Genomic DNA, 57,671 nt, shown 5'->3' with positions numbered 1-57,671 from the left:
CGCGCCACGAGATCGACTTTCGGCCGATCGTTCTCGGCCTGTCCGGCGAGGGGCGATACCGGCCCGGCCCGGTGTGCGGGTAAGTTTGCCAACTGCGCACCGCACATGAATGGTTGACGACTACAGTGTGTGGTCGATGATCATCGATAGGCTGATCGAACGTCCGTAGAACACCTCCCCCCGTAGGCCCCCGAAGACCCCCGTAGACCCCGGCAGAACACCCCCGCAGTACGCCGATTCCTGGGCACGTACCAAGGACACTCATGTCTCAACTTCGCGCACCCGCCTCGCGGTCCGATCGACGCGAGGGCGGACGGCACGGCCGGCCGGGCGCCCGCTCCGCCACCGGCAGCCACAGCGACTCCCCGGCGCACGCCTCCGCGCCGCTCTCCGCGGACATCCGCATACGCCCCCAACTCCTGCGCACCTCCGTGCTCCCCGCCGTCGCGGTGGCCCTCGGTGGCGCGGCGGCCGTCCTCTTCACCCTCCGCTCCACGGGCGCCAGCCCCACCCCCGGGCTGTGGGCCGCGCTCACCGGAGCCGCCGCCCTCACCGTCGCCTCCGTGACGGCCGCCGCGCTCGGCGCGGACCGGGCCGCCAAGGCCGTGCTGGACCGCTGCAACGCCCTGCGGCGCGCCAGCGCGCACGGCCAGAACGAACTCCGTACGGTCGTCGAACAGTTGCGCAGGGGGGAGGGGCCCCCGCCCCGCCCCGCTCAGCCGACCGGCACCGCCACAGGTGACGAATTCGACCTCCTGTCGCAGGAACTGACGCGCTCTCACGAGGCCGCCGTCGCGGCCGTCGTCCAGGCGTCCCGGCTCTCCAGCAGCGTCGGCAACGAACAGAAGGTCGAGGTCTTCGTCAACCTCGCCCGGCGCCTCCAGTCCCTGGTCCACCGCGAGATCCAGCTGCTCGACGAGCTGGAGAACGAGGTCGAGGACCCGGAGCTGCTCAAGGGCCTGTTCCACGTCGACCACCTGGCCACCCGCATCCGCCGCCACGCCGAGAACCTCGCCGTGCTCGGCGGCGCCATCTCCCGCCGCCAGTGGTCGAACCCGGTCACCATGACCGAGGTGCTGCGCTCCTCCATCGCCGAGGTCGAGCAGTACCCGCGGGTGAAGCTGGTCCCCCCGATCGACGGTACGCTCCGGGGCCATGCCGTGGCCGACGTCATCCACCTCCTCGCCGAACTCGTCGAGAACGCGACGCTGTTCTCCGCGCCGCACACCACGGTGCTGCTGCGCGCCCAGTACGTCACGGCCGGGCTCGCGATCGAGGTCGAGGACCGGGGCCTCGGCATGCCCGTCACCGAGCAGAACAAGATGAACGCCCTGCTCGCCGACCCCGACCAGGTCAACGTCGCCCACCTGCTCCAGGACGGCCGCATCGGACTCTTCGTCGTCTCGGCGCTCGCCCGCCGGCACGGCATCGCCGTCCGCCTCCAGTCCAACATCTACGGCGGCGTCCAGGCCGTCCTCGTGCTCCCGCAGGGCCTCCTCGGCTCCGACCCCGAGGGCCTCGCCCAGCACGAGCGCCAGGCCGCCGCGACGGCGGGCTCCTCGGCGATCCCGCCCGGCCAGGTGCAGTTGCAGCCCCAGCCCGCGGTCGCGCCCCCCGCGACGACCCCGAGCCACACCCCGGCTCCGGCCCCCCTGCCGAACCCGGCACCGGCCCCGGCCCCGGTCGCGGCACACGCCGCCGCGGGCCTCCCCGCCGGCCACCAGCCCGGCGCACCGGCCACCGCACCGGCGGCGGCCATGGCCTCGGGCACCCTGGGCGGAACGGGCGCCATCGGAGGAACGGGCGCCCCGGGCGGCGCGAACGCCACGAGCGGCCCCCTGGGCGGGTCGAGCGCCCTGAGCGGGACGGGCGCCATGAACGGGTCGCCCGCCGCCGGCCCCGTACCGCCGTCCCCGGCCTCGCCGTCCTTCCCGTCCTCGCCGTCCCCGGAGCGGGCCCCCGCCCGTCACGAGGACACGCAGGTGCTCGGCGTCTACAACGGCGCGTACGGGAACCCCGGCCACGCCCCCGCGGCACCGGCCCAGCCGGCCGGCCACGCACCCGCGGGCCCGCCGGAGCACCTGCTCTCGCCGCTCCCCCCGGCCCCCCGTGCCGAGGCCTCCGGCCGGCCCCTGCTCCCCAAGCGTCGCGCCCAGGAGCACCTCGTCCCGCAGCTGCGCGACGAGCCCGCGACCCGCAAGACGGAGGAGCACGCCCTGCACGACCCGGGCCTGATGGCCGCCTTCCAGCGCGGCATCGGCCTCGCCGAATCCCAGCCCGCCCCCCATGAATCGCTGCGTCCCGGTGACGCGCACAAGGAGTAGATCACCATGGCGAGCAATGTGCCGACCGGCCATTCCTCGGACCTCGACTGGCTGCTCAGCGGCCTGGTCCAGCGGGTCCCGTACACCCGCAACGCCGTCCTGCTCTCCTCCGACGGTCTCGTGAAATCCGTGCACGGCCTCGACCCCGACGCCGCCGACCACATGGCGGCCCTCGCCTCCGGGCTCTACTCGCTCGGCCGCAGCGCGGGCGCCCGGTTCGGCGACGGCGGTGAGGTCCGCCAGGTGGTCGTGGAGCTCGACTCCACCCTCCTCTTCGTCTCCACCGCGGGCTCCGGCACCTGCCTGGCCGTCCTCGCGGGGCGCGAGGCGGACGCCGCCGTCCTGGGCTACGAGATGGCGATGCTCGTCAAGAGCGTCCGGCCCTATCTGGTCACCCCCGCCCGGCAGGCCGCCGGAGCGGTGGGCGGCCTCGGGCAGTAGACGTGACGTCTCACCAGGAAGGACCCTGGCTCGACGACGCGGCCGGGCGGCTGATCCGCCCGTACACCGTGAGCGGCGGCCGGACCAAGCCCACCACCGCGCTGGACCTGCTGTCCATGGTGATGGCGACCGGGTCCACCCCCCAGGCGCACATGGGTCCCGAGCACAGCCTGGCCCTCGGGCTGTGCGACGGACCCACCTCGGTGGCCGAGATCGCGGCGCACTTACGGCTCCCGGCCGTGGTCACCAAGGTCCTGCTCTCCGACCTCGTGGACTGCGGGGCGCTGACCGCCCGCGCGCCCCGCTTCCACGCCAATCCCACCGACCGTTCCTTGCTGGAGGCAGTGCTCGATGGCCTACGACAACGGCTCTGAGCGCCACGACCGCTTCGCCACCGACCCGTTCCCCACCGCGCTCAAGATCCTGGTGGCGGGCGGATTCGGCGTGGGCAAGACGACCCTCGTGGGCGCGGTCAGCGAGATCGAACCGCTGAGCACCGAGGAGCTCCTCACCTCGGTCAGCGCGGCCACCGACAGCCTGGAGGGCGTGGAGTCCAAGACCACGACCACCGTGGCCATGGACTTCGGCCGCATCACGCTCGACGACCGCCACGTCCTGTACCTCTTCGGGACCCCGGGCCAGGAGCGCTTCTGGTTCATGTGGGACGAGCTCTCCGAGGGAGCGCTCGGGGCGGTCGTCCTCGCCGACACCCGCAGGCTCCAGGAGTGCTTCTCCGCCGTGGACTTCTTCGAGCGGCGGGGCATCCAGTTCGTCGTGGCGGTCAACGAGTTCGACGGCGCCTACCGCTACGAACCCGACGAGATCCGCTCCGCCCTCGACCTCAAGCCGGAGGTGCCGGTCGTCCTCTGCGACGCCCGGATCTCCAGCTCCGGCATCCGCACCCTGCTGACCCTCGTCCAGCATCTGCTCACCACCATTCCGGACACCGTGCCGAGCTACGGAGCAACGCCATGACCTACGACCCCACCGGTCACCTCCTGCTGACCCCCATCGACAAGGAGGCGCCCGCCCGTGTGCAGCGGCTGCGCGAACTCGGTCTCGGGGAGCGGCCGGACCCGGCGTTCGACGACTTCGCCCACCGGCTCGCCGAGGTGACCGGCGCCCCGTTCTCGATGGTCAACTTCATCGACGAGAACCGCCAGTTCTTCGCGGGGCTGCACACCCCCGAGGGCACCCACTCCGGCAGCGACCTGGGCGCGACCGCCGCGGGCTCCGGCGGCGTGGGCCGCTTCATGGCCCGTGACCACGGCTACTGCCCGCACGTGGTGGTGCGGCGCAAGGCGCTCGTCCTGGAGGACGTCTGCGACTACCCGCGCTTCGCCGGGAACCCGGTCGTCGACGAGATCGGCATCCGCTCCTACATGGGGGCGCCGCTGATCGACCGTACCGGCGTCGCCCTCGGCACCATCTGCGTGGTCGACACCGACGTCCGGCCGTGGGGGCGTGCCGGTCTGGAGACGATCAAGGGGATGGCGGCGGAGCTGATGGAGCAGATCAACCGCCGTGAGGACGGCATGTTCTGACCGTCGGCGCGTGACCAGAGCCGGGAGCCCCGGTACGGCGGAGACCGTACCGGGGCTCCCGGCCGTGCGGGTGGGGTCAGACGTGCGCCGGTACCGGCTCCGGCGTGCGGACCAGCTCGGACAGCCGCTCGGACCAGCTGCCCTTGTCCTGGCCGAGGGCGACCTCCGCGAGCCGCAGGAGCTGGACGTCGGAGGTGCCGGCCGGGGCGAAGATGTGGTGGGCGTCCCGGAGGTAGCGCTCGATGGCCCGGTCGGTGAAGAGACCGGCGGCGGCGTGGATCTCCATGGCGTTGCGGCCGGAGTCGATCGCCGACTCGACGTTGACGAGCTTGGCGTTCATCAGCTCGGTGTCGCAGGAGAGGCCCTGGTCGAGCAGGTGCACGGCGTGGTACGCGGCGAGCCGGGCGGTCATCAGCCGGGACTGCATCTGCCCGAGCTTCAGCTTGACCGTCGGCAGGTCGTGGAGCGGCTTTCCGTAGCGGATGCGCTCGGAGGCGAAGCGGGTGGTCTCCTCCAGGATCGCCTGGTGGAGGCCGAGCGAGACGGCGGTGAGGTTGGCCCGCCCGTAGAGCACGCTGGAGGAGTACGCGACGGCGAGGCCGTCGCCCTCGTCGCCGAGGCGGTTGGCGGCCGGGACCCGGCAGTTCTCGAAGATCAGCTCGCCGAAGCTGAAGCCGTGGAGGCCCATGGCCTCCTGCTGGGGGCCGGTCCTGAAGCCCGGGCGATCGGATTCGACCAGGAAGGCCGTGAGCCCCTTCGATCCGGGACCGGTCCTGACCACCACACCGTGCAGATCGCCGACGTGGCTGTTGCCGACGTAGACCTTGCTGCCGTTGAGGATGTAGTCGTCGCCGTCCCGGACCGCGCTGGCGCTCATGCCGAGGACGTGCCCGCCGGACTCGGGCTCGGTGACGGCGATCGTGGGCAGGCAGGCGCCGGCGGCCACCTCCGGGAGCCAGGTCTTGCGCTGGTCGTCGCTGCCGAAGTGGACGATCTTGGCGGTGCCCAGCTGGGAGGCCTGGACCATGGCGCCCATGGCGCCGCTGACGCGGGAGAGCTCCTCGATGATGATGGTCTTGGCCAGATGGCCGGCGCCCATGCCACCGTATTCCTGGCTGATTGTCGCGCCCAGCCACCCCTGCGCGGCGATCTTGCGGGACAGCTCGTGGTGGACCGTCCGGGAGGCCTCCATCTCGGCTATCCGCGGCCGAACCTCACGCTCCGCGAAGTCACGGACGGTCTGCCTGAGCTCATGATGCAGCCGACTGCTGAAGTAGCTGTCCATGCGAGTCCTCACCTGCGAGACGCCTGTCCGGTGAGTTGTCCGGACAGGTGGTGCGTCGGCGGTGGTCCCGTCCCGAACAGGCCGACCTCATCATGGTGTTGATCTTTACGGAACGGATCAATATCGCCACCAAGTTTGTCCGAAACCGGAATGGTTGACGTTTGTTTCCGACTGTGTTTCGCGAGGTCTCGGCCTGCTCGACCCGGCTGGAAGCTTCCGCCCCGTAGGCAACTTTCTGCCACATGCCAACGGCAACGAGTGATCGGCATAGGGCGACGAGCCACCTCGTATCACCACATCCACCCCTTCCTCACCAGAAGACCGGCATTCCCGAACTCCACCCCACCTGCTCCTGCCCCGCCCGCACCCGCCCGCGACCCTCCGGCCCCCCGTTCCGCCCCGTCCCGGAGGGCGCACGGGCGCACCGCGGGCCGCCGGAGCGCGTCACGGAGCGTGAGCGCGCGACCCCGGCGCACGGGCGCCAGGAAACGCGTGCGTGACCACCGGGGAAAGTGCGGTATTGTTCTCATGCGCGTTCGGCCAGGGGAAACCCCAGGTCAGACGGGTATCGGGACGTGGCGCAGCTTGGTAGCGCACTTGACTGGGGGTCAAGGGGTCGCAGGTTCAAATCCTGTCGTCCCGACCATGCGGAAACGCTGGTCGGAGGCCGTTCTCTCTGAGGAGAGGACGGCCTTTCGTGCGTCCCGAGCGCGAAGGCCTGTGACGCGGGTCACGGGAACCCCGGGGCGGGCCGGGCCAGTGCAGAGCATGAACGTCTCCGCGCACCACTCCGCCTCGCCCGCGTCGTCCGCTGCCTCGCCCGACCTGCCCTCCGCGCCCGTCCCCGACCGCACGGCCACGCGCCGGTCCGTGCTGCGCGGGCTCGGTGTCGCGAGCGCCGCGACCGCCGCCGCCGTCTGCCTCCCGGCCGCCTCCGCCCACGCCGCGGCCCCCGGGCGCCGGACGGACGGGGCCTCCGGCACGTACGCCCTGACCCTCGTCCACCTCGGCCGCGACGGCGCGCCGACCACCGACTACCGCACCCTGCTGACCGCGCTGTCGGGACCCGACGCCGGCAGCGGCCGGGAAGTGAAGGGATCGCCCAGCACCGTCACCCTCCAGGTGCCCGCCGGCCGCTACGTGCTCGACACCACCCTCACCGCCAGGCCCGTGGGGGACGGGACCGGGGGGAACGACTGGCTCGTCCAGCCCCGGCTGGACGTCGACCGGGACACGACCGTCGTCCTCGACGCCCGGGTCGCGCGACCGGTGGACATCCGCCCGCCGGTCGACGACGCCGCGTACGCGCAGACCGGGGCGTTCACCGAGGTGACGTACGAGGGGACCACCGTCGTCGTGAACCTGCTGTCGATGTCGCTCGACCTGCGGACGGCGCACCTGGGGCCGGACGCCGAGCGGGGCTCCGTGCGGGCCTGGGTCGACACCTACTGGCGCCGGCCGGGCGGCGTCTGCGCCCTCGGCTACGCCTTCCGGGGCGAGCGCGCCCTGAACGGCCTGCTCCGGCACCCCACCGCCGCGGACCTGGCCACCCTGGTGGTACGCGCGGGGATCCCGGCCCCCGGTGCCGGAACGGGCCTCGTGGAGTTCTCGCCCTCGGCCGGCGCCTCCCCGGCCCTGGGACTGGCGCTGCCGCTGGGAGACACCGGGACCTTCCTCTTCACCCCCGAGCGCGGCGACTGGGACCTCGTCTACGGGGCGCACACCGAGGAGGAGGGGCCCGCCAACAACTACTTCGTCCTCGGGCGCTCGTTCACGCCCGGCTCCACCACGGTGCACACCTTCGACACGCCCGTCTTCGGCCCGGCCCTGGACTCCTCGCCCGGCGCCCGGCCCGTCGCGCGGCGCACCGGCGACACGCTGGACCTGATGGTCCCGCTGCTCGCCGACGGCGACGGGCACACGCCGTCCTCGCCCCTCTTCACCGCGTCGACCGTCACGCTGCACCGCAACGGGACGCTACTCGCGACCCGCCGCGGCGAGAAGCCGGGCCACGCCTCCTTCACGGTGCCGGCGGGGCGGGCCGCCTACCGGCTGACCGCGAGCGCGGCCCGACTGCGCGGAAGCGTCACGGCGGCCTGGACCTTCACCTCCGCCGCGACGGCCACCCCCACCGAACTGCCGCTGAGCGCCGTGCGCTTCGCCCCCGACCTGGCGCTCGACGGCACCGCCCCGGCCCGCACCACCGGCCGGGTGGCGGTGACGGTGGAGGGCGCGGCCCGCCGGTCGGGCGTGCGGTCGCTGGCCGTGTCCGTGTCCACGGACCGGGGCACGACCTGGACGCGGGCGACGGTGACCGGCGGACGGATCACGGTGACGACGCCGGAACCGGGCAAGGCGGTGTCGCTGCGCGCGGAGCTGACGGACGCGCAGGGCAACACCCTCACCCAGACCCACATCGACGCGTACGTGGCGCGGGCCGCCACCGGAGCGCGCTGACGCCGCGGCGCCCGGCCCGTCAGACGCGGTCCGCGCCCCCGAGGACGGCCGGACCGCAGTCCTCCGGAAGGTTCGCGACGACCAGCTCGAACGCCTCCTCCGGGGTCCGGGTCCGGCCGAGGACTCCCACGCCCTTGGGACCGCGCACCAGGAAGAGCCCGTCGGCGCCCCTCGGCCGGACCTGCCCGCCGACATGGGCGGCCGGCAGGCCCGTACACCCACTGAAGTAGATGACCCCATGGCTGACCTGGGGGAAGAGCCGGCGCAGCCGGGGCTGCGCGGAGGCCGCGCGGGCGGTCTCCGGGTCGATCAGGTCCTGGGCGTCGCCGAGGAGGAACCGCCATGCCTCCTCGACGACGTCCGCGGCGCTCCGCGCGTCGGCGTCGTCCGTCATGTCTGCGCTCTCATCTCATGTGCTTCGGAAGCTTGGAAAGGTCGGGCTTGATCTCCGGGATGTCCGGCTTGGGGACGTCGATCCTCTCATCGTTCGAGTACCAGAAGCCTTGGGTGCCACCTTCGAGGAGCAGCTCGCAATTTCCCGCAGTGCTCGGGTGCCTCGCCCTCACAGCACCGGTCGTGCCGGAGCCGGCGGAGCTGGGTACCGCCGATTCCGGCGGCGCATGCGCGCCCTGGCGGCCGTGGTGGTTTGCCTCATCGTCTTCGGCACCGACCCGGTGACGGCGGTGGCCTTGAGCGCTACCTACGCTGCGGAACCGGACCAGCCTCTGTGGAAGCCCCTGACGGGGAGTCCTCGTCCACGAACTGCGCCACGCCCACGTCGTCAGCGTGTGCGTCCTGCACCCTCTGGCCCTGGCCCCCCGTTCGACACAGACGGCAGCCCCATCAGTTCTCCTGTTCCCATGCCTCGATGATCTCGATCGGGATGCGTCCGCGTTCGGGCAGGTCATATCCGTTGGCGTTGGCCCAGTCGCGGATGACCCGTGTGCTGACAGCTGCCCGGGCCGTTGCGACTGGCGTGCTGCTTTCGAGAGCCGACGGGGTGAAGACGGGAGCGCTGTCGAGGAGATCTTTGGGGAACATGGGGACGCTTGTGGTCCCGCTGAGCACGCTGACGAGGAATTCGGTCAAGGAGCCGTTGTAGGTGAACCACGGTGCGCGCAGTGCCTCGTTGACGGCGACTGTCCACTCGTCCGGGGTGTCGGCGGGCTGGGTGACCCAGAAGAGGTAGTCCCCGTTGCCGGTGACTCCGATGGCGAGAAGGTTCTCGGGGGGGTGCGGCAGTTGCCAGGGGTTCCGGGCGGCCTGGCGGACCTCTTCGATCTGCCCACGCAGACGGGCCGGCATGGGTCCGGTCAGGTTGACCCATTCGCTGGGGGAATGCGGCTGGTAGAGGGTGATGAATCCGCCGAACTGGCCGGGCCCGTATGTGGTGATGAGGTCCTTGTAGTCCTGAGGCAGACCCCTACCCAGCGTGTCTTCTACCTGCGTCCAGTCGGGAGCGGGAGGAACGGCGGCAGGAGGTGGGCACAGTGCGGTCAGTGCGGTGAGAGAGGTCATCGGTTTCCTCGCTGGTTAAGGACGGCGTCGGGGGCGGGGTTCAAGATGGGCGGGGTTGTTGAAGATGGTTCCCTCGTCGAACAGCAGATCTCCGTTGCGGTCCTTCTTCGTACCGAATGCCTCGACCTGGATGGTCTTGGGTGGTGAATCGGGATCGTCGTCCGCATACTCCAGGTACACGCTGTACTGGACGACGTCGTGGTCGTAGACAGCGTCGTACACCCGCTGCTCGAACATGCTCATTTGCGGAGTGTTCGTCGGGTTCTGGGAGATCGTGAACAGGTTGTCGTCGATGTCGCCGGACCCGCCGAGCTGCCGCGCCAGCATGTGCCCGCGGGCCTGTCCCTTGTCCGGCTGGTATCCGGGAGGGATGATCGAGTTCCGGGCATGCGTGCCCTCGTCGAGCATGTTGCGTGTGATCACCGCGTGCATCTCGAAGGGGCGCCCGTGATCGTCGCGGACCCACCTGACCTGTCCTCCCCACGTGGGATCCGGCTCGCAGGCTGCCAGCCCCAGAGGGTCCGACAGCACGAACGGGTTCACCACGTAGGAGTAGTGGTTGATCGACGGAGCGATACCCAGAGGATCAGGTGACAGGTACCTGCCTACCTCAGGGTCGTAGTAGCGGTTGAAGTTGTAGTGCAGACCCGTCTCGGGGTCGAAGTACTGGCCCGGGTACCGCAAAGGGGTGTAAGCGGTGCTGCTGGTGTTCCACTGGGTAGCTCCCCAGGCGGTACTACGGGCACGCCAGGCCAGTGACCCGTCCGCCGAGACCAGCTCCGTGGGACTGCCCACCAGATCGGTGACGATCGCGAAGAAACGACGGTCGATTTCCCGCTGTGCGCCGTCGGTTTTCGTCTCACGCTGGCCGAGGGGCTGTGCTCCCGCGTAGTCCCATACCAGGGTCGTGTCCTCATCCCGCTGCTCGGCCAACTGCGCGCCGTCCCAGCAGAACGTCGTGGTCTGCGTGACCTCCTTGCCGTCCCGGCCGAGGCGCTGCTTGGACAGACGGCGTCCGAGAGCGTCATAGAGGTAGCGCCAGCGGTCCCCTTCAGGTGTCTGCACCTGGGTGAGCCGGTCTTCCGCGTCCCACTGGAAATGCCAGGTCAGCATTGCGCCACTGAGAGTCTTCGTACGCCGGAGGGTGAGACGGCCCTGCGCGTCATAGCTGTAGCGCGTGCGTCCTGCCCGAGTCAGACGCGTACCTTCGTAGTGCCGGTCGCCGGCGGCCGCCTGTCCCGGTGCCTGGTCGGAGAGAGCGGTACGGCTCTGGTCGCCGGCAGCGTTATAGGCGTACCGCTCCGTCCAGCCGCGGGCCTGAACCTCACGCACGCGGCTGGCGTCATCCAGTGCGAAGGTTCTCCGCCCCGCGAGGCTGTCCTCGATGCTCGTCGGCACGCCGTCGGCCTGGTAGGTGTAGCTTCTGCGCAGCAGAGGCGACGGGCGGCTGTCCCATGCGGTGTGGGTGATCCGGCCGACCGGATCCCAGTCCTGCCGCATCTCCAGGGAATTGTCGACGAACCGCGCGGTCTCACGTCCGAGTGCGTCGCGTTCGAACCGGAAGACGTGCTCCCCGGCCGTGTAGGAGGCCAGGCCGCCCGGTGCGTACTCCATGCGGCTCTCAGCACCGGAAGGCGTGCGCCTGGCCACGCGGCGACCGAGGGCGTCGTAGGCAAAGGACAGGGTGGCGCCGTTGACCGTCTCTGAAACGACGCGTCCCAAGGGATCTCTCTCCAGCAGGATGCGGGAGTGCGCGTTCACGATCTGTGCGACGTGGCCGCTCTCGTCGTGGTCGAAGTGCGAGGCGGAGCCGTCGTCGTGCCGGATGTGGGTGACACGGCCCAGGACGTCGCGGTCGAAGCCGAGGCTCTGGCCCGCAGCGTTGGTCCGCCGTACGAGTCGGCCACAAGCGTCGCGCTCGTACGTCAGCAGGCGACCGTCGAAATCCCTCTCCGCCGCGAGCCGGCCGGCGGCGTCGTAGCTGTACTCCCACACCAGGCCGTCGGCGTTGGTGACCGCAGTCAGTCGCAGCTCCGTGTCGTGGGTGAAGCGGTAACTGCTGTCCTCACCCGTCTGGGTACCGAGCAGCAGGTCGAAAGGGCCGGAGGAGTGCGTGGAGGTCCGGCCCATCCGGTCGGTGTGAGAGACCAGGTTGCCCTCGCCGTCCCACGTCCAATCCTCGCGACTGCCGTCTGGCAGCTCACGCCAGGTGAGCTTGCCCTCCACGCTCCACCCCTGCCGAACGATCCCGCCCGCGGCGTCGACGGCCGCGACCACACGTCCGAAGGCATCGCGTGTGCAGGAAGCGGTCGACCCATCGGGACGGGTGAGCTGCACGCGCAGTCCGGCGGCGTCGGTCGTGATGTGTGTGGAGGCTCCCAGCGCGTCCCGCACGAGACACAGGTGCCCGCGGGGGGTGAACGCGTACTCCGTGCGTGCGCCGGCCGGGTCCACGGACACGGTGAGGTTCCCACGTTCGTCGTAGCCGTAGGATCGGGAAATCCCGGCACGCTCGGTGATCACCTCAGGCTGGTGCAGTTCGCTGTAGGTGGCGGTGGTCCGCACGCCGTCCGGCGCGACAAGCGCGACGAGATTGCCCTGCTCATCACGCTCGAAGCGGGTCGAGCGCCCCAGCGCGTCCGTCTGGACCAGAAGATGGTCGTGGGCGTCGAACTCGAATCGTGTGGCGTGACCCAGAGGATCGATCTCGGCCGTGATCTGGAGAAGACGGTTGACGACGTACGTGGTCGTCGCGTTCTGTGAATTGGTGTACCGGGTCACCCGGTCGCCGGTTTCCGGGTGGACGCCGTACGCGAACGTCGACGACAGATAGCCGTCGGGGCCGGCGGTAGAGACCACGCGGCCCTCGGCGTCGTAGACATACCGGAACGTCGAGTCGTTCCGGTCGGTCCAGGACGTGATGCGGCCTTCCGGGCTGTAGGTGAATCGCATGGGCCGGCCGGAGGAGTTGGTGACCTCGGTGAGGTTGCCCGACTCGTCGTATCCATAGCCCAGGACGGTGACCGGGCCTTCGGCGGTGCGCAGGGAGAGTTCGCGTATACGAGTGCTGTCGGACCTGAGCTGGACGGTGTAGCCGCCGTCGTGGGTGACCACGGTGGGGGTTCCGTCCGGGCGCCGGGAAAAGGTGATTCGGTTGTGGTTTCTGTCGGTGAGCATGGTCAGCCAGTAGGCGGGAGAGGCGCGGTAGGGACTGCCGGTGAAGGAGCGGGTCAGCCCGGTATGAACGTCGAGGGTGATGTAGGTGGTCTCGTCCTCGCTCTGACCGCCATGGACCAGGGCGATCCGGGGACCCTCCACAGGCAGGACCGGGGTGCCGTCCGGGACGGGGAGACGAGGATAGACCAGGGTGGAACCGTCCTCGCGTGCCCAGATCGCCCCGGCACCGGGCACGTCGAGCTCGAGGCGTTCATCGAGGGTGGAGGCCCAGCTGCGCCCGAAGAACTGGCCGAACCGGTACTCGGACAGATGGGTGCGGCGAAGGACGAGGGGAAGGACTCCCGGAAGCGACAGGTCGGTCTGAGGGAGAGTCATCTCACCCGTCGCCACGTCGACCGGGTCGTTCGCACACTTCTTCTTGCCGAGCTCGATCCCGTGCCGGCGCGGGTCGGACTTCACCTCGCGCAGCGAGTCAGGCTTCAGACGCGCGTCCTTGTCCTTGCCACCACGATCACCGGGGCTCTTACCCCGATCCCGGTCATCGTGTCCGTTCTTGCGCTCGCGGGCGAGGCGGTCACGCGTCGCGTCGTCGTTGTTCCTGTGGTCGGCGGATATCCGCTTCACGGCCTTGGGGAGCGTCTCGCCGACGTGGTCGCCCATGGTCTTGGCGGACTTCGTGAGGGCCCCCATGGCCTTCTCGATGACCGGGTCGAGGGCGTCGGCGATGTCGTCGCGGCCCCGGTTGCGGCGCTGGGCGTTCTTCGCCTTGGTGAGCCGGCCGGCGGTCTTGCCGTGGATGCCGACGCTCACGCCGTTCAGCCGGGTGCCGGCCTGGTCGTGCTCGTCGTGCTCGATGTGGAAGCCCTTGCCCTTGCCACCGCCACCGCCACCGTCGCCACCGCCGCCGCTCCCGCCTCCGGCCGAGGCGAGGCTCAGGCCCTGCTTGGCTCCCTCGACCCCTTCGTCGAAGCCGTCCTTGCCGGCCTGCTTCGTCTGGTCGAGGTCCACACCGTTCTGGACGCCGAGCGCGTCCATGCTCACCTGGACGACGAGGTCCGCCGCCATGTTCTCCAGGGAGGCCACGACCGGTTCGGTCATGACCCCGACGACATGACCGACGGCCTCTTCCATCGCGCCCGTGATGAGCTTCAGCAACTGTTTCTTGGTGAACGCGATCGCCCCGGCCCCGAGCAGCGCGGACAGGCCGCCGGTCACCGGGATCAGAGCCATGGCCAGACCGGTCTGGCCGGCGAGCACGCCCAGTTCGACGACCGCCTTGCCCTTCATGACCTCGATCGCGCCCGCCGCCAGGTCCAGGGCGTCCGCGATCGTCCGGGCCGCGGAGACCATGTCCTTGAAGTGCTTGCCCTTGACCTTGGTCCAGTGCGCGTTCAGGGCGTCCATCGCCTCGCCGTGCCCGGAGGACAGCAGACGCTCCATGTGGTTGTTGGCGAGCTGACCGTCGTCGGCGAGGTCGTCGGCGAACTCCCGCAGCGCGTCCGCCATCTCCCGGTAGGCGTCCTCGTCGACGTTCGGCCAGTTCACCCCCACCAGATCCAACAACGTGTCAGCCCAGTCCGGCACCGTGACAGCCATGCTCGAAAGTCCCCCGTACGTACACCTGTTCGCAGAATGCGAATGCGAATGCGAATACTCTGTCACGCGGGGACGCGAGTGATCAAAAACGGGCGCCGCCGGGACCCGCCCGACGCGCCCCTGACGGGGCGTCGAAGCGGCCGCGTGGAGCGCCGGGTGGTGCCCGTGGTCAGACGGGGAGCCCGAGGCGGGGACCGCCCCGCGCGCGCAGGCGCCGGAAGAAGGACAGGACGCCCGCCGAGCCGCCCGCCCAGCTGGCGCTCGGGCCGGTGAGCCCGGTGTCCGGGAAGACCGGGCGGGACCACGTGCCGCCGCTGCGGCTCAGGACGAGCAGGGCGATGGTCTCGGCCGCCTCCCAGAACTCCTCCGACGCGGACGCCTCCGCGACGTCCACCATCAGCTCGCCCACGCCGGCCAGTCCGCAGCACTGCGTGACCAGCGGCATGCGCGGTGCCAGTGCGGCGCACGTCCGCGCGGCCCGCTGGGCCAGGTCCAGATACCCCGGCTCGTCGAGGCGTTCGGCGGCCTGCACGAGTACGGACCCGATGCCGGCCAGTCCCCGGCACCACGATCCGTACCGGCGGGTCGCCCCCGGACCGGCGGCCGCCGCGATGATGTCCGGTGTCACGGCCGCCAGGCGCGCGGCGGCCTCCTCGGAGCGGACGATCGCCTCCGGGTCCCCGGTCGCACCGGCGTGGGCGAGGAGGAAGCACGCGATGCCCGCCTCCCCGTGCGCCATGCCCTCGCGGAGCGCCGCGCTGCCGTGGGTGTCCTGATCGGGAGTCAGCCGGGCGGCGCCCGAGGCCAGCATCCGCGCGCAGTCGGCGGCGACGGCGAGATGCCGGTCGGCGACGCTCCGATGGCCGCCCCGGAGGGCGTGCCGGGCGAGGAGCAGGCGGCCGAGGCCGATCCCGGCGGCGCCCGCGATCAGATCCGCCTCGGGCGGGCCCCCGTCCGGGGCGCGCTCCGGAAGGACCGGCCCGGAGTCGAGGGCGGTGCGGTGCTTTGGAGGGAGGGGCCCGGAGTCGAGGGCCGTGCCGTGTTCCGGAAGGAGGGGGCCGGAGCCGAGGCCGGTGCCGTGCTCCGGAAGGAGGCGGTCGGAGCCCCCGGCGGTGGCCGCGTCGCGCCCGCGCGGCACCGGGCCGCCGGACCCCGCCGCGGTGTCCGTGCCCGGTTCCGCGGTGGAGCCCGCCTCCGCCAGGAAGAGTGCGACACCGGTGCGCCCCGTGTAGAGGCCGGGCGGCAGGTTCCGGGTCTGTCCTGCCGTCCACCGCGCCAAGGCGTCGACCGCGGACCGCACGGCGGGCCGGTGCGCGTGGTGGAGGAGTTCGAGGCCGAGGCCCGCGCTCCCGCCGTAGACGTCGATGGACGCGGGGACGTTCCGCCGCGCGGCCCGGACCGGATCCACCGTCGCGAGCGCCTCGCCGACGCAGTACCCGGTCGTGTGCTCGATGATCTCGTCCAGCAGGTCGCCGTCGACGCGGGGCCGCGCGCGGCGGCGCGCGGCCCCGGTGCGGCCGGTGCGCAGACGGTCGGCGGCGGCGGTCCGCTCGGCCGGGTCGAAGCTCATCAGACCGGTGATCGCGGCCCGGACCCCCCGGTGGGCGTGTCCGGGCAGCGCGAACGACAGGCAGTCCAGCGTCCTGTCCCGATGGGCCCGGTGGTCGGAGCCGACGATCACCGGGTCCAGGCCGGTGGCGGCGAAGAAGAGGGTCGCGCCGAGCGCGTAGTGGTCGTCGGCGGGGGCGGCCGGTCCGGCCGCGCGCAGCACGGGCTCGCCGTAGCCGGGGGTCGCTCCTCCCGGGCCCGAGCCGTTCCACTCGCTGATCCCGAAGTCGACGACGTGGCAGTGGCCGGGGCCCCGGTCGTCGAGCACCACGTTGTCGGGCTTGAGGTCGCGGACGACCACGTTCCGTGCGTGGACCGCGTCCAGGACGCTCAGGAGCCGGGTGGCGAGCGCGGACAGGGCGCGCGCGGGGCGGGTGCCGTCGTCACGGAGTCCGTCGTCACGGAGTCCGTCGTCCCGGTAGGGGCCGTTGCGCAGGACCTCCCGCCGCAGGTCCCGGTCGCCGCAGCCGCTCATGACCAGGTACTCGTCCGATCGGTGGGCGAAGTAGTCCAGTGCGCGGGGCACGCCCGTGACGCCGTCGAGCGCGGTGAGGACCGCGCGTTCGTTGCGGAGACGGTGGCGTCCGTCCGTACCGGACGCGTCCTCGCCGACGAAGGCCCTGGCCTGTTTGACCACGACCGGGCGGCCGAGGGTGCGGTCGACCGCGCGGTAGACGTTGCCGCGGGCCGAGCGCGCGATGCCGGCGGTGACGGTGTACCGTCCGCCGCCGAAGCCGGGCGCCGACGGCTCCGCGGCCGGTGCGGACCGGGCCGCGAAGGGGTCCTCGGCCCAGGGCGGGCACCGGTAGCGGCCGGTGGCCAGGCCGTCGAAGATCCGGCCGTCCGGCCCGGTCATGACCGATTCGAGCCGCCCGCTCCGGCCGGTCCGGTAGTCGCCGGTGAAGGGGCCGTAGCGGTAGTAGACCGGTGCGCCCGGGTCGACCCGCCGATCGCTGACGACCGTCGGGCCCTCCCGGTCGCGCAGGGCGGAGGCCAGCTCCAGGGCGACCTCGACCACGGTGCCGGTCGCGGGATAGACGGTGATGGCCTTGCCGACGGCTCCGGCGCTCACGACGCCGGAGTTGAGGCGGCGCAGCGTCTCCTCGTCGCGGGCGAACTTGGCGTGGCAGACGTGCCGGGACAGCACCGGCAGGACGAGCCGGGTCACGGTCCCGAGGTCGCCGGGGCGTGCCGAGACGTGCAGTTTCCAGCCGTGCTCCATCGCCGGCATCCGCGGATCGTTGAGATACGACCAGGTGCCGTCGGACCAGCCGCTGCGGCCGGCGATGGAGACGGCCACCGCCTAGGAGTTCAGGTCGCAGGCGAAACGGGTGGTGGCGGTCACCCACGGGTCGGCGAGACACGCGGTGTGTTCGCGGTCGCTGCGGTCGTCGTCCTCGAACGCGATCGCGTCGTCGTCGATCTCCAGGGGACCCGCGTCGCGGATTCCGGCGGTTTCCAGCAGATCCGGCACGGCTAAGGGCATGTGACGCCTCCAGGTGGTGTCGTGCGCTGAGGAACAGGTGACGGCCGACCGGGCCGGTGGACCCGCTGGGCCGGTGACGCTGCACCACGGTAGGGAGGGGGCGAACTCCCTGACAAGGGGCCGTCAGAGAAACGATTCGCTGGGCAACCTCAGGACTGCGGAACCGTGTTGACGTACGCGGTGCCGTCGCTGTGGAAGCCGTCCACGGCCTTCTGGACGTCCGCCCCGGAGACCGCCTCGTCCGCCTTGTAGTAGACCCAGTCGACCTTCATGTCCCAGGTGCGCGTGCCACCGGCGAAGGGCAGGTCGATCAGCCAGTTGCTGAAGTGGATGTCCATCTTCTCGCGCGGGACGTACTTGCCGGAGCTGGTGAAGAGGACCTTGCCGTCCAGGGAGTAGGTGACCTTCCCGTCCATCGCGGTGATCACCATCGTGTGCCAGCCCCCGAGCTTCCGCTTGAGGCTGTGGCTGACCCGGTCCGGCGGATCGGCCTTGTACCAGCTGACGTTGTCGAGCTGCGGCCCCACGGAACCCCAGCCACCGTTCGGCAGGTACTCGAAGTCGAGCTCGCTGTAGTTCTCCGAGGAGTCGGCGGGGGAGATCGGGAAGAAGGTCTGGACGACGTGGTCGCCGTCGCGGCCGCTCGTGGGCTGGTCGCTGAGGTGGATCCGGGCGGCGTAGGTCCCGGTGAGGAAGCGCGTGCCGGTGGTCTGCACCTCGGCCTGCTCCGTGCCCTGCGCGGTGCCGTCGGTGGAGGAGCGCAGCCGCAGGACCGTGCCCCCTTGTGCGGTCGAGTCGGAGGGGAAGCCGACGCCGGACGCGCTCCAGGTGTCCTTGATGCCCGGGCCGCCGCCACCGGTACGGATCTCCCAGCCGTGCTCGGCGAGCGCGGGGTCGTCGGCACCGGTGTAGTGGAAGTCGTCGAAGAGGGTTCCCGGCGGTCCGGACGGACTCGGGGACGCCTCCCGCGCCGGTGCGGCGTCGGTGCCGCCCTCGGAGGCGGGACCCGAGGAACACGCGGCGAGGACGCACAGGGCGGCGGGCAGCGTGAGCACGGCCCACGCGCGGCGTCGGGGGGTGCGGCGGGGCAGGCTCACGCGGGCTCCTAAGGGCGCAGAGACGGTACGCGGACACGCCCGTCGCGCCGCCGGTTGCCTGCGGATCACTCGGCGATGCCGTGAATCGAGGCGTCATCCTAGCGAAGGGTTCGAGCCGGTCCGTGCGCGCCGCCGAATCGGCCATCAGCGTCTCATAGTGCGGTCGTTCGACATACCGATACGGTTACGACGCTCGACCAGATCATGTCAAATGCGTACATCAGGCCCCAATCGATACTCGTGGTCCGCTACGGTCCGCTCTACGCTTCAGCGGTCTCCACACCCTGCACAAAAAGGCCACACAAGATGCGCCAAGTCGCCACACCCTTCGGGCACGCACCGGCATACCCGGCGCACGTCGATGTGTCCGAATCGCAGGGGGTGGAGTCTGCTCCGGCGCCCGTGTTCGTCGACCAGTCGGGTCTGCGCAGCCGCCTGTTCCGACGCTTCGGCTGGCCGGTGTCCGTGGTCGGCGCCATCCTGGCCGCCGCCATGGGCGGCAGCCTGATCGGTGTGCAGTCGGACGCCCCGGCGATGGGGATACCCCCGAAGCCGTCGTACCTCCCCGAGACGGGACACCTGTCGCCCTCCCAACCCTAGAGGGCACGGTCCGCGCCACCTCACCCCCGACAGTTCACCCACCACGCCGTACACCGTGACCCGCCATGGCATGTCACGGCCATCGTGCCGCCCGGAGTCGTGCCCCCGGGCCTGCGGAGCGTGCCTGATCGTCCGCATCACCCATCTCCAGGAGCGCCCTTGTCACGCCACCAGCGCCGCCGGCAGTCCCCGCTCAGGCAGCGCCGACTGGCCGCACCGCCGCTGCGCTTCTTCATGCCGCTGTCCCTGCTCGCCTGTCTGCTCGCCCTTCTCGTCCTGCGCGGCCTCGCCACCAACGAGGCGTTCCACGACACCCGGATCGCGACCTCGGTCGACAAGACGACGGTGCCGGGCAACCTGCTCACGGGCGGCCCGATCATCGACGCGCGCGGCAGCCGGAACGAGAACCCGGTGAGCTATCAGGTCCCCGACCACACCGTGGTCCTGAGCTTCGACGACGGCCCCTCGCCGGAGTGGACCCCGAAGATCCTGGACGTGCTCGCCGCCCACCGCATCCACGCGGTCTTCTTCGTGACCGGCTCCATGGCCACGCGCCACCCGGAGCTGATCCGGCAGATCGTCGCGGGCGGCCACGAGCTCGGGGTGCACACCTTCACCCACCCCGACCTGGCCTACCAGTCCCGGGCCAGGACCAGCTGGGAGCTGGCCCAGACCCAGCTGGCACTGGCCGGCGTCGCCGGCGTCCACACCGCGCTCTTCCGCCCGCCCTACTCCTCCGACGCCGCCGCGCTCGACGACTGGAACTATCCGGTGATCAAGTACGTGGGCTCCCACGGCTACCTCACCGCCTTCATCGACCGCGACACCGACGACTGGAAGCGCCCGGGCGCCGACGAGATCGTCAAGGCGGCGATGCCGCGCAAGCCCGGCAAGGGCGAACTGGTCCTGCTCCACGACGCGGGCGGTGACCGCAGCGAGACCGTCGAGGCGCTGGAGCGCATCATCGTCGACCTCCAGGACGAGGGCTACCGCTTCGCCACCATCTCCGAGGCGCTCGGCGCGAGCGACGCCACGGTCCCGGTCCACGGCTACCAGCTCTGGGCGGGCAAGGGCTTCGTCTGGGCCAGCAAGGCCGCCGTGCTCACCCTCCCCGTCCTCGTCGCGCTCCTCGCCCTCGTCGGCTTCCTCAACTTCGGCCGCTTCGCGCTGATGCTCGTGCTCGCCCCGCTGCACGCCCGGCGCTCCCGCCGGCGGAACGCCTGGGGAGCGCCCGTCACCGAGCCGGTCACCGTCCTCGTCCCGGCGTACAACGAACGCGAGTGCATCGCGAACACCCTGAACTCCCTGGCGGCGAGCGACTACCCGATCGAGGTCATCGTCATCGACGACGGTTCCACGGACGGCACCGCGGACATCGTCAGGGAGATGCGCCTGCCCTTCGTCCGGCTCATCCGCACGCCCAACGGCGGCAAGCCCAACGCGCTCAACACCGGCGTGGCGGCCGCCTCGCACGACATCATCGTGATGATGGACGGCGACACCGTCTTCGAACCGTCCACCGTGCGCGAACTGGTCCAGCCCTTCGGCGACCCGGGGATCGGCGCGGTCGCGGGCAACGCCAAGGTCGGCAACCGCGACAGCCTGATCGGCGCCTGGCAGCACATCGAGTACGTCCTCGGCCACAACCTGGACCGACGCATGTACGACATGCTCAACGTCATCCCCACCATCCCCGGCGCGGTCGGCGCCTTCCGCAAGGAGACCCTGCGGCGGGTCGGCGGCATGAGCGACGACACCCTCGCCGAGGACACCGACATCACCATGGCGGTGCTCTGCGACGGCTGGCGGATCGTCTACGCCGAGCGGGCCCGCGCCTGGACCGAGGCTCCCGCCAGCCTCCAGCAGCTCTGGTCCCAGCGGTACCGCTGGAGCTACGGCAGCATGCAGGCGATGTGGAAGCACCGCCGCGCCGTGACGGCCCGCGGCCCCGCGGGACGCTTCGGCCGCGTCGGGCTCCCGCTCGTCGTGCTGTTCGGCGTGGTCGCCCCGCTGCTCGCGCCGCTGGTCGACATGTTCCTGGTGTACGGCGTGCTCTTCGCGGACGCTCCGATCACGCTCGCCAGCTGGGGCGGCTTCATCCTGCTCCAGGCCGCGCTGTCCTGGTACGCCTTCCGCCTCGACGGCGAGAAGACCCTGCACCTGATCAGCCTGCCGATCCAGCAGGTGGTCTACCGGCAGTTGATGTACATCGTCCTGTTGCAGTCCACGATCACCGCGCTGACCGGTGGCCGACTGCGCTGGCAGAAGCTCCGGCGCACCGGCGAGGTCGCCGCACCGGTGGAGGCCTGACCATGACCGCGTCCTACGAGTTCGGCGGTGTCCAGGACACCCTCACGCTGCGAGTCCCCGCCGTGCTGCGCCAGGCCCCCGACCTGGCCCCACCGGCCCCGCGCAAGGCCGGGCGGGACCGCTATCTCGACCTGCTGCGCGCGCTGGCCCTGTTCCGCGTGGTGCTCTACCACAACTTCGGCTGGTTCTGGCTGCCCGTCGTCTTCCCGTCGATGGGCGTGATGTTCGCCCTGGCCGGGTCGCTGATGACGCGCTCCCTGAGCCGGCCCGCCCTCGGCGTCATCCGGGGCCGACTGCGCCGGCTGCTGCCGCCGATGTGGCTCTTCGGCGGGGTCATGCTCGCCCTGGAGATCGTCGACGGCTGGGGGCCGGACGCCGAGGGCCACCCCGGCTGGTGGTGGAGCAAGCTGCTGTTCTGGATCGTGCCGCTGAGCACTCCGCCGTACGCCGACTCCCTGAACGGCTTCGGCCAACTCACGGAGCCGAGCTGGGCGGCGCAGGTCATCGTCCCGCTCTGGTACCTCCGCGCGTACCTCTGGTTCGTCCTGCTCTCGCCGCTGATGCTGTGGGCGCTGCGGCGGATGCCGGTGGTGACGCTCTCCGCGCCGATCGCGCTGTCGATCGTCATGAACACGGTCTTCATCGACCAGGAGTTCGTCTACGGCCGCGTCTGGGAGACCGCCACCGACTTCGCCACCTTCGGCTCCTGCTGGATCCTCGGCATGGCCCACCAGGAGGGCCTGCTCAAGAAGATCCCGCAGTACATCGTGCCCTCCATCGCGCCACTGATCATGGTGGCCGGCTGGTGGTACCTCCAGACCCGCCCGGTCGATCCGACCCTGCCCACCGACATCGAGAGCTGGCCGATCGCCCAGGCCCTGTGGTCCTTCGGCTTCGTCGCCCTCCTCCTCCACGTCAGCCCCTCCTGGGAGGAGTGGCCCCGGCCGCTGGAACGCTGGAACGGCCTCATCAGCCTGCTCAACGCCCGCGCCGTCAGCGTCTACCTCTGGCACCAGACCGCGCTGGTGGCCGCCATCCCGCTGATCGACCCCCTCTGGAACGTCGCCCTCTTCTACGAGCACGGCCGGTGGCTGCTGACCAGCCAGTGGTTCACGCTCCTGGTGGCGCTCCCGCTGATCGGTCTGCTGGTGCTGACCTTCGGCTGGGTCGAGGACGTGGCCGCCAAGCGCCGCCCCCGGCTCTTCCCGTACCCCCGCCGCGTCCGAAGCCGGGGCAGGCGCCGCGCCAGGATCTGAGGCCGCACGTCCGCGGCGACCGCACCGGCGAGGTGCGGTCGCCGCGCCGACCCGGCGCCGCTACGACACCAGCCCCTGCCCCTCCAGCTCCGTGAGGCGCACGGTGCTCAGCCCGCCGCGCTCGGTCGTCACCTCCGTCACCTTCAGCTGCGTGCCCGGCGTGAGGATGTACTCCTCCTCGCCCGTGAAGGCGGAGTACCGCCGGATGCCCACCGCGCGCGCCGGCGTCACCTCGAACAGGGTCCGCCGGCCGCGGCTCCCGAGGAACGCGCGGGCCACGCCCGGCTCGGACGTGCAGGACGAGACGCCCCACCAGGTGACGGTTCGGCCCAGCGGATACTGCGACCGCAGGTCCAGCGCCACCCCCCGCCACAGCGGCCGCCGCTGCGCCGGCAGGTCGGCCACGGCGGAGAACAGCAGGCGCAGGTACGGCAGGTAGGGCTCCAGCCGCTCCCGGTCCGGGGACCGCAGCACGGCGTTGATCTCCCGGTAGAACGCCGACTCGCACGTGTACAGGTACAGCGCCGAGATCGCGTCGGCCGAGAGACCCGAGGCCCCGGCCTCCGCCAGCTTGGCCTCGGCGAACCGGCTCGACCGCTCGACGTACCGGTCGAGGTTCGCCAGCACCTTCGTCACGGGCTCGACCGCCTTCCGGAAGTCCATCACCGGTGTGTCGAAGACCCCGGTGATCGGCGGCAGGACGAGCCCCTCGTCCTTGACGCTGGTGAGCCGGTCCAGATACAGCTGGTGCAGTTCCATCGTCGACGCGATGAACGCGCCCATGCGCGCCGCGACGCCGCCTTCGGAGCCGCCGGTCGCGGCGGCGTCCTGGTCCCAGCCCTTGCGCGGCAGCCAGTCGACGGGCTCCGCCCCCACCGCCGCCAGGGCGTCGTTCACCCGGGAGAAGTGGTCCCCCTCGCAGAAGAGGTCCCCCTGCGCCGCCGGGTTCGCGTGGTCCAGGTGCCGGACCTCGACCCCCGGGTACTTCTTCTCCAGCCGCTGGACGACCCGCTTCAGGCTCCGGGCGTGCGCGCCCCACCAGGCGAACACCACCCCGCGGTCCTCCTCCCCGGCGTCCTGCTTCGCCCGGAGGATCTCCTCCACGATCTGCTCGGCCACGGGACGCCAGAAGGACGTGTGCCGATCGGTCGGCACCGCCCCGTCCGCGCTCGCGGTGAGGGAGGCGTTCAGCAGGAGGACGCCCTGGGTCAGCATCGCCTGGAACCACTCCGGCGGCTGAACCGTGTCCTCCTTCTTCAGCAGGGCCCGGACCTCGCCGACCGGCGTCTTCTTGGCGATGCCGTACTTCCACATCGCGGCCGCCTTGATGAGACAGCGGATGCTCACCACACGGCCGAACTGGCTGTCCTTCCAGTCGTGGAACGTGTTGTCGAACATCGCGATGCCGGTCGCGCTCTCCGCCCGCGGGTACGGGTTCTGCCCGAAGGCGACGACCTTCCACTTCTGCGGCGGATGCGGCTTCAGCGCCTGGAACGTCAGCTCGCGCACCGGAACCACCTCCGCGCTGCGCTTCGGGCCGATGAAGGCGCCGGCGCCCGGCTGTGCCTCGATCACCGGGCCCAGCAGCGGCAGCCAGGGCTCCCCGCCCCCGGTGAACAGCTCGGCCAGCCCGAGCGGATCCGCGGCCGCGGCGTCCCCGCCCGGAGCGGCGGGCTGCCCACCGGCGGGCTCCGCACCGGCCTGCTCCACGGCGGCCTGCGCCGTCGCGGACGTCTCCCCGGAGGCCTGGCCGGGCGTCTGCCCCGACCCCTGCCCGGGCACCTTGATCCGCACCCGCTCCGCCGGCCCCGCGCCCTCGATGTCGTCGAGCTGCCCCAGCACCGCGGCCCGCAACTGGTCGTAGTCCGCGAATCCGTGGTCGTGGAAGAGGGTGTACCCCGTCCACATCAGATTGGCGCACACCTGGGCCGGCACCTGCCCCGTCCGCGCGCCCATCCCGACGAGCGCCACCGAGCGGATGCTGCCGGGCTGCGCCAGGTTCCGCAGGTGGATCGCCTGGAACGCGGCCGCGCACGCCAGCGCCACGTTCATGGTGGAGCTGATGTTCTGCGAGGACTGCCGCATCGTCGGCGTGGAGATCAGGAACCGGGGCACGGCCGCCCCGGAGGGGACGCACACCGCGCTGCCCACCGGGAGGCTCCCGCCGAAGCCGTCGCGTATCGCCCGCTGCACCCGCACCTGGACACCGGCGCCGAGGTGCCGCTTGACGACGGCGTCCACCCCTCCGTCCATCCGCCCCCGCGCGTTGGTGGGGGACACCCACGCGTCCACGTCCACGTCCAGCAGGGACCCCTGCCGGATCTCGACCGCCGGCGTGTCCGCGAACGCGGACCGCCAGGCCTCCACCACCTCGTCGTTGACGTCGACGAGGACGACCTTCAACGCACGCTCGACACCCATGAACTCCCCCTCACGCACGAACTCCCGAACGATCTCGAAGCTAGCGCGCGCCACTGACAACGCCCGTGAGCCGTGTCTCATCGCCCCGGTCCACCTTGCTATGCAACTCGTTGCATAGCAGGATCGGGCGCATGGCGCTCGACCACGCGATCCTCGTGTCCCTGCTCGAGAAGCCCGGATCCGGCTACGAGCTGGCCCGGCGCTTCGAGCGGTCCATCGGATACTTCTGGACCGCCACCCACCAGCAGATCTACCGCGTGCTCAAGCGCATGGAGAGCGACGGCTGGGTGGACGTCCGGGACGTCCCGCAGCAGGGGCGCCCCGACAAGAAGGAGTACTCCGTCGCCGGGCCGGGGCGGGAGGCGCTCTCCGCGTGGCTGCACGCGCCGATCGAGCCCGAGAGCGTGCGGCACGACCTCGCGGTGAAGATCCGCGGGGCCGCCTTCGACGATCCGGCCGCGCTGATCAGCGAGGTCGAGCGGCACCGGCGGGCGCACACCGACCGTCTGGAGCACTACCTCGCGGGCGAGGCGCGCGACTTCCCCGCGTCCGCCGCCCCCGGTCCGCTCGACGCCGAACGGGAGCTCCAGCACGCCGTGCTGCGGGGCGGCATCGCGTACGAACGGATGATGATCGCCTGGCTCGACGACGTGCTCGCCACGCTCGGCCGCTTCGGGACCGACCGCTGAAGCACCCCCGCCGGACCACCCTCCGCGCCGCCCCCGCGCGCCCCGCGCCGCCCCCGTACCACCGCACGCACCACCACCCGCACCACCCCACCCTCATCACGAGCCGGAAAGGCGGACGTCATGGCCGACCCGCTGCTGTTCAACCCGCACACCTACGACCCCGCGCACTTCGACCCGGAGACCCGCCGGCTGCTGCGCGCCACCGTGGACTGGTTCGAGGCACGCGGCAAGCGCCGGATCATCGAGGACTACCGGACCCGGGCCTGGCTCGGCGACTTCCTCGCCTTCGCCGCCGAGGAGGGGCTCTTCGCCACCTTCCTGACGCCGGGCTCCGCCGCCGGCGAGGGCGAGGGCGACAAGCGCTGGGACACCGCGCGCATCGCCGCCCTCAACGAGATCCTCGGCTTCTACGGACTCGACTACTGGTACGCCTGGCAGGTCACCATCCTCGGCCTCGGTCCGGTCTGGCAGAGCGAGAACGCCGCCGCACGCACCCGCGCCGCCGAACTCCTCTCCCAGGGTGAGGTGTTCGCGTTCGGGCTCTCCGAGAAGTCCCACGGCGCCGACATCTACTCGACCGACATGCTCCTGGAGCCCGACGGCACGGGCGGCTTCCGCGCCACCGGCTCCAAGTACTACATCGGCAACGGCAACGCCGCCGGGCTCGTCTCCGTCTTCGGCCGCCGCACCGACGTCGAGGGCCCCGACGGCTACGTCTTCTTCGCCGCCGACAGCCGTCACCCGGCGTACCACCTCGTCAAGAACGTGGTCGACTCCTCCAAGTACGTCAGCGAGTTCCGCCTGGAGGACTACCCGGTCGCCGCCGAGGACGTGCTGCACACCGGGCGCGCCGCCTTCGACGCCGCGCTCAACACCGTCAACGTCGGCAAGTTCAACCTGTGCACCGCCTCGATCGGCATCTGCGAGCACGCGATGTACGAGGCCGTCACCCACGCCCAGAACCGCATCCTCTACGGCCGCCCGGTCACCGCCTTCCCGCACGTGCGGCGCGAGCTGGCCGACGCGTACGTCCGGCTGGTCGGCATGAAGCTGTTCAGCGACCGCGCCGTCGACTACTTCCGCACGGCGGGCCCCGACGACCGCCGCTACCTCCTCTTCAACCCGATGACGAAGATGAAGGTGACCACGGAGGGCGAGAAGGTCATCGACCTGATGTGGGACGTGATCGCCGCCAAGGGCTTCGAGAAGGACAACTACTTCGCGGAGGCCGCCGTGGAGATCCGCGGCCTGCCGAAGCTGGAGGGCACGGTCCACGTCAACCTGGCGCTGATCCTGAAGTTCATGCGCAACCACCTCCTCGACCCGGTCGCGTACGAGCCCGTCCCGACCCGCCTGGACGCGGCCGACGACACGTTCCTCTTCCGGCAGGGCCCGGCGCGCGGTCTCGGCTCGGTGCGCTTCCACGACTGGCGCCCGGCCTACGAGGCGTACGCCCACGTGGCCAACGTCTCCCGGTTCCGCGAACAGGCCGACGCGCTCTGTGAGTTCGTGCTGAAGGCCGCTCCCGACGAGGAGCAGAGCCGTGACCTCGACCTGCTCCTCGCCGTCGGCCAGCTCTTCGCACTCGTCGTCCACGGACAGCTGGTCCTGGAGCAGGCGGCCCTGACCGGTCTCGACGAGGACGTGCTCGACGAGCTGTTCGCCGTCCTGGTCCGCGACTTCTCCGCGCACGCCGTCGAACTGCACGGCAAGGACTCGGCGACGGAGCAGCAGCAGCTCTGGGCGCTCGGCGCCGTCCGGCGGCCGGTCGTGGACGAGGAGCGGTCGGGGAGGGTCTGGCAGCGGGTCGAGGCGCTGGCGGGGGCGTACGAGATGACGCCCTGAGCCGTGTGCGGGGGCGTACGAGTTGACGCCCTGAGCCGTGTGCGGGGGCGTACGAGATGACGCCTGAGTCGCGTGCGGCGCCCCGAGTCACCGCTCCCGCCCGGTCAGTCCTGGACCGGGCGGCCCTCGGCGTCCACCGCGACCGTGCTCCTGTGGCGGTCCCACTCGTCGCCGACGTACCGGGACACCTGGCCCGCCGGGTAGCGGACCCAGCCCTCGGCCGGGTCCTGGCCGTCGGCCACGCAGTCCTGGCCGTCGGCGTCGCCCACCGCCTTGACGGGGTCGTGGCCGGAGCCGCAGATGCGCTCCTGGCTCGCGCAGCCCGTCAGGAGCAGGGCGGCGGTGAGGCCCGCGACGGCGATCCCGGGAAGGGCGCGGCGGGGCGGTGGGGGCGGGGGGCTGCCGGGTGGTCACGGTGACGGGCCTTTCTCGCTGGTGCCCCCAGTCTCGGCGGGCGGGCGCGGCCCGTGATGAGGTACGCGGACTCACCCGGGGGCGAGTCGTGCGCCGTCTCCGCGGGTGGTCCGCGGAGACGGCGCCCCGCGTCACGGCTTGGGCAGGGTGCACCCGGCGCGGTTCAGGTCGATCACGTTCCCGGCGCCGATGCAGGGAACGATCGTGTACGTCTCCTGGGCGTAGTTGATGCCCTTGCGGACGGTCACGGTGCCGTTCTGGTCCACCTCGCACGGGTTGTTCTCGGTGCAGCGCTCACCGCTCTCGTTGCCGGTGTTGTTGACGGCGACGACCTTGCCGGTGGTGGTGTCGATCACGGGCGAGCCGGAGGTGCCGCCGATGGTGTTGCACGCGGAGGTGTAGCGGACCGAGTCCTTCCAGGTCCAGCCGCCCTCCTTCAGGCGGTAGACGAAGCCGTCGACGTTGCAGCTGTAGATCCGCTTCCAGTAGCCGGAGACCACCTTGATCGACGAACCCTGGGTCGGGTGGGCGTCGTTGAGGGTCAGGGCGCTGATGCCGTACTGGCTCTGTATCTGCGCGTACGTCTTGGTCAGCTGGTAGATCGAGATGTCGGTGTCGGTCATCGTGCCGTACGAGATCTTGCTGGCCTTCAGGGTCCCGACGCCGGAGCCGGCGGAGTTGAGCAGGGTGAAGGAACGGCTGGACCGCTGGTCCTTGATCACCTGTCCCGCCGCCGGCATGCCGGTCTCCAGACAGTGGCCGTTGGAGAGGACGAGCGCGGGGTCGCTCGGCAGGGAGCTGGGGGCGCGGACGACGGAGCCGGAGCAGTTGCTGAGCGCGACGGTTCCCGCGAAGTCGACGGCGGCGACGGCCCGGCCCTGGGGCGCGGGTGCGGCGGCCGGGGTCTGCGCGACCGTCTCCCGGGGTGTGGAGGCGGCGGCCGGGACCGCTGCCGCGCCTGCCAGGAGCAGGGCGAGCAGGGCGCCGGCGAGAGGCTTCTTCATGTGGGGGTTCCCCTCTGGAACGACCGTGCAACCGAGAATCCTTCGGTTGTCATGTGCATTCTCGAAAGGAGGTGGCCCAAGTGGCAAGAGGGCGTGGTGGGTTGCGAAGGCCGAGCGGACCCCGTACGCGCCGACGAAGCGCTCACTCGTTCGTGGGTTCCGCCGGCGACCCCGTCCCGGGACGGCGCCGGCGGGAGGGCCGCGACCTCCCGGCGGGACGGCACCGCGCCCGCCGCTGGACCCCGCCCGCCGCCACGGTCGGACCGGGACGCCCCCACCCCCGCTGACCACCGGAAACGTGGGTGAGGAGCACCCCGGGGCCTGGTAGATTGTTCTCTGTCGCCGCGGACAGCAGAGATGCGGATCGCGGCGGGCTACCGGTCCGGGTGGCGGAATGGCAGACGCGCTAGCTTGAGGTGCTAGTGCCCTTTATCGGGCGTGGGGGTTCAAGTCCCCCCTCGGACACAGAAGACACACCACGTGGTGGTCGGGACGCATCCCGGCCACCACGTGGTTTTTTTAATGCTTGGACCGCGACGGCATCCGCGCGGGAGACTCCGTTTACTCGCCTTCGTCACCACATCACAGGGTTGGGTATGGGATCACCGCAATCGCACGAAGGTGTGCCGAACAAGGGCTCGGTACTCCTCGCACTCCGCTTCTACGCACGGGAACTGCTCCGCCTCCGACGGCTGGCCGCACCCGCTCTCCTGCTTCCCGCACTCGGCAACGTCGCCATCAACTACGCCGCCCCGCTCGTCGTCGCCAAGCTCGTCGGCCGGATCGTCGGCGACGGCACCGGCGGAGGGCTCGGCCCGCTCCTTCCCTACGTCCTCGCCTTCGCCGTCGTCCTCCTCCTCGGCGAGGCCCTGTGGCGCGTCGGACTGCACTGCCTCAACCGCGTCGACGCCCGTGGCATCGAGCACCTCTACGTCATCGGCATGGACGAACTCTTCGCCAAGGACGCCGCGTTCTTCCACGACAACTTCGCCGGATCGCTGACCAAGCGGGTCCTCAGCTTCGCCGCCCGCTTCGAGGAGTTCGTCGACACCCTGACCTTCTCCGTCATGGGCAGCCTCGTCCCCCTCCTCTTCGCGTCCGTGGTGCTCTGGCAGTACGACCCGCTGCTCGTGGCCGGACTCCTGTTCCTCATCACCGTCACCGGCGTCGGCGTGGCCCCGCTGATCCGGCGCCGCCAGGCGCTCGTCGCCCGGCGCGAACAGGCGATCGCCCGGGTCTCGGGCCATGTCGCCGACAGCCTCACGAACATGGACACCGTCCGCTCCTTCGGCGCCGAGCGCCGCGAGGCCGCCGAACACCGTTCCCGCGTCGCCGAGTCCCGGCGGCTCACCCTGCGCTCCTGGGACTACGGAAACCTGCGCATCGACACGCTCGTCGCGCCGATGTCCGTCCTGACGAACGTCCTCGGCCTCGTCCTCGCCGTCACCCTCGGCGGCGGGGAGCACGGCGTGGAGGCCGTCATCGTCGCCTTCACCTACTACGCCAACGCCACCCGGATCATGTTCGAGTTCAACCAGATCTACCGGCGCCTGGAGAGCTCCATGACGGAGGCGGGCCAGTTCACCGAGCTCCTCCTCGAACGGCCCACCGTCCTCGACCCCGAGGACCCGGAACCCCTCCGGGCCGAGAGCGCCGAGGTCCGCTTCGAAAAGGTCACCTTCGCCCACGCGGGCGCGAAGCCGCTCTTCGAGGGCCTCGACCTGGACGTGCCGAGCGGAGCGAAGATCGGATTCGTGGGCCGGTCCGGCGGCGGCAAGACCACCCTCACCCGGCTGCTGCTGCGGATGACCGACATCGATGGCGGCCGGATCACCATCGGCGGCCAGGACATCGGCCGCCTCCGCCAGACCGACCTGCGCGGCATGATCGCGTACGTGCCGCAGGACCCCGCCATGTTCCACCGGACCCTCCGGGAGAACATCGCCTTCGCCCGGCCCGACGCCACCGAGGCCGAGATCCGGCGCGCGGCCGAGGCGGCGCACGTCACGGAGTTCGCGGACGCCCTCCCGGACGGCTTCGACACCATGGTCGGCGAGCGCGGGGTCAAGCTCTCCGGCGGCCAGCGCCAGCGGGTCGCCCTCGCCCGGGCCATCCTGCGCGACGCCCCGATCCTGCTCCTCGACGAGGCGACCAGCGCCCTGGACTCGGAGAGCGAGATCCTGGTGCAGGACGCGCTGTGGCGGCTCATGGACGGGCGCACCGCACTCGTGGTCGCCCACCGGCTCAGCACCGTGGCCACCATGGACCGGCTCGTCGTCCTCGACCGGGGCCGGATCGTCGAGCAGGGCACGCACCAGGAGCTGCTCACCGCCGAGGGGGCCTACGCGAAGCTCTGGCAGCACCAGTCGGGCGGCTTCCTCGACGACACCCCCGCGGCGGCCCGGCCGCTCTGATCCGGTTGCCGGGGGAGTTGTCCACAGGTTGCCGAGGGCGGGGCCGGGGTGTCGGTGCGGACGGCTAGGCTTCAGAAATGGTCCTTTCCGACGCCCCCGCTCCCGACCCCGCCGCCGAGACCTCCGACGCCGCGCGGGTGCTCCACCGCGTCTTCGGCTACAGCTCCTTCCGCGGGGAGCAGGGGGAGATCATCGAGCAGGTCGTCGGCGGCGGCGACGCGCTCGTCCTGATGCCGACGGGCGGCGGCAAGTCGCTCTGCTACCAGATCCCCGCGCTGGTCAGAGCGGGCACGGGCGTCGTGATCTCCCCGCTCATCGCCCTGATGCAGGACCAGGTGGACGCGCTCAGGGCGCTCGGGGTGCGGGCCGGCTTCCTGAACTCGACGCAGGACCCGTACGAGCGCCAGGCCGTCGAGCAGGCGTTCCTCGCGGACGAGCTGGACCTCCTCTACCTGGCGCCCGAGCGGCTGCGCACCGAGGGGACCCAGCGGCTGCTCGACCGGGGCACGGTGTCGCTCTTCGCGATCGACGAGGCGCACTGCGTCGCCCAGTGGGGCCACGACTTCCGGCCCGACTACCTGGCGCTCTCGATGCTGCACGAGCGGTGGCCGAAGGTGCCGCGGATCGCGCTCACCGCGACGGCCACCGAGGCCACCCACGCGGAGATCGCGAAGCGGCTGGGCCTGGAGGACGCGCGGCACTTCGTCGCGGGCTTCGACCGGCCGAACATCCAGTACCGCATCGTCCCGAAGAACAACCCGCTCAAGCAGCTCCTGGAGCTGATCAGGACCGAGCACGACGGGGACGCGGGCGTCGTCTACTGCCTCTCGCGCGCGTCGGTGGAGAAGACGGCGGCCGCCCTCGTGGAGCAGGGCATCGACGCCGTCCCGTACCACGCGGGGATGGACGCCCGGGCGCGCGCGGCCAACCAGGCCCGCTTCCTGCGGGAGGACGGGGTCGTCGTGGTGGCGACCATCGCCTTCGGCATGGGGATCGACAAGCCCGACGTCCGCTTCGTGGCCCATCTCGACCTGCCCAAGTCCGTCGAGGGCTACTACCAGGAGACCGGCCGTGCCGGCCGGGACGGCGAGCCGGCCACCGCGTGGCTGGCGTACGGCCTCCAGGACGTCGTCCAGCAGCGCAAGATGATCGACGGCTCGGAGGGCGACGAGACGCACCGCCGTTCCCTGGCCATGCACCTGGACGCGATGCTCGCCCTCTGCGAGACGGTCGACTGCCGCCGGGTGCGGCTCCTGGAGTACTTCGGCCAGTCCGGCAAGCCCTGCGGCAACTGCGACACCTGCCTGACGCCGGGGGAGTCCTGGGACGGGACCGTCGCCGCGCAGAAGCTGCTGTCCACGGTGTGGCGGCTCGCGAAGGAGCGGCGCCAGAAGTTCGGCGCCGGCCAGATCATCGACATCCTCCAGGGCAAGAGGACCGCGAAGGTCATCCAGTTCGACCACGACGGGCTCTCGGTCTTCGGCGTCGGGGCGGAGCTCGGCACCGCCGAGTGGCGCGGGGTCGTGCGCCAGCTCCTCGCGCAGCGGCTGCTCGCGGTGGAGGGCGACTACGGGACCCTCGTCCTCACGGAGGAGAGCGGCGAGGTGCTCGGGGGCCGCCGTCAGGTCCCGATGCGCAAGGAGAAGGCGGTCGCGGCCGCCCGCAAGGAGTCCGGGTCCCGCGGCGGGAAGGGCGCCCGTGTGCCGGTCGACCTCCCGGCGGCCGCCGTGCCGGTCTTCGAGGCCCTCCGCGCCTGGCGGGCCGCGACCGCGCGCGAGCAGGGCGTCCCGGCGTACGTCGTCTTCCACGACGCGACGCTGCGGGAGATCGCGACCCGCATGCCCGCCACCGTCGAGGAGCTCGGCACCGTCGGGGGCGTCGGCGAGGCCAAGCTGACCAAGTACGCCGAGGGCGTCTTGGAGGCCCTCGCCCAGACGGGCGGCACGGACGCGCCCGCGGCTCCCGAGACGCCCGCCACCCCCTCCGGCCCGACGGGCGCGCGGGCCTCCGCGCCGGCGTCCTCCGACGAGGAGCCGCCGTGGGACATGGACGAGCTCGAACCGCCGTGGGACGAGGACGAGTAGACCGGGGATCGCGGTCACCGGGGGCCGTGTCGAAGACATCCGACACGGCCCCCGGCCGTCTCCCGGGGCGCGACGGCCGCCAGCGGACGGGACGGAATCCACGACGCCCGGGGCGCCGCGTCGGGGCCTCCGCCGGCTCGCCGCTCGCCGCTCGCCGGCGCCGTCGCCCGCCCCTAACCGTTCACGCGGGCTGTGGCGTGAGGCGGCGCAGGCCCCGGCGGTCGTAGTAGTGGGTCATGGCGAAGCCGAAGACCAGGGCCAGGGCCACGCCGACCGCGATCATGATCCAGCCGCGGGCGAGTCCCGCGTCGGCCCGGGCGTCGAAGTAGAGGATGGCCCGGACGCCCGCGCTGAGCTGGTGCATCGGCTCGAAGAGCCCGAGGAAGCGGTAGAACCCCGGGGTGGCCTCCAGGGGGACGGTCGCCCCGGACGAGGGGAGGGCCAGGGCGATGAAGACGAACATCGACACCAGCTGGCCGATGCCGCCGAAAGCGGCGTTGATGGCCTGGACCCCCAGGCCGACGGCGACCGTCGCGCAGTAGGAGAAGAGCCACAGCATCGGCAGATGCCCCGCGTCCATGCCCAGGACCGCGATCGTGGCGACCATGACGAGCGTGGTCGTCAGGAGCGAGATCCCGGCCGTCATCAGCATCTTCAGGACGAGCGTCTGGGTGCGGCTGACGGGAACCGTCGGCCGACGCGTGTGCCACGGCCCGATCTCGCTGTCCATGTAGCCCAGGGCGGTGTCGACGCCGCTGTGGACCAGGTTCCCGCCGATGAAGCCGCCCAGGACGAGCAGCAGCGTGTAGTAGAAGGCGGACAGGCCCAGACCGCTGTGCCGCCCGATGGGGTGCCCGACACGGGTGGTGACCGCGACCGGATCCGCCAGGAGCACCCGCGTGGTCGGCTCGGTGGCGGCGGCCGACAGCTGCTTGCCGATGGTCAGCGAGGCCCGGTGCGCCGCACCCTGGTTGATCTGGGAGGCCAGGGACGAGCCGAGGCTGCCGAGACCGGGGTTGGTGAGCACCGTCAGCGTCGGGCGGGCCGCCGCCCGGTTCGTGGTCAGCGCGGCGACGGAGGCGGTGAAGTCCGGCGGGACGACCAGGGCGCCGTAGACCTTCCCCGAGGCCAGCGCGTCCTGGGCCTGCGCCCGGTCGAGCCGCCGCCAGTCGATGTCGGCCGTCGTGGAGCCGGTTGCCGCGATCGAGTCGGTGATCTGCTTCCCCAGGTTCTCCGTCCCGCCCGGCAGCGGACGGCCCTCGTCCTCGTCGACCAGGGCGATGGGCAGCTGGTCCAGGTGGTCGCTCGGGCTGAGGATGCCCCCCATGTAGAGGAGCGACAGCAGCAGCGACACCAGGGCGCACAGGACGGTCGGCACGAGCCACAGCCGGGCGTGCCGTACGAGCGCGGTGGCGCGGACCTGGGGGACGGGGTCCGGAGCGTTCGGGGGGATCGCGGAGGTCATGGAGCCATCGTCGGCGCGCCGGGCCGCGATCCGGGCATTTCGGTTGATGAAGGGCAGGGGTGTGTCGGACTCACCGTCGGTCACCGCTCCGATTGCGGAGCGGTGGGTGCCGGGTTTGAGTGGGAAGGTCCCCCCTCCGTGCCTTCAGGAGCTGTCATGTCGATGGCGTTCGGTTCACCGTTCGGTTCGTCCGATCCCTTCAGCGACCTCTTCGACCGGTTCTTCGGGATGTCGCCCGCGTCCTCGCCGCCCGCGGTGCAGCGCGTGCCCATCGGACGCCTGCTGACCGAGTCCTCCCACGAACTCCTGAACACGGCCGCGCGCAAGGCCGACGCCGACGGCAGCTCCGACCTCGACACGGAGCACCTGCTGTGGGCGGCGACCCAGGTCGAGCCCACCCGCCGACTGCTCACCCAGGGCGGGGTGGACCCGGACCGGCTCGCCGAGCAGCTCGCGGACGTCCTCCCCGGGGAGTCCGCCGAGCCCTCGGCCGAGCCCGGTCTCACCCCGGCGGCCAAGCGGACCCTCGCGACCGCCCACGCCTACTCACAGGCCGCCGGGGTCTCGTACATCGGCCCCGAGCACATCCTCAGCGCCCTCCTCGGCGACGCCGACTCCGGGGCGTCCCGCTTCCTGCGCGCCGAGGACCTGGACGTGAAGCGGCTGCGCGGCCTCACCGACCAGGCGGCCCGCCCGGAGCCCGGCGGCGCGCCCGCCGCCGCGAAGCAGCCGGCCACGACCCTCGACGAGTACGGCCGGGACCTGACGGAGGAGGCGAAGGCGGGGCGGCTCGACCCCGTCGTCGGCCGGTCCGAGGAGATCGAGCAGACCGTCGAGATCCTCTCCCGGCGCTCCAAGAACAACCCCGTGCTCATCGGCGAGCCCGGCGTCGGCAAGACCGCCATCGTGGAGGGCCTCGCCCAGCGGATCGTCGCCGACGAGGTCCCCGACACCCTGAAGGGCAAGCGGGTCGTCTCCCTGGACCTGTCCGGCATGGTCGCCGGAGCGCAGTACCGGGGACAGTTCGAGGAACGCCTCAAGAAGGTCATCGAGGACGTCCAGGAGGCGAGCGGCGACATCATCCTCTTCATCGACGAGCTGCACACCGTCGTCGGCGCGGGTGCCACCGGCGAGGGCTCGATGGACGCGGGCAACATGCTCAAGCCCGCGCTCGCCCGCGGCGAACTGCACGTCGTGGGCGCGACCACCATCGACGAGTACCGCAAGCACATCGAGAAGGACGCCGCCCTCGAACGCCGCTTCCAGCCCGTCCTCGTCCCGGAGCCGACCGTCGAGGAGACCGTGCAGATCCTCGAAGGACTGCGGGACGCCTACGAGGCCCACCACCAGGTCCGCTTCGCCGACGGCGCCCTCACCGCCGCGGCCGAGCTCTCCGACCGCTACATCAGCGACCGCTTCCTGCCCGACAAGGCCATCGACCTCATGGACCAGGCCGGGGCACGCGTACGGCTCCGCAGCGCGGGCCGCTCCACCGAGGTCGTCAGCCGCGAGGACCGGCTCGCGAAACTGCGCCGCGAGAAGGACGAGGCCGTCGCCGGCGAGGACTTCGAGAAGGCCAAGGAGCTCAAGGACCGGATCGCCGAGGTCGAGGGAGAGCTCGCCGGGATCGAGGAGCGCCGCGAGGGCGTCGTCTCCGTCACGGCCTCCGACATCGCCGACATCGTCTCCCGCCGCACCGGGATCCCCGTCTCCCAGCTCACCGCCGGCGAGAAGGAAAGGCTCCTGCGGCTGGAGGAGGAGATGCACAGCCGGATCGTCGGCCAGGACGAGGCGGTCACCGCGGTCTCCGAGGCCGTCCGCCGCAACCGGGCGGGCATGGGCGACCCGAACCGGCCCGTCGGCTCCTTCCTCTTCCTCGGACCCACCGGCGTCGGCAAGACCGAACTCGCCAAGACCCTCGCCGAGCTGCTGTTCGGAGCCGAGGACCGCATGATCCGGTTCGACATGAGCGAGTTCCAGGAGAAGCACACCGTCGCCCGGCTCGTCGGCGCGCCGCCCGGATACGTCGGCTACGAGGAGGCCGGCCAGCTCACCGAGAAGGTCCGGCGCCAGCCGTACAGCGTCGTGCTCTTCGACGAGATCGAGAAGGGGCACCCCGACGTCTTCAACACGCTGCTCCAGATCCTCGACGACGGCCGCCTCACCGACGGACAGGGCCGCACGGTCGACTTCCGCCACTGCGTCGTCATCATGACGTCCAACATCGGCGCCCACCGCATCCTCGCCCACGAGGGCGACGCGGCGGAGCTCAAGGACGAGCTGATGGAGGACCTCCGGGGCCGCTTCCTGCCCGAGTTCCTCAACCGCATCGACGACATCATCGTCTTCCACAGCCTCACCGAGGACGACCTGTCGGAGATCGTCGAGAACCTCCTCGACCGGAGCAAGCACCGCGTCCACGCACAGGGCATGACCCTGGAGGTCACCGAGGCGGCGAAGAAACTGCTCGTCGCCCACGGCCACCAGCCCGCCTTCGGCGCCCGCCCGCTGCGCCGCACCATCCAGCGCGAGCTCGACAACCGGGTCGCCTCCCTGCTGCTCGGCGGCGAGGCCGATCCCGGCGACACGATCGTCGCCGACGTCGTGGACGACTCGCTGCACTGCACGGTCCGCAAGCAGGAGGACGCGGGGACCGGCGCCACCGCGGCCTGACCGGCCCGGCCGTGCACGGCGCACCCGCCGCCGAGGAACGGGCCGGCCCGCGCCGACCGGCCCGCACCCCTCGGTCGCGCGCCTGGGCCGGGCGCTCACGCCCCGGGGCGCGCCGGGGCATGTCGTCACACTCCCGTCTGCCCCGGCGACGACGGGAGTGTGACGACACGTCTTGGCCCTCCAGAGCGTCGACGGCGCCCTGTCCTTCGCCCTGCGGGCCGCGCTCGCCATGGCCGCAACTACGGACGCGGCGTCGTCTTCGTCCCCCCGCTGGCCCCGCTGATGACCGACCTGGTCGCACCCGCGCCCACCCCCTCCTGGACCGCCCGGCCCGCAGCGGATGCCGAAGCGTCAGGAGGCCTGCTCGATGGTCACCTTGACGTGGTTCATGATCGGCTGGTCGCTCTGGGTGCTGTAGTCGCCCAGCGCGCACAGCACGTTCATCTCCGGCATGTAGCCGGCCGCGCAGCCGCGCGGGATGTCGTACGGGACGGCGAGGTAGCCCTTCAGATGCCGCCGGCTGCCGTCCTTCGCGGTGCTCGTGATGTCGACGGGACCCATGTCGGCGATCCCGCGCTCGCGCATGTCCGCGCGGTTCATGAAGACCAGCGTGCGGCAGTTCTTGATGCCCCGGTAGCGGTCGTCGTCGGAGTAGATCGTGGTGTTCCACTGGTCGTGGGAACGCATCGTGCCCAGGGCCAGGGTGCCGGGCGCGGGCACCACGTCGGGCAGCGGGGCGCTGGAGAACTCGGCGCGCCCGGACGGGGTCAGGAAGACCAGTTCCCGGGCGGGCTGCCGGATGCGGAAGCCCAGCGGCAGCCGTACGCGCCGGTTGAAGTCCTCGAAGCCGTCGAGCGCGCGGGCCATGGTGTCCCGGATGCGGTCGTAGTCCTCGACGTACCACTCCCACGGCGTCGCGCTGTCGGGCAGGGCCGCGCGCGCCATGCCGGCGACGATCGCGGGCTCGGACAGCAGGTGTTCGGAGGCCGGCTTCTTCATGCCGACGGACAGGTGCACCATGCTCATCGAGTCCTCGACCGAGGTGCTCTGGACGCCCCTGCGCTGGTGGTCCTTCTCGGTCCGGCCGAGGCAGGGCAGGATGAGGGCCTGCCGCCCGTGCACGATGTGGCTGCGGTTCAGCTTGGTGCTGACCTGCACCGTGAGCTCGCACTTCCGCAGCGCCTCGTACGTGTACGGGGTGTCGGGGGCCGCGAGCGCGAAGTTGCCGCCCATGCCGACGAAGACCGTGATCCCGCCGTCGTGCATCGCCTTGATGCTCGCGACGGTGTCCTTGCCGTGGGCCCGGGGCGGGTCGATCGCGCAGACCTCGGCGAGCCGGTCCAGGAACGCCTCGGTGGGACGGTGGTCGATGCCGCAGGTGCGGTTGCCCTGGACGTTGCTGTGGCCGCGCACCGGCGAGGGTCCGGCGCCCTCCCGGCCGATGTTGCCGCGGAGCAGCAGCAGGTTCACGATCTCCCGCACCGTGTCGACGCCGTGCTCGTGCTGGGTGATGCCCAGGCACCAGCTGACGATCGAGCGGTCGGCCTCCCCGTACAGCCGGGCCGCCTTCAGGATGTCCGCGCGGCTCAGCCCCGACTGGCGTTCCAGCTCCTCCCACGGCGTGGCCTCGCACAGGGCGCGGTACTCCTCGAAGCCGGAGGTGTGCCGCTCGACGAACTCCCGGTCCAGGGCCTTCGGATCGGTCGAGGACTCCTCCAGGATCGCCTTCGCCATGCCGCGCAGCAGGGCCATGTCACCGCCGATGCGCGGCTGGAGGTTGAGGCTGCTGGTCCGCGTCGACTTGAAGAGGGCCATGTCCGTGAAGTCGTGCGGGACGATCGTGCGGGTGGCGGCCGCCTCGACGAGCGGGTTGACGTGCACGATCCGCGCGCCGCGGTCATGGGCCTCGGCGAGGGCGGTGAGCATCCGGGGCGCGTTGGAGGCGGCGTTGACGCCGAAGATGAACAGGGCGTCGGCGGCCTCCCAGTCCTGGAGGTCCACCGTGCCCTTGCCGGTGCCCAGGGCGGCCTGCAGGGCGCGGCCGCTGGCCTCGTGGCACATGTTCGAGCAGTCCGGCAGGTTGTTCGTGCCCAGTTCGCGGGCCATCAGCTGGTACAGGAAGGTGGCCTCGTTGCCGAGCCGGCCGGAGGTGTAGTACGCGGCCCGGTTCGGGTCGTCGAGGCCGCGAAGGGTCCGGCCGACGAGCGCGAAGGCGTCCTTCCAGCTGATCGGGACGTAGTGGTCCGACCCGGGGTCGTAGACCATCGGCTCGGTGAGACGGCCCTTGTTCTCCAGGTCGTAGTCGCTCCACCCGGCCAGCTCGGTCACCGAGTGCGCGGCGAAGAACGCGCGCCCGACCCGCTTGCGGGTCATCTCCCAGGTGACGTGCTTGATGCCGTTCTCGCAGATGTCCAGGTGGAGGCCCTTGGTGTCGTCGGGCCACGCGCAGCCGGGACAGTCGAAGCCGGTGTTCTCGTGGTTCATCCGCATGATCGCGCGCGGTCCGTCGACCAGCGCGCCCTCGCGCACCAGGAAGTTCGTCACGCTCTTCGCGGCGCCCCAGCCGGCCGCCGGGTGGTGGTACGGACGGAACTCCGGCTCGCCCTCGGGAACCGGGCCCACTCGGGGCTCGCCCTCGTCCCGCGCGGTCGTCTCTTCCTGGTCGGTGCTCACGGCGCTTCACCCTCTCGCCCTGCGCCGGGCGCACGGGCACGGTGGGACAGAGGCCCCCTCCGGGCAGGCTAAGCCCGCCGCCGGACGTGTGCCACTCGTCGCCCGGCGGGCGCGCGCCCGGCTGCGCAACGGATCATGCGCCCCTACGCTTGCGCTGTCCGTTTCGTCCGCATCCGGTCCCGTGGGAGCGCCATGGTCGTACCCCAGCCCGTCGTCGCCCCGCCCTCCCGGGCGGCCGTCTTCCTGGTGGCCACCGTCAACCCGGGCGGCGAGGCCGCGGTGCGGGACACGCTCCAGGACCTCACCGGACTGACCCGTTCGGTCGCGTTCCGTGCCCCCGAGGCGCGGCTCACCTGTGTGGCCGGGATCGGCTCCGAGGGGTGGGACCGGCTCGTCGGAGGTCCCCGCCCCCGCGAACTGCACCCGTTCCCGACCCTGCGGGGCCCCCGCCACCGGGCCCCGGCCACTCCCGGCGACCTGCTCTTCCACCTGCGGGCCCGGCGCCTGGACCTCTGCTTCGAACTGGCCCGGCACATCGTGGCCTCCCTCGGGGCCGCCGCGACCGTCGTCGACGAGGTCCACGGCTTCGCCTACTTCGACGACCGCGACCTGCTCGGCTTCGTCGACGGCAGCGAGAACCCCGAGGGCACGACCGCCGCCGACGCGGTCCACATCGGCGACGAGGACCCGGACTTCCGCGGCGGCAGCTACGCGATCGTCCAGAAGTACGTGCACGACATGCCCGCCTGGGACGCGCTCACCGTGGAACAGCAGGAACACGTCATCGGGCGCGGCAAGGGGTCCAACATCGAACTGTCCGACGACGTCAAGCCCCCGGACTCGCACGTCGCGCTCAACACGGTCACCGACGAGAACGGCGTCCAGCAGCAGATCTTCCGCGCGAACATGCCGTTCGGCCGGATCGGCTCCGCCGAGTTCGGCACCTACTTCGCCGGCTACGCGCGGACCCCCGCCGTCACCGAGCGGATGCTCCGCAACATGTTCCTCGGGGACCCGCCCGGCACCACGGACCGCATCCTCGACTTCTCCCGGGCCGTCACCGGCGGCCTGTTCTTCGTGCCGAGCACCGGCCTGCTCGACGACCTCCCCGCCCCCTCGGCCGCCGAGGCCCCCGGACAGACCCTGGGCATCGGCAGCCTGAAAGGAGCCCCAGCGCCATGACGTCCCCCGAGACCACCGGCAACCTCCACCGCGAACTCGCCCCGATCACCGCCGCCGCATGGGCCGAGATCGAGGAGGAGGCCCGCCGCACCTTCCGCCGCAACGTCGCCGGCCGCCGCGTCGTCGACGTGCCCGACGCGGCCGGGCCCGGACTGTCCGCCGTCGGCACCGGCCACCTCTCCGACCTTCCCGCACCCGCGCCGGGCGTCACCGCGCGGCTCCGCGAGGCCCGGCCCCTGGTCGAGCTGCGGGTCCCGTTCACCGTGGACCGGGCCGCCGTCGACGACGTCGAGCGGGGCTCCAAGGACTCCGACTGGCAGCCCGTCAAGGACGCGGCCCGCGCCCTCGCGTTCGCCGAGGACCGGACCGTCTTCGACGGGTACGGCGCCGCCGGCGTCGCGGGCCTGCGCGCCCGCAGCTCCAACCCGGTCCTGCGGCTCCCCGCCGAGCCCAGCGACTTCCCCGACACGGTCAGCCGGGCCCTCACCTCCCTCCGGCTCGCCGGCGTCGACGGCCCGTACGCGCTGCTGCTCGGCGCCGAGCCGTACCGGGCGGTCAGCGAGACCTCCGACCACGGCTACCCGATCGCCGCCCACCTCACCCGGATGCTCGACGGCTCCCCGATCTGGGCACCCGCCCTCGACGGCGGCTTCGTCCTCTCCACCCGGGGCGGCGACTTCGAACTGCGCGTCGGACAGGACGTGGCGATCGGCTACACCTCGCACGACGCGACCAGCGTCGAGCTGTACCTCCAGGAGACCCTGACGTTCCTCGCCTACACGGACGAGGCCGTCGTCGTCCTGGAGCCCTGAGCCGTGGACCCGCGGCTGATCGGCGCCGCGCCCCGCCTCGCCGCGTCGGCGATCCTCGGCGCGGCGTCCGGCGCGGTCGTCGCCGCCGCGACCGACACGCCGCTGGGCGTCCTCGCCGGCATCGCCGCGGCCGAGACCCTCTTCGTCATCAGCGGCTGGATCGCCCTGTGGCCCATGGACGCCGCCACGACCCACCACAACGTCCGCCGCGAGCACTTCCGGCCCGTCGTCGAGGAACTCCTCGTCGTCATGGCCTCCCTGGCGGGCCTCGTCGCCATCGTCGTCCTGCTCCTGATCGGCCACACCTCGGTGAGCCACGCGGCGGCCGCGACGGCCCTCTGCGGCGTCTTCATGGCCTGGGCGGGACTCCACCTCACGTACGCCACCCGGTACGCGTACCTCTACTACGCCCTCAAGCCCGGCGGCGGCATCAACTTCAACTCCCCGAACCCGCCCAAGTACAGCGACTTCCTCTACTTCAGCTTCAACCTCGGCATGACCTACCAGGTCTCCGACACCAACGTCTCCAGCCAGACGGTCCGGTCCGTCGTCCTGCGGCACTGCCTGCTGTCGTACGTCTTCGGGGCGAGCATCCTGGCGACCACCATCAACCTCGTCACCGGGATCGTCACCGGATGAGCCGCGGCGCCGTCAGCCGACCGAGACCACGACCGCCGTCGTCCGGCCGTCGGGCGCGTCGTACGCGACGGTGTCGCCGGCCCCGTGGCCGAGCAGCGCCCGGCCCAGCGGACTGTCGGCGGTCACCAGGTCCGCGTCGAGGGCGTCCGCGAGCTCCCCGACGTGCAGGGACGCCTCGGAACCGTCCGCGAACCGCACGGTCACGCTGCTGCCCACGCCGACCGTGCCGGTGGACGGTGGACCGGCGACGGAGCCCTCCTGGAGCCGCCCCTCGATCTCGCGCACCCGGCCGTCGAGACGGTCGAGCTCGTCGGCGCGCTGCAACTCGTCGGCCTGGTCGGCCCGGTCGCCGGTCTCGTCGCCGCCCCCGTCCCGCAGGGTGACGGCGACGGCCTCGCGTTCGGTGCGCAGATCGGCGAGTTCGCGCTCCAGGGCCTCACGGGCGGCGCTGCTGAGGGGCTCGGGTCCACCGGTCATCGCTGCTCCCGGTTCTCGGCGGTCGTGTGGGCGTGGGACGGAGGGACGCGCGTCAGCTCCCGCTGGGGCTCGGGGTGGCCCGCGTCACCGGAATGTCGAAGACGTGGTCCGGCGTCACGACGCGGGTGATGGCCTGGCCGAACAGCGTGCTGGGTTCGTTGTCGTCGTGCAGGACGTCCGTGTTGAGGAGGACCACCAGCGTCGCCTTGGCCTCCGGCAGGTAGATCGTGAGCGACTCGTAGCCCGGCAGGGAGCCGTTGTGGCCGATCCAGCCCTGGACGTCGAAGATGCCGAGACCGTACCCCGCGCCGGGGATGCCCGAGGGGTACACGTTCAGCCGCTCGGCCTGCGTCTTCGGCGTCAGGAGGGTCCCGGTCGCCACCACCCGGGCCCAGGTGCGCAGGTCCTGGAGGTCGGAGATCATCGCGCCGGCCGCCCAGCCCCAGGAGGGGTTCCAGTCGGTGGCGTCCTCCAGCTTCCCCGAGGCCGTCTGCACCGTGTAGCCGTGGGCGTGCGGACTCGGGAAGGCGGCGTCCGTGGGGAACACCGTGTGGCTCAGGCCCGCCGGCTCGACGACGTTCTCCTGGATGTACTCGTTCAGCGGGGTGCCGCTGACCTTCTCCACGACGAGACCGAGCAGGATCAGGTTCGTGTTGCAGTAGTCGAACTCGGCGCCCGGCTGGAACTGGATCGGGTGCTTGAACGAGTAGGAGAGCAGCTGCTGCGGCGTGAAGGGCCGGTACGGATCGGACGTGAACGCCTTGTAGAAGCCCTCGTCCGCCGAGTAGTTGAAGAGACCGCTGCGCATCGAGGCGAGGTTGCGCAGGGTGATGGCGTCACCGTTCGGGACCCCGTCGACGTACTTCGAGATCGGGTCGTCCAGACCCACCTTGCCCTGGTCGGCCAGTTCGAGCAGGGCCGTCACCGTGAACGTCTTGGTCTCGCTGCCGATCCGCATGTAGAGACCCGGGTCCATGGGCGCGCCCGTCGCCTTGTCCGCGACCCCGAAGGAGCGGATGTACGTGCCCTTGCCGGGCGCGGAGAGGGCGACGCTGACACCCGGGACGCCGGTCTCGTCCATCACGTCCCGCACCGCCCGGTCCAGCCGGGCGGTGACGTCCGGCGTGAGCACAGGAAAGGCCGTGTTCGCCGACGGGGACGGCTCCGCCGCCACGAGGGCGGCGGGACCGGGGCGTTCGGCCGCGAAGGCCGCACCCGCGCCGACGGGCGCGACGAGGATCCCCACGGCCGCGAGGGCCGCGCAGACGCGCCGGTTTCGTGTGTGCGAGTACCTCACGGCGGGCCTCCTGCCGGCCGGGGACAACACTCCACCTCCAGGCTAGGTCGGCGTCGCCGCACCCGCATCGCGACCCCGCCCCCCGAGTTGTTAGGTTGCGGTTCTTCGATCCCGGGGCGAGAGGGAAAACGCATGGCCGTCATCCACCACACCACGATGCAGCCCACCAAACTGGAACTGCTCACCGCCTGGCTGCCCGGCCGCCCCTGGTACGCGGGCGGACCCGGCGGACCGAGCCCCGCCAAGGCGGGCGGTTTCCGCCTCGACGACCCCGCGGGCGAGGTCGGCATCGAGTTCATGGCGGTCACCGACGGTGCCGGACCGGACGCGCTCACGTACCTGATCCCGCTGAGCTACCGAGGAGCGCCCCTGGAGGGCGCCGAGGACGCCCTCATCGGCACCTCCGAACACGGCGTCCTCGGCACCCGCTGGATCTACGACGGCACCCACGACCCGGTGCTGGTCGCCCAGTTGTACGCCCTGCTCGCCGGCCACGCCGAGGCGCAGGCCCAGTCCGTCGACGACACCCCCGACCCCACCGTCGCCGCCTCGCTGGACCACGCCGCCACCGCGGCGGAGCTCGTACGCGTCACGGAAGGACCCGACCACACCGACGTCGCGGTACGCGAGAGCGGCACGGACACACCGCTGACCCTGCGCGTCCGGCGCGTCCTGCGCCCCGGCGAGGACGGCGGACCGGGCCGGGGCCGGGTCGTCGCCGAATGGACCCGCGCCGACGGGACCACCGCACGGGGCGCGGTCGCCGTCGCCCTGGGCGCGCGGGCCTAGTTCGCGGGGGAACGGCACGGCTCCCGCGAACGGAGCGGGAAAAAGAGAAGGCAAGGAGGAACCAGCTCTCCTTGCCACTCTCAAGATATAGCGCACGGGGGGCCTTGCGGCAAGGCCCCCTTCGTGCCGCAGACTCTCCGTCCGAAGCGAAGAACCGCGGAAAACGGGGACCAAGAGATGTTCGATGTGATCGTGGTCGGCGGCGGACCGACCGGCCTGATGCTGGCGGCCGAACTGCGCCTGCACGACGTGCGGGTGGTCGTCCTGGAAAGGCTCGCCGAACCGACGCGGGAGTCCAGGGGACAGGGCCTGCACGCCCGGAGCGTCGAGATGATGGACCAGCGGGGCCTCCTGGGGCGGTTCACCGCGATCAGCGAGAAGTTCCAGGTCGGCGGCCTCTTCGGCGGTGTGATGAAGGCATGGCCCGAGCGGCTCGACACCGCCCACCCCTACGGCCTCGCCACACCGCAGCCCGACACGGAGCGACTCCTCGAGGAGCGCGCCCTGGAGCTCGGCGCCGAGCTCCGCCGTGACAGCGCCGTCGTCGGGATCGACCAGGACGACAACGGGGCCGGGGACGGGGTGACCGTCGCGCTCGCCGACGGCACCGAGCTGCGCGCCCGCTACGTCGCCGCGTGCGACGGCGGTCGCAGCACGGTGCGCAAGCTGCTCGGCGTCGGTTTCCCCGGCGAGCCGGCGACGGTCGAGACCCTCCTCGGCGTCATGGAGCTGACGGCGGATCCGGAGACCGTCGCCGCCGCCGTCGCGGAGGTGAACAGGACCCAGCCCCGGTTCGGCCTCACGCCCCTCGGGGACGGCGGCTGGCGCGTCGTCGTGCCCGCCGACGGCGTCCGCGAGGACCGGGCCGCCCCCGCCACCCTCGACGACTTCAGGAAGCAGCTGACGGCCTTCGCCGGCACCGACTTCGGCGTCCACGCGCCGCGCTGGCTGTCCCGCTTCGGCGACGCCACCCGGCAGGCCGAGCGCTACCGGGTCGGCCGCGTGTTCCTGGCCGGGGACGCGGCCCACATCCACCCGCCGACCGGCGGCCAGGGCCTCAACCTCGGCATCCAGGACGCCTTCAACCTCGGCTGGAAGCTGGCCGCCGCGGTCCGCGGCTGGGCGCCGGAGGGACTGCTCGACACGTACGAGACCGAGCGCCACCCCGTCGGCGCGCGGGTGATCGAGAACACCCGCGCGCAGATGATGCTCCTCGGCGGCGAGCCCGGGCCGACCGCCCTGCGCGCACTCTTCTCGAAGCTCATGGACTTCGAGGAGGTCAACCGGTACGTCACCGGCATGATCACCGCGGTCGACGTCCGCTACGACCTCGGCGAGGGCCACGAGCTCCTCGGCCGCCGCCTGCGGGACGTCGCGCTCAAGGGAGGCCGGCTGTACGAGCTGACGCACGGCGGCCGCGGACTGCTCCTCGACCAGACCGGCCGGCTCTCGGCGACGGGCTGGGCGGACCGCGTCGACCACGTCGTCGACGTGAGCGAGGAGCTCGACGCGCCCGCCGTGCTGCTGCGCCCGGACGGACACGTCGTCTGGGCCGGGGAGGACCAGGCGGATCTCGAAGGCCGCCTGACGGAGTGGTTCGGCACCCCGACGGCCTGAGCCCCCCTGCGGTCACCCCGCACGGGCCCGTCCCTGTCGCTGGGCCCCGTCGTCGCGTCGTCCCGTCGTCCCGTCGGGCGGGCCTCCGCCGCCGGTGGCTCCGGCGGGGGCCTGTCGGGGGGTGGGCGGCGGGGGTGGGGTTCAGCGGGGGGTCGGGGGGTGGGCCGGTCGCGCGGAGGGCGGGAGGCCGGACGGACGGCGGCCCGTACATCTCCGTCCACACGCCTCCGTCTACGGGCGCAGCGCGGTCGCCAGCTGGGCGCGGGAGCGGACGTCGAGCTTCTGGTAGATGCGGGTCAGCCGCGCCTCCACCGTCTTCACGCTCAGGTACAGCTTCGCCGCGGCCTCCTGGTTGCTCGCGCCCTGGCCCACCAGGCGGGCCAGCCGCAGCTCGGCCTCCGTCAGCGACGCCAGCGCGGACACCGACTCCTCGACGCCCGCCACGGGGCCGCCCACGGCCTCGCCCGCCGGGGTCTCGCTCGCCAGCGCCAGCCACGGGGCCGCCCCGGCCCGCTCGAAGACCGAGGCCGCCTCGTGCAGGGCGGTCTGCGCCGCCGACCGGCGCCTGCGGCGGCGCTCCACCCGGGCCAGCGCGATCAGCGCGCGCCCCCGCTCCAGCGGCAGCCCGGACCGGCCGAAGCTCTCGGCCGTACGCATGAGGAGATCGGCCGCCTCGTCCGTCCGGCCCTCCGCCGCCAGGCACAGGGCGTACGCCCGGTCGCAGCCCAGCAGGACCGTGGACCGGCCGAGCCGCTCGGCCACCGGTCTGACCTCGGCGAGCAGCGCCAGGGCCTGGTCGCCCGCGTCCTGGCCGAGCAGGGCCTCCGCCAGCTCCTCGTGCCAGCGCAGCATCGACGGGTCCACCGTCGACTGGGCGCGCTCGTCGGCCTGGACCCGCCGCAGGGTCTCCAGGGCCGCGGCGACGTCGCCGTTGATCAGCTGGACGCGGCCCAGCGCGTACCGGCTGCGCGAGAGGAAGACCCGGTCGCCCTCCTCCTCCGAGGCCTGCACGCTGCGCCGGGCGTAGCTCGCGGCCCGCGCGAAGCTGCCGCCGGCCGTCTCCGCGAGCGCGAGGGTGTACCAGGCGGGGCCGGGGGAGAGGCCCGCCTCCAGGGTGAGCGCGAGGGACTGCCCCGCGTGCGCGAGGGCCGCGGCGCAGGCACCCCTGCGGGACTCGATCGCGGCCAGCGTCGAGAACAGCTCGATCGTGTCCTCCACCGAACCGCGCCGCTGGACCAGCGGAAGCAGCGCGTTCAGCTCGTCCCGCGCGTCGCCGAGACGATCGTCGAAGAGGGCGTGACGGATCGTCAGGATTTGTGCGGCGTTCCGGATCCCGAGCGGCCGCTCGGCCAGCTCCAGGCCGCGGGCCTGCGCCAGCACCGCCTCGGCGTCCGGCGCGCCGAGCGCCCGCTCCATCCGCGCCTGCACCGTCAGGGCTTGCGCCGCGAGCCGGGGATCGCCCATCGAGGCGGCCAGCGCGGCCGATTCGACCGCGGCCGTCCGGGACCGCTCCGGATCGCCGTCCGCGAGCACGTACTTGACGGCGAGCCGCAGCTGCACCGCGGCCCGCAGCGCGGTGTCGCCCTCGGAGTCCTCCATGGCGTGCACGTACATCTCGTCGAGCGCGGTGAGTCCCTGGCCCGCGGTGTCGAGCACCGCGAGCCGCGCCCTGACCCGGTCGGACGGCACCGCGTCCCGGGCGAGCAGATCGGTGGCGGCCCGCATCGCGAGGTCGGCGCGGGCGGCGCGGGCGGCCTCCTCGGCGGCGTCGACCAGCCGCGCGATCCGCCGCGTGCCGTGCCGGCCCGGGGTCGACTCGGCAGCCAGCAGGGCCAGTTCGGCGGCGAGCGCGCTGTTCCCGCGCCGCCGCGCCAGGTCGGCCGCCGCCGCGACCTCGGCCGCGAGCTCCTCGTCCGGCCGCTCGGTGGCCAGCGCCCGGTGCCGGACCGCCTCGACGGGGTCGTCCACCACCTCGGCGAGGGCCGCGTGCCCGGCGCTCCGCTCGGCCCAGCAGGCGTCGTGCACCAGGGTCGACGGCAGCAGCCCGGCGGTGAAGGTCACCGAGCCGTCCTCGGAGAGCGAGACGAGGTCGGCGCGTTCGGCCGCGGCGAGGTCCGCCTCCGCCGTGGGCCGCCCGGCGCGCCGCACCAGCGTGGCCGAGGGGCGCAGCGCGAGGGCAGCGAGCAGCAGCGTCTCGCGCACGGCGGGGGGCGCGGCGCCCAGCAGCTGACGGGCCAGGTCGCGGGCGCGTCCGGAGAGCGTCAGCGCCTCGGCGTGGTGCACCGGGGTGCGCGCGTCCGCGAGGGAGCGGCCCACGGCGAGGGCGAGCCGGGGATTGCCGCCGCTCGCGCGGTGGATGCGCCCGGCCATCCGGGAGGGCAGCCGGTGGTGGATGAGGAGTTCGGCGATCTCGTCGGCGTGCAGCGGCGGGACGCGCAGCACGTCCGCCTCCGAGGGCACCCAGAGGTGCGCGGCGTGCGGGTCGTCGGGGCGGTGGCTCTCCCGGTGGGGCTCGTGGGTCTCGGCGTACGGCTCGGGGGTCTCCACCGCCACCACCCGCAGCGCGGGCGGGGCCAGGTGGAGGGCGAACCGCAGCAGGTCCGCGCTGTCCGGGTCGATGTGCTGCACCCCGTCGACGACGAGCAGGACGGGGCCCCGGCAGGTCAGGGCGCGCAGGATCCGGGCGACGCCCAGGCGCAGCGCGATCGGGTCCCAGCCGCCCGCGGCGATCGGCGCCTCGCGGCAGAGCATCGCGACGGCGGTGCGCTGGGGGCCCGGCAGCTGGTCGAAGACCCCGGAGGCGAGCACCCCCGAGTCGAGCACCCCGAGGGCTCCGGCGGGGGCCGCTCCGGGCGTCCCCGGCGCGGCGGAGTCGGTGACGGGGCCGCCGGTGCCGAGGCCCGGCCAGGTCACGGTCGCCGCGACCGAGGCGACGAGTGCGGCGGCGGCCGCCCCGGGTATGTCACGGTCGGACGGCAGGGTCGCGAGCCACAGCACGGTCTCGCCGCGCGCCTCGGCGCGGGCCGCCTCCGCGAGGGCGACCTCGGTCTTGCCGACGCCCGCGGGCCCGGTGAGCAGGGCGCGGCCCCGGGTGTGGAGGGCGCGTTCGAGCCGGGTGAGGAGCTCCTGCCGGCCCACCGGAGCAGGGCTCTGTGGCGCTGTCGTCACTCTTCACCACCTCCGGCCCCTCGGGGCCCGGCCCATGAACCCCGTGCGCAGAGAATACGGAGCCCACCGGCACAGTCCAGGCCCCTTGTCCGGCATTCGGACAGGGGCGTCGTGGGCGAGCGTCCCCCACAACGCCAGGACGCGCCAGTGGTGTAGACCACGGGCGCGTCGCTGACCAGCAAGGATGCTGATGTGGGGGGTGGTTCAGTGGTGGTGCGGTGGTGCGTCAGAAGGTGAGGTTCCAGGAGTCGATGTATCCGGTGTCACCCGTGGCCACATCGCGGACCTGGAGCTTCCAGGTGCCGTTGGCGACCTCGCTCGACGCGTCGACGGTGTAGGTCGCGATGACGTTGTCGGCGCTGTCCGAGGACGAGGAGGTCTTCAGGTTGCGCACCGTGCCGTCGGGGGCGACCAGGTCGACGACCAGGTCCCCGCGCCAGGTGTGCTTGATGTCCACGCCGACCTTGAGGGCGGCGGGGGCGTTGCCCGTGCGGCCGGTGACGGCGATCGAGGACGTCACGGTGGTGTTGTCCGGGATCTGCACGTCCGTCGCGTTGCTGAAGACGGTGCCGGTCGGCGGGGTCGTGTCGAGGACCGCGTTCACGGACTTCGCGGAGTCGGCGATGCCGGTGCCGCAGCCGCCGGTGCAGGTGCCGGGCAGCGGACGGGCGTTGGTCTTGATCGCGGACTCGATCTCGGCCGGGGTGAGGCTGCTCTTGGCCGACTTCAGGAGGGCGGCGAGGCCGGCGATGTGCGGGGCCGCCATCGAGGTGCCCTGGTAGGGCTTGTACGTCTCGGTCGACTGGGTCGTCAGACCCGAGTTCAGCGTGGAGTAGATGCCGTTCTCGGGGGTGGTGACGGTGCCGGGCGTGTCCGTCGAGCGACGGGTCTCGCCGCCGGGCGCGGCCACGTCCACGATGGTGCCGTAGTTCGAGTAGTACGACCGGTTGCCCTCGCGGCTGGTCGACGCCACGGTGATGACGTTGGCGCAGTTCGCGGGGGTGAAGCCGGAGGCGTTGGCGTTGCTGTTGCCCGCGGCGACGACGACGGTGGTGCCGCGTGCGACGGCGCCGTTGATCGCGGTCTGGTAGACGCTCGGGCAGGTGGAGCTGGCGCCGCCGAGGCTCAGGTTGATGACCTTCGCCGGGGTCGCGTTGGCCGGGACGCCGGGCACGGTGCCGCCGGAGGCCCAGGTGATGGCGTCGGCGATGTCGGAGGACGAGCCGCCGCACTTGCCGAGGACCCGCACGGGCTGGATCTTCGCGTTGTACGCGATGCCCGCGATGCCCTTGGTGTTGTTCGTGGTCGCGGCGATGGTGCCGGCCACGTGGGTGCCGTGCCAGGAGGAGTTGGAGGCCGTGGAGCCGGCGCCGCACTCGCCGGCGGTGGCGTTCCAGTCGCCCTCGTCCTTCGGGTCCGCGTCGCGGCCGTTGCCGTCGCGGGCGTCGCCGGAGGTCGAGATGAAGTCGTAGCCGGAGACGATGTTGCCCGCCACGTCCGAGTGGGCCGCGTAGCCGGTGTCGATGACGGCGACGGTGACGCCGGTACCGGTCGTCCGGTCCCAGGCCGCAGGAACGTTCATGCCACCGGTGGGCTCGAAGAGGTCCCACTGCTTGGCGTAGTCGGTGTCGTTCGGGGTGACCGCCATCGCGTAGGCGCGGATGTCGGGCTCGACCGAGGCGACGGCCGGGTCGGCGCGGAACGCGTCGATGACCTCGGACACGTCCTGCTTGGTCGCCTTGCCGCCCAGGTTCACGAGGGCGGCACCGCCGGCGAGGCGGCGCTCGAAGGAGAGCTTCTCGCCGGTCTTCGCGGCCTTCTCGGCCGTGTCGCTCTTCGCGGCGGTGTTGGAACCGGCCTCGGCGGTCCGGGTCTTGTAGGTGACGATCACCTTCTCGACGGGGGCGCTGGGAAGCGCCCGCATCGCCTGCGAAGCCGGAGCCGGCTTCGGGGTGGCAGCGACCGGGGCGGCGGCGAACGCCCCGGAGGTCATGGCAGCGGCGCCGAGGATCGCGGCGCTCGCGACCACGGATATGACTCTCCGCCTGGAACCGTTCAAGGTGTGGCCCTTTCGAGTACGACGTGACTGCGGAGCAGTGGCGGCGGCGCGGGACGCGCGGGGCGAAGTGGGGTCGCTTCCGCCGTTCCCTGGGCTTGGGGGGCCCGTGCGCCGCCACCGGCGCGACGGCCCGGGTCAAGGCCGTCCCCGGCGGACGACACCCTTCGCATGCACCTGTCAGGGTGCGTTCGGGGGATGATATCTGCCGGTGCGGAGGACAGTAGGGAACGGGGTGGTGAACCCGATACGGGGAAAACCCTTGTCGCCCCTCACCGGTCGGCGGGGGTCCCGCGAGGGAGCCGCCCGAGGGCGCCCCGTCGAGCCCTCCGGGCCAGGGTATGCGGCGGGGGCGGGGGTGATGCGGGGAGGGGGGGCGATGCGGGGAGGGGGCGATGCGGGGAGGGGGCTGCGGGGCGGATCGGGGGTGGCGGGAGCCTGCGGGGCGGGTCCGGTGCGGGGCTTGATGGACCGGCGGTCCGGCGCGGGGCCTGATGGACCGGCGGTCCGGCGCGGGGGGCGGTCAGCCGAGTTCGAGGGTGGTGACGCCGAAGACGCGGTCGGTGGCCACCGGGCGGACCGGGCCCGTGTACATCCGCGCCGTCTCGAACGTCGGCTCCAGACCGCGCTCCAGGGCCAGCGCGGCCGCCGCCGGGTTCGCCTCCGGCATGTCGACGGCGATCCGCGCCGCGCCGAACTCCCGGGCCTCGGCGGCGAGCCCGTCGAGCAGCGCCGCCGCGTCCGACGGGGTGTCCGCGAACAGCGGCCCCACACGCGCCTCGTCCTCGGCGGGACGCACCACCCCGTATCCGGTCAGACGGCCGTCGACGACGCGGGCCAGCGTCCGATGGCCGGGGGTGGACAGCCAGGCGTCCAGGAACCGGGGCCGGTCGGCGTGGTGGCACGCGGCGTCGTACGCGGTGAGGGCGGTCCGGTCGCCCGGCCCGGCGGCGACCAGGCCGGGCACCGGGCGGTCGGGTGCGGGGACCTCGCCCACGTACCGCGCGGTGCGGTGGGAGGATCTGAAGCCGGAGCGGCGGTAGTTGTCCTGCTGATCGGGGACCCCGTCGAGCCCGACGACCCGGTCGCCCGCGTGGGCGAGCGCGGCGCGCCAGGTGGCGAGGCCGTGCCCGAGGCCGCGGAGTCCGGGGCGCACGAGGTAGAAGCCGAGGAAGGCGTAGGACGGGTCGTAGGTGACGACCGAGATGGCGGAGACGGGTTCCCCGTCGACCCGGCCGAGGAAGAAGCCCGCGGGATCCTGCGCGAAGAACGCCGTGACGTCGGAGCGGCCGGGGTTCCACCCCTCCTCGGCGGCCCAGGAGCGCACGAGGGCCCACTCCTGCGGGGTGGCGGCGGAGACGGACAGCGGACCGGGGGAGGCGGAGGTCATGGGGTGTCCTTCGGCGGCCGGGAGGGTCGGACGAACGCCCGGAACCCGGGCAAACCGCGCCGAGCATAACGCCGTCGGAGGGGGCGGCCGAGCGGCACGGACGGTTTCCGGCCGCGGGGCTGTCGCGTCTGGGGGTTGGCGCTCGGTGGGGCGGTGGCGCGGTGGGGCCTTGCCGGGTGGGCCGGTGGCGGCCGCCCGCCGCCCGCGCGTACCCGGGCCTTCGGCGGGGCGGCGCTCACGGCCGGCGGGGCCGGTGGCTGTCGCCCGCGCGTACCCGCCCCTTCGTCGGGACGGCGCTCACGCCCGGCGGGCCCGCACCGCCCCGTGTGGGCCTTAGCCCCGCGCCCGTGCGGGCCCGCCGCCGCCCGTGGGCCGTTGCCCGCTGCCCGTGTGGGCAATCGTCCCGCTGGGCGGGACGGGTGGGCACACGGGACGGCGCGCTGAGCGGCGCCTCCGCGTTCTGTGCCTGGGCCCGCACCCCACGTGTGCCGCACAAGGTGGTGCGGGTCCAGGTCCAGGAGCCTCTGGCGCCGGCAAGGGCGCCGTTCCGTTGTGCCCACCCGTTCCGCCCCTTGCGGAACGCCTGCCCACAACGGCGGGGCGCGGGCCCACAAGGGGCGGGCGCCTGCCCACAACGGGCGAGGCGCGGGCCCGTAAGGCCAAGGCGCGGGCACGTAAGGCCAAGGCGCGGGCACGCATCGGCAGGCGCGTCAGTGGATCAGGCGGAGGCGCGTCGGCGCCGGCGTCAGCCGGATCGTCTGGCCCCAGGTCAGTTCCAGCGCGTCCGACTCGACCCCGTCGCCGAACGCCACCAGCCGGTCCGACTCGACCGTCAGCCGCAGACCGCCCCCCGCGTCGAGGAGCCCCTCGACGCGGGTCGTGCCGGTCGTCGGCGACGGCCACGCCTCGCGGACGAACCAGGCGAGCCGCTCGTCCGAGGGCGCCGGCAGGGCGAGGGTGCTGGACCGCTGCTCCCACAGGGAGCGGAGCCAGCCCGTGGCGCCCGTACCGGTGCCGACGAGGACGCCCGAGGAGGCCTGCGGCTCGGGCGGGACGTCCGTGCCGTCGAGCCCCAGGGTGTAGCGGGCGGTCTGGTGCCCCGGCGGGCCGACGTAGATCTCGTTCAGTGCGAGGAGCCGCTGCGCGTCGTCCGTGACGGCCTCGACCATCGTCAGCTCGTCGGCCGCCGCCCCGGCCCCCGCCGCGTACGGCAGGAGCCTCCGGGCCCGGTCCGGCCGGTGCCGCACCAGGACCCCCGCGTTGCGCCCCGGGTCGGCGTCGATGCCGATGACGGGCTGGCCCGTCAGGTACTTCGCCGCGTTGGCGACGAGACCGTCCTGCCCGACCACCACCACGACGTCCTCGGGGCCGAAGAGGAACCGGTCCAGATCGGCCCGCTCGACCCGGGTCTGGCGCCACGTCAGCGGCACCGCGCCGGCCACCTCGGCGAGCGCTCGCCGGGTCCGCTCGTGCCGCTCGCGCACCGCGTCGACGGACCGGCCCCGCGCGGAGAGGAAGAAGGCGGCCTGCCCGTGCGTCCCGTGCCGGGCGAGCAGTTCCTCGTACTCCGTGGTGCGGTGCACGAGCACCGCGCGCGGCGCGAGGCTCACGGCCGGGCCCCGCCCTCGCCGCCCAGCTTGGCGAGCAGTCCGGTCAGCACGTCGGGGGAGAGCGTGAGGTGCTCGATGCGCGGCAGGTTCTCCGCCGCCCGGGTCACGGCCAGCGCGTGCAGCGTCGCCGGGTCGGTCTCGGCGTGCGCCCGCAGCCACGCGGACTGCGCTCCGGCGCGCGCCTCGCCGACCTCGCGCGCGGCCTCCGCCTCGGCCCGGGCCAGCCGGACCTTGCGTACGGCCTCGGCCTCGGCCCGTACCGCGTCGGCGGCGGCGTTCTCCTCGGCCTCGCGACGGGCGTTGGTGCCGCGCTGCTCGACGAGCCGTTCCTCCTGCCGGGCGAGCTCGATCTTGCTGGCGAGTTCGTTCTCGGCGATGGCGCGTTCCCGCTCGACGGCGACCGCGCGGCGCTCGTAGGTGGCCCGGTCGGCCTCCTGCTGGATCTGTTCGCGCGCGGGGGTGCGCAGCGCGCGCTCGACCTCCGGTTCGGGACGGATCGCGACCACCCGGACCGCGACGACCTCGATCCCGGTGTCCGGGAGCCGGGGTTCGGCGGCGAGTCCGGCCGTGATGCGTTCGCGTACGGCCGCCACGCCGTCGACGAGCGCGGCGGCGAGCGTGGTGCGCGCGAGGACGTCCAGGGCGTGCTGCTGGGCGGTCTCGGTGAGGAGGGTGGCGATCTGCTCCAGCGGGGTGCCGCGCCAGGCGCCCGTGTCGGGGTCGATGGAGAAGTCGAGACGGGTGGCCGCCGCGCCGGGGTCGCCGATCCGGTACGTGACCGTGGACTGCACGCTCACGTCCTGGAAGTCCGCGGTGCGGGCGTGGAAGGCCATCGCGAGCTCGCGGTCGTTCACCGGCACCTCGGAGAGGGCGGCGGTGCGCGGCCGGAACCAGAAGCTCAGGCCCTCGCCGTCGTGGACGAGCCGGCCGCGGAGCTGGTGGCGGATGTGGGCGGTGGGCGCGGAGCGCAGATGGCGCCAGCCGGCCCGCCGGGTGATGTCGGCCATGGAAATCCCCTTGTCGTCATGCTGACGATAGGAGGATTTCCGGTTGTCGTCAAGATGACGAATACGGGCCTCGGTGCCGCCTCAGCCCGCGATCGGCGCGTGCGCCGATTCGCCGTCCGGGGCCGCGAGTCCGGAGAGGTCGGGGAGACTGGGGAGGTCGGGGAGGCCGGGGAGACCCGGAGCGCCGGGGAGGTCGCGAAGGCCGGGCCGCAGGTCCGGCAGACCGGGCCGCCCGGAAGGCCGGGGAGCCGGCAGCACTTCCCTCGCGGGTGCCGACGACGTCGTGAGTGCGGCGGACGACGCCGGCGCCGCGGACGCCGCCGCCCCTGCCGTCGATGCCTCGGGCGCGGGCGCCGCCTCCCCCGTACCCCCCTTCGTCAGCAGGATCACACCCCGCGCCGCGACCATCGACGCGCCCGCCGCGACGAGCCAGCCCCAGGCGCCCGCCCGGAAGGTCTCGCCGAGCAGGGCGACGCCGATCACCGCGGCGGCGGCCGGGTTGGAGAGGTTGACGACGGCCAGCGGGGCCGCGAGCCCGCCCCGGTAGGCGGCCTGGGAGAGCAGCAGGCCGCCGCTCGCGAAGCCGGAGATCAGCACCGCGAGCAGCGCGGTCTGCCACCAGGACGGCTCGGCGCCGGGCAGGTCGAGCGCGAGGGCGGCGGTCAGCGTCTGGGTGAGCGCCGAGGCGACGCCCGAGGCGATCCCCGAGGCCGTGGCGTGCCCGAGGCCCCGCCCGGACCTGCCGTCGCTCCCGCCATGCGCCCGTCCGTGCAGCCGCCCGGAGGCGAGCGCCGCGATGAGCAGCGCCGTGGCCGCGGCGACGACCAGGGACTCGGCCAGGCTGAGCGCCTCGCCGGGGGCCGTGGGCCCGGTCACGGCGACCAGTCCGACGAGTCCGCCGAGGGTCCAGAGGGCTCCGCGCCACTCGGTACGGGTCACCCGGCGCCGCGCGCAGTACGCGCCCAGCGGCAGCGCCGCCACGAGCGTCAGCGCGCCGAGCGGCTGCACCAGCGTCAGCGGGCCGTAGTGCAGGGCGGCCACGTGGGCGAGGGCGCCGGCCGCGTTGAGGCCGACCGCCCACCACCACTGCCCGCGCGCGAGCAGGGCGCGCAGCGCGCCGCGCCCGTCGGGGGCCGCGGGGGAGGCGGCCGCGAGCCGGGACTGGGCGACGGCGGCGAGCGCGTACCCGGCGGCGGAGACGAGGGAGAGGAGGACCGCGAGCGCGGTGCCGGCGGCGGGGTTCATC

General features: G+C 72.5%; 40 protein-coding genes and 2 tRNA genes (1 of these 42 running past the window's edge). 21 read left to right on the top strand and 21 right to left on the bottom strand.

Going from position 1 to position 57,671, the window contains the following annotated elements; translation table 11 throughout:
- Positions 1-263: 263 nt before the first annotated feature.
- From ACFYXU_RS24600 to ACFYXU_RS24580, 5 genes are read left to right on the top strand one after another with little or no spacing between them, the layout of a single operon-like run.
- Positions 264-2,324 (top strand): sensor histidine kinase, encoded by a 2,061-nt coding sequence (locus ACFYXU_RS24600; protein WP_389459965.1) that lies wholly within the window; start codon positions 264-266, stop codon positions 2,322-2,324.
- 6 nt (positions 2,325-2,330) lie between these two features.
- Positions 2,331-2,765: a roadblock/LC7 domain-containing protein gene (locus tag ACFYXU_RS24595; RefSeq protein WP_041132185.1), complete on the top strand. Its 435-nt coding sequence runs from the start codon at positions 2,331-2,333 to the stop codon at positions 2,763-2,765.
- Positions 2,766-2,767: 2 nt separating this feature from the next.
- The gene (locus ACFYXU_RS24590; protein WP_189806647.1) at positions 2,768-3,139 is read left to right on the top strand and encodes a DUF742 domain-containing protein; all 372 of its coding nucleotides are present in this window, start codon (positions 2,768-2,770) and stop codon (positions 3,137-3,139) included.
- Positions 3,117-3,740 (top strand): ATP/GTP-binding protein, encoded by a 624-nt coding sequence (locus ACFYXU_RS24585; RefSeq protein WP_376517300.1) that lies wholly within the window; start codon positions 3,117-3,119, stop codon positions 3,738-3,740. The genes ACFYXU_RS24590 and ACFYXU_RS24585 overlap by 23 nt, the downstream gene beginning before the upstream one ends.
- Positions 3,737-4,309, top strand: a complete 573-nt coding sequence (locus tag ACFYXU_RS24580) for a GAF domain-containing protein (RefSeq protein WP_361400732.1) — start codon at positions 3,737-3,739, stop codon at positions 4,307-4,309. Before ACFYXU_RS24585 ends, ACFYXU_RS24580 begins: the two co-directional genes overlap by 4 nt.
- A 76-nt stretch (positions 4,310-4,385) precedes the next feature.
- Here the strand turns inward: ACFYXU_RS24580 and ACFYXU_RS24575 are convergent, their stop codons facing one another.
- Entirely contained in the window at positions 4,386-5,594 is a 1,209-nt protein-coding gene (locus tag ACFYXU_RS24575; RefSeq protein ID WP_389406275.1) for an acyl-CoA dehydrogenase family protein, read from the bottom strand.
- Between the two features lie 569 nt (positions 5,595-6,163).
- Between ACFYXU_RS24575 and ACFYXU_RS24570 the strand changes: the two genes are divergently transcribed.
- Together ACFYXU_RS24570 and ACFYXU_RS24565 are read left to right on the top strand one after the other, a co-directional pair.
- Positions 6,164-6,240 (top strand) — tRNA-Pro (locus ACFYXU_RS24570).
- A gap of 122 nt (positions 6,241-6,362) precedes the next feature.
- Positions 6,363-8,051 (top strand): serine protease, encoded by a 1,689-nt coding sequence (locus ACFYXU_RS24565; protein WP_389459963.1) that lies wholly within the window; start codon positions 6,363-6,365, stop codon positions 8,049-8,051.
- Positions 8,052-8,070: 19 nt separating this feature from the next.
- Here the strand turns inward: ACFYXU_RS24565 and ACFYXU_RS24560 are convergent, their stop codons facing one another.
- The 6 genes from ACFYXU_RS24560 to ACFYXU_RS24535 all read right to left on the bottom strand — a co-directional run bounded on the left by ACFYXU_RS24560 (position 8,071) and on the right by ACFYXU_RS24535 (position 18,533).
- The gene (locus ACFYXU_RS24560) at positions 8,071-8,445 is read right to left on the bottom strand and encodes a DUF6193 family natural product biosynthesis protein (protein WP_376516742.1); all 375 of its coding nucleotides are present in this window, start codon (positions 8,443-8,445) and stop codon (positions 8,071-8,073) included.
- A gap of 449 nt (positions 8,446-8,894) precedes the next feature.
- Positions 8,895-9,569: a histone-like nucleoid-structuring protein Lsr2 gene (locus ACFYXU_RS24555; protein WP_376516744.1), complete on the bottom strand. Its 675-nt coding sequence runs from the start codon at positions 9,567-9,569 to the stop codon at positions 8,895-8,897.
- 15 nt (positions 9,570-9,584) lie between these two features.
- Positions 9,585-14,342, bottom strand: coding sequence for an RHS repeat-associated core domain-containing protein (locus ACFYXU_RS24550; protein WP_389459960.1), 4,758 nt, complete (start codon positions 14,340-14,342; stop codon positions 9,585-9,587).
- 169 nt (positions 14,343-14,511) lie between these two features.
- A complete protein-coding gene (gene lanL / locus ACFYXU_RS24545) occupies positions 14,512-17,250 on the bottom strand; it encodes a class IV lanthionine synthetase LanL (protein WP_389459957.1) in 2,739 nt (912 codons plus the stop codon).
- A 3-nt stretch (positions 17,251-17,253) separates the two neighbouring features.
- The gene (locus ACFYXU_RS24540) at positions 17,254-17,436 is read right to left on the bottom strand and encodes an SflA family class IV lanthipeptide (protein ID WP_376516750.1); all 183 of its coding nucleotides are present in this window, start codon (positions 17,434-17,436) and stop codon (positions 17,254-17,256) included.
- A gap of 149 nt (positions 17,437-17,585) precedes the next feature.
- Positions 17,586-18,533, bottom strand: coding sequence for a glycoside hydrolase family 16 protein (locus ACFYXU_RS24535; protein WP_389459955.1), 948 nt, complete (start codon positions 18,531-18,533; stop codon positions 17,586-17,588).
- A 381-nt stretch (positions 18,534-18,914) separates the two neighbouring features.
- Between ACFYXU_RS24535 and ACFYXU_RS24530 the strand changes: the two genes are divergently transcribed.
- The 3 genes from ACFYXU_RS24530 to ACFYXU_RS24520 all read left to right on the top strand — a co-directional run bounded on the left by ACFYXU_RS24530 (position 18,915) and on the right by ACFYXU_RS24520 (position 22,699).
- On the top strand, positions 18,915-19,133 hold the full coding sequence (locus tag ACFYXU_RS24530) for a hypothetical protein (RefSeq protein WP_376516754.1): 219 nt from the start codon (positions 18,915-18,917) through the stop codon (positions 19,131-19,133).
- Between the two features lie 159 nt (positions 19,134-19,292).
- Positions 19,293-21,443, top strand: a complete 2,151-nt coding sequence (locus ACFYXU_RS24525; RefSeq protein ID WP_376516755.1) for a bifunctional polysaccharide deacetylase/glycosyltransferase family 2 protein — start codon at positions 19,293-19,295, stop codon at positions 21,441-21,443.
- A gap of 2 nt (positions 21,444-21,445) precedes the next feature.
- Entirely contained in the window at positions 21,446-22,699 is a 1,254-nt protein-coding gene (locus tag ACFYXU_RS24520; RefSeq protein WP_376516758.1) for an acyltransferase, read from the top strand.
- Between the two features lie 60 nt (positions 22,700-22,759).
- Here ACFYXU_RS24520 and ACFYXU_RS24515 read toward each other — a convergent pair whose 3' ends face one another.
- The gene (locus ACFYXU_RS24515; protein WP_389459952.1) at positions 22,760-25,120 is read right to left on the bottom strand and encodes an ADP-ribosyltransferase domain-containing protein; all 2,361 of its coding nucleotides are present in this window, start codon (positions 25,118-25,120) and stop codon (positions 22,760-22,762) included.
- A 131-nt stretch (positions 25,121-25,251) separates the two neighbouring features.
- Here ACFYXU_RS24515 and ACFYXU_RS24510 point away from each other — a divergent pair, with 131 nt between their 5' ends.
- Together ACFYXU_RS24510 and ACFYXU_RS24505 are read left to right on the top strand one after the other, a co-directional pair.
- Positions 25,252-25,809 carry a PadR family transcriptional regulator gene (locus tag ACFYXU_RS24510; RefSeq protein ID WP_389459950.1) on the top strand — a complete coding sequence of 186 codons (558 nt, stop codon included), beginning with the start codon at positions 25,252-25,254 and terminating at the stop codon, positions 25,807-25,809.
- 120 nt (positions 25,810-25,929) lie between these two features.
- Positions 25,930-27,654 carry an acyl-CoA dehydrogenase family protein gene (locus ACFYXU_RS24505; RefSeq protein ID WP_389459948.1) on the top strand — a complete coding sequence of 575 codons (1,725 nt, stop codon included), beginning with the start codon at positions 25,930-25,932 and terminating at the stop codon, positions 27,652-27,654.
- Between the two features lie 104 nt (positions 27,655-27,758).
- Here the strand turns inward: ACFYXU_RS24505 and ACFYXU_RS24500 are convergent, their stop codons facing one another.
- On the bottom strand, positions 27,759-28,016 hold the full coding sequence (locus ACFYXU_RS24500) for an SCO0607 family lipoprotein (RefSeq protein WP_389460543.1): 258 nt from the start codon (positions 28,014-28,016) through the stop codon (positions 27,759-27,761).
- Positions 28,017-28,199: 183 nt separating this feature from the next.
- The gene (locus ACFYXU_RS24495; protein WP_376517060.1) at positions 28,200-29,072 is read right to left on the bottom strand and encodes a serine protease; all 873 of its coding nucleotides are present in this window, start codon (positions 29,070-29,072) and stop codon (positions 28,200-28,202) included.
- A gap of 380 nt (positions 29,073-29,452) precedes the next feature.
- Between ACFYXU_RS24495 and ACFYXU_RS24490 the strand changes: the two genes are divergently transcribed.
- From ACFYXU_RS24490 to recQ, 3 genes are all read left to right on the top strand, one after another.
- Positions 29,453-29,537, top strand: a tRNA-Leu gene (locus ACFYXU_RS24490).
- A 131-nt stretch (positions 29,538-29,668) separates the two neighbouring features.
- The gene (locus tag ACFYXU_RS24485) at positions 29,669-31,486 is read left to right on the top strand and encodes an ABC transporter ATP-binding protein (RefSeq protein WP_376517058.1); all 1,818 of its coding nucleotides are present in this window, start codon (positions 29,669-29,671) and stop codon (positions 31,484-31,486) included.
- 77 nt (positions 31,487-31,563) lie between these two features.
- Positions 31,564-33,570: a DNA helicase RecQ gene (gene recQ / locus ACFYXU_RS24480; protein WP_389406266.1), complete on the top strand. Its 2,007-nt coding sequence runs from the start codon at positions 31,564-31,566 to the stop codon at positions 33,568-33,570.
- A 181-nt stretch (positions 33,571-33,751) separates the two neighbouring features.
- Here recQ and ACFYXU_RS24475 read toward each other — a convergent pair whose 3' ends face one another.
- Positions 33,752-35,035, bottom strand: a complete 1,284-nt coding sequence (locus ACFYXU_RS24475) for a YhgE/Pip domain-containing protein (protein ID WP_389459946.1) — start codon at positions 35,033-35,035, stop codon at positions 33,752-33,754.
- A 156-nt stretch (positions 35,036-35,191) separates the two neighbouring features.
- Here ACFYXU_RS24475 and ACFYXU_RS24470 point away from each other — a divergent pair, with 156 nt between their 5' ends.
- Positions 35,192-37,708 (top strand): ATP-dependent Clp protease ATP-binding subunit, encoded by a 2,517-nt coding sequence (locus ACFYXU_RS24470; protein ID WP_389459944.1) that lies wholly within the window; start codon positions 35,192-35,194, stop codon positions 37,706-37,708.
- A 351-nt stretch (positions 37,709-38,059) separates the two neighbouring features.
- Here ACFYXU_RS24470 and ACFYXU_RS24465 read toward each other — a convergent pair whose 3' ends face one another.
- Complete coding sequence (locus ACFYXU_RS24465; protein ID WP_389459941.1) at positions 38,060-40,381, bottom strand: FdhF/YdeP family oxidoreductase; 2,322 nt, start codon at positions 40,379-40,381, stop codon at positions 38,060-38,062.
- Positions 40,382-40,573: 192 nt separating this feature from the next.
- On the opposite strand from ACFYXU_RS24465, the gene ACFYXU_RS24460 reads away from it, so the two are divergent.
- Genes ACFYXU_RS24460 through ACFYXU_RS24450 form a run of 3 tightly spaced genes read left to right on the top strand, consistent with a single transcriptional unit; the run spans position 40,574 to position 43,014 of the window.
- Positions 40,574-41,563: a Dyp-type peroxidase gene (locus ACFYXU_RS24460; protein ID WP_384573269.1), complete on the top strand. Its 990-nt coding sequence runs from the start codon at positions 40,574-40,576 to the stop codon at positions 41,561-41,563.
- Positions 41,560-42,375: a family 1 encapsulin nanocompartment shell protein gene (locus ACFYXU_RS24455; protein WP_376515318.1), complete on the top strand. Its 816-nt coding sequence runs from the start codon at positions 41,560-41,562 to the stop codon at positions 42,373-42,375. Before ACFYXU_RS24460 ends, ACFYXU_RS24455 begins: the two co-directional genes overlap by 4 nt.
- Before the next feature lie 3 nt (positions 42,376-42,378).
- On the top strand, positions 42,379-43,014 hold the full coding sequence (locus tag ACFYXU_RS24450; protein ID WP_376515317.1) for a DUF1345 domain-containing protein: 636 nt from the start codon (positions 42,379-42,381) through the stop codon (positions 43,012-43,014).
- A gap of 12 nt (positions 43,015-43,026) precedes the next feature.
- On the opposite strand, the gene ACFYXU_RS24445 is transcribed toward ACFYXU_RS24450, so the two are convergent.
- Together ACFYXU_RS24445 and ACFYXU_RS24440 are read right to left on the bottom strand one after the other, a co-directional pair.
- Positions 43,027-43,491: a GreA/GreB family elongation factor gene (locus ACFYXU_RS24445; RefSeq protein WP_361400807.1), complete on the bottom strand. Its 465-nt coding sequence runs from the start codon at positions 43,489-43,491 to the stop codon at positions 43,027-43,029.
- Between the two features lie 52 nt (positions 43,492-43,543).
- Entirely contained in the window at positions 43,544-44,788 is a 1,245-nt protein-coding gene (locus tag ACFYXU_RS24440; RefSeq protein WP_389459938.1) for a serine hydrolase domain-containing protein, read from the bottom strand.
- Between the two features lie 132 nt (positions 44,789-44,920).
- Between ACFYXU_RS24440 and ACFYXU_RS24435 the strand changes: the two genes are divergently transcribed.
- Together ACFYXU_RS24435 and rox are read left to right on the top strand one after the other, a co-directional pair.
- Positions 44,921-45,577: a 1,4-alpha-glucan branching protein gene (locus tag ACFYXU_RS24435; RefSeq protein WP_389406259.1), complete on the top strand. Its 657-nt coding sequence runs from the start codon at positions 44,921-44,923 to the stop codon at positions 45,575-45,577.
- A 177-nt stretch (positions 45,578-45,754) separates the two neighbouring features.
- Entirely contained in the window at positions 45,755-47,194 is a 1,440-nt protein-coding gene (gene rox / locus ACFYXU_RS24430; protein ID WP_389459936.1) for a rifampin monooxygenase, read from the top strand.
- A gap of 231 nt (positions 47,195-47,425) precedes the next feature.
- On the opposite strand, the gene ACFYXU_RS24425 is transcribed toward rox, so the two are convergent.
- The 7 genes from ACFYXU_RS24425 to ACFYXU_RS24395 form a co-directional block, all read right to left on the bottom strand.
- Positions 47,426-50,362, bottom strand: coding sequence for an AAA family ATPase (locus ACFYXU_RS24425; protein ID WP_389459934.1), 2,937 nt, complete (start codon positions 50,360-50,362; stop codon positions 47,426-47,428).
- Positions 50,363-50,588: 226 nt separating this feature from the next.
- Positions 50,589-52,391 (bottom strand): S8 family serine peptidase, encoded by a 1,803-nt coding sequence (locus tag ACFYXU_RS24420; RefSeq protein WP_389459932.1) that lies wholly within the window; start codon positions 52,389-52,391, stop codon positions 50,589-50,591.
- A gap of 550 nt (positions 52,392-52,941) precedes the next feature.
- Positions 52,942-53,808, bottom strand: a complete 867-nt coding sequence (locus ACFYXU_RS24415; protein ID WP_389459929.1) for a GNAT family N-acetyltransferase — start codon at positions 53,806-53,808, stop codon at positions 52,942-52,944.
- A 710-nt stretch (positions 53,809-54,518) separates the two neighbouring features.
- Positions 54,519-55,418, bottom strand: coding sequence for a hypothetical protein (locus ACFYXU_RS24410; protein ID WP_376515301.1), 900 nt, complete (start codon positions 55,416-55,418; stop codon positions 54,519-54,521).
- The gene (locus ACFYXU_RS24405) at positions 55,415-56,425 is read right to left on the bottom strand and encodes an SPFH domain-containing protein (RefSeq protein ID WP_376515298.1); all 1,011 of its coding nucleotides are present in this window, start codon (positions 56,423-56,425) and stop codon (positions 55,415-55,417) included. Before ACFYXU_RS24405 ends, ACFYXU_RS24410 begins: the two co-directional genes overlap by 4 nt.
- 81 nt (positions 56,426-56,506) lie before the next feature.
- Positions 56,507-57,670, bottom strand: coding sequence for a DMT family transporter (locus ACFYXU_RS24400; RefSeq protein ID WP_389459926.1), 1,164 nt, complete (start codon positions 57,668-57,670; stop codon positions 56,507-56,509).
- Positions 57,667-57,671: the 3' portion of a phosphatase PAP2 family protein gene (locus ACFYXU_RS24395; protein ID WP_389406253.1), read on the bottom strand. The gene runs 727 nt beyond the window's last position; only the last 5 of its 732 coding nucleotides appear in the window; its start codon lies beyond the right edge, outside the window — the gene reads right to left on this strand; its stop codon occupies positions 57,667-57,669. Before ACFYXU_RS24395 ends, ACFYXU_RS24400 begins: the two co-directional genes overlap by 4 nt.

The organism is Streptomyces sp. NPDC002232 (assembly GCF_042890295.1).
In the GTDB taxonomy this organism is placed as follows: Bacteria; Actinomycetota; Actinomycetes; order Streptomycetales; family Streptomycetaceae; genus Streptomyces.
This window is presented reverse-complemented; position numbering and strand designations above follow the sequence as displayed.

Bases quoted from the DNA above. Each gene is read 5' to 3' on its own strand.
- ACFYXU_RS24485 (WP_376517058.1), top strand. From the start codon at position 29,669: ATGGGATCACCGCAATCGCACGAAGGTGTGCCGAACAAGGGCTCGGTA.
- ACFYXU_RS24505 (WP_389459948.1), top strand. From the start codon at position 25,930: ATGGCCGACCCGCTGCTGTTCAACCCGCACACCTACGACCCCGCGCAC.
- ACFYXU_RS24565 (WP_389459963.1), top strand. From the start codon at position 6,363: ATGAACGTCTCCGCGCACCACTCCGCCTCGCCCGCGTCGTCCGCTGCC.
- ACFYXU_RS24495 (WP_376517060.1), bottom strand. From the start codon at position 29,072: ATGAAGAAGCCTCTCGCCGGCGCCCTGCTCGCCCTGCTCCTGGCAGGC.
- ACFYXU_RS24555 (WP_376516744.1), bottom strand. From the start codon at position 9,569: ATGACCTCTCTCACCGCACTGACCGCACTGTGCCCACCTCCTGCCGCC.
- ACFYXU_RS24400 (WP_389459926.1), bottom strand. From the start codon at position 57,670: ATGAACCCCGCCGCCGGCACCGCGCTCGCGGTCCTCCTCTCCCTCGTC.
- ACFYXU_RS24455 (WP_376515318.1), top strand. From the start codon at position 41,560: ATGACGTCCCCCGAGACCACCGGCAACCTCCACCGCGAACTCGCCCCG.
- ACFYXU_RS24520 (WP_376516758.1), top strand. From the start codon at position 21,446: ATGACCGCGTCCTACGAGTTCGGCGGTGTCCAGGACACCCTCACGCTG.
- ACFYXU_RS24510 (WP_389459950.1), top strand. From the start codon at position 25,252: ATGGCGCTCGACCACGCGATCCTCGTGTCCCTGCTCGAGAAGCCCGGA.
- ACFYXU_RS24550 (WP_389459960.1), bottom strand. From the start codon at position 14,342: ATGGCTGTCACGGTGCCGGACTGGGCTGACACGTTGTTGGATCTGGTG.
- ACFYXU_RS24585 (WP_376517300.1), top strand. From the start codon at position 3,117: ATGGCCTACGACAACGGCTCTGAGCGCCACGACCGCTTCGCCACCGAC.
- ACFYXU_RS24560 (WP_376516742.1), bottom strand. From the start codon at position 8,445: ATGACGGACGACGCCGACGCGCGGAGCGCCGCGGACGTCGTCGAGGAG.
- ACFYXU_RS24435 (WP_389406259.1), top strand. From the start codon at position 44,921: ATGGCCGTCATCCACCACACCACGATGCAGCCCACCAAACTGGAACTG.
- ACFYXU_RS24445 (WP_361400807.1), bottom strand. From the start codon at position 43,491: ATGACCGGTGGACCCGAGCCCCTCAGCAGCGCCGCCCGTGAGGCCCTG.
- ACFYXU_RS24460 (WP_384573269.1), top strand. From the start codon at position 40,574: ATGGTCGTACCCCAGCCCGTCGTCGCCCCGCCCTCCCGGGCGGCCGTC.
- ACFYXU_RS24475 (WP_389459946.1), bottom strand. From the start codon at position 35,035: ATGACCTCCGCGATCCCCCCGAACGCTCCGGACCCCGTCCCCCAGGTC.
- ACFYXU_RS24470 (WP_389459944.1), top strand. From the start codon at position 35,192: ATGTCGATGGCGTTCGGTTCACCGTTCGGTTCGTCCGATCCCTTCAGC.
- ACFYXU_RS24540 (WP_376516750.1), bottom strand. From the start codon at position 17,436: ATGCCCTTAGCCGTGCCGGATCTGCTGGAAACCGCCGGAATCCGCGAC.
- ACFYXU_RS24405 (WP_376515298.1), bottom strand. From the start codon at position 56,425: ATGGCCGACATCACCCGGCGGGCCGGCTGGCGCCATCTGCGCTCCGCG.
- ACFYXU_RS24575 (WP_389406275.1), bottom strand. From the start codon at position 5,594: ATGGACAGCTACTTCAGCAGTCGGCTGCATCATGAGCTCAGGCAGACC.
- ACFYXU_RS24515 (WP_389459952.1), bottom strand. From the start codon at position 25,120: ATGGGTGTCGAGCGTGCGTTGAAGGTCGTCCTCGTCGACGTCAACGAC.
- ACFYXU_RS24600 (WP_389459965.1), top strand. From the start codon at position 264: ATGTCTCAACTTCGCGCACCCGCCTCGCGGTCCGATCGACGCGAGGGC.
- ACFYXU_RS24415 (WP_389459929.1), bottom strand. From the start codon at position 53,808: ATGACCTCCGCCTCCCCCGGTCCGCTGTCCGTCTCCGCCGCCACCCCG.
- rox (WP_389459936.1), top strand. From the start codon at position 45,755: ATGTTCGATGTGATCGTGGTCGGCGGCGGACCGACCGGCCTGATGCTG.
- recQ (WP_389406266.1), top strand. From the start codon at position 31,564: ATGGTCCTTTCCGACGCCCCCGCTCCCGACCCCGCCGCCGAGACCTCC.
- ACFYXU_RS24595 (WP_041132185.1), top strand. From the start codon at position 2,331: ATGGCGAGCAATGTGCCGACCGGCCATTCCTCGGACCTCGACTGGCTG.
- ACFYXU_RS24580 (WP_361400732.1), top strand. From the start codon at position 3,737: ATGACCTACGACCCCACCGGTCACCTCCTGCTGACCCCCATCGACAAG.